At 70.9% G+C, this 54,475-nt stretch carries 57 protein-coding genes and 4 tRNA genes (1 of these 61 cut by a window edge); 27 read left to right on the top strand and 34 right to left on the bottom strand.

What is annotated here, in order from left to right; all coding sequences use genetic code 11:
• The 7 genes from rsmA to ON759_RS09070 all read right to left on the bottom strand — a co-directional run.
• Positions 1-589, bottom strand: the 5' portion of a protein-coding gene (gene rsmA, locus ON759_RS09100) for a 16S rRNA (adenine(1518)-N(6)/adenine(1519)-N(6))-dimethyltransferase RsmA (protein WP_271680057.1). It extends 245 nt beyond the left edge of the window; the window shows 589 of its 834 coding nt (coding positions 1-589); it begins with the start codon at positions 587-589; its stop codon lies beyond the left edge, outside the window.
• Positions 586-1,539: a 4-hydroxythreonine-4-phosphate dehydrogenase PdxA gene (gene pdxA / locus ON759_RS09095; RefSeq protein ID WP_271680056.1), complete on the bottom strand. Its 954-nt coding sequence runs from the start codon at positions 1,537-1,539 to the stop codon at positions 586-588. Before pdxA ends, rsmA begins: the two co-directional genes overlap by 4 nt.
• An 11-nt stretch (positions 1,540-1,550) precedes the next feature.
• Positions 1,551-2,873: a peptidylprolyl isomerase gene (locus tag ON759_RS09090; RefSeq protein ID WP_271680055.1), complete on the bottom strand. Its 1,323-nt coding sequence runs from the start codon at positions 2,871-2,873 to the stop codon at positions 1,551-1,553.
• A gap of 32 nt (positions 2,874-2,905) precedes the next feature.
• A complete protein-coding gene (gene lptD, locus ON759_RS09085; RefSeq protein ID WP_271680054.1) occupies positions 2,906-5,203 on the bottom strand; it encodes an LPS assembly protein LptD in 2,298 nt (765 codons plus the stop codon).
• A 73-nt stretch (positions 5,204-5,276) separates the two neighbouring features.
• Positions 5,277-6,188: a histone deacetylase family protein gene (locus tag ON759_RS09080; RefSeq protein WP_271680289.1), complete on the bottom strand. Its 912-nt coding sequence runs from the start codon at positions 6,186-6,188 to the stop codon at positions 5,277-5,279.
• Positions 6,189-6,215: 27 nt separating this feature from the next.
• The gene (locus tag ON759_RS09075) at positions 6,216-6,767 is read right to left on the bottom strand and encodes a cob(I)yrinic acid a,c-diamide adenosyltransferase (protein ID WP_271680053.1); all 552 of its coding nucleotides are present in this window, start codon (positions 6,765-6,767) and stop codon (positions 6,216-6,218) included.
• An 8-nt stretch (positions 6,768-6,775) separates the two neighbouring features.
• Positions 6,776-7,345, bottom strand: a complete 570-nt coding sequence (locus tag ON759_RS09070; protein ID WP_271680052.1) for a DUF6580 family putative transport protein — start codon at positions 7,343-7,345, stop codon at positions 6,776-6,778.
• A 45-nt stretch (positions 7,346-7,390) separates the two neighbouring features.
• Between ON759_RS09070 and ubiH the strand changes: the two genes are divergently transcribed.
• Both ubiH and ON759_RS09060 read left to right on the top strand, forming a co-directional pair.
• Positions 7,391-8,620 (top strand): 2-octaprenyl-6-methoxyphenyl hydroxylase, encoded by a 1,230-nt coding sequence (gene ubiH, locus ON759_RS09065; protein ID WP_271680051.1) that lies wholly within the window; start codon positions 7,391-7,393, stop codon positions 8,618-8,620.
• Positions 8,617-9,819, top strand: coding sequence for an FAD-dependent oxidoreductase (locus ON759_RS09060; protein WP_271680050.1), 1,203 nt, complete (start codon positions 8,617-8,619; stop codon positions 9,817-9,819). The genes ubiH and ON759_RS09060 overlap by 4 nt, the downstream gene beginning before the upstream one ends.
• Positions 9,820-9,835: 16 nt before the next feature.
• On the opposite strand, the gene rlmM is transcribed toward ON759_RS09060, so the two are convergent.
• From rlmM to ON759_RS09045, 3 genes are read right to left on the bottom strand one after another with little or no spacing between them, the layout of a single operon-like run.
• Positions 9,836-10,876, bottom strand: a complete 1,041-nt coding sequence (gene rlmM, locus ON759_RS09055; protein WP_271680049.1) for a 23S rRNA (cytidine(2498)-2'-O)-methyltransferase RlmM — start codon at positions 10,874-10,876, stop codon at positions 9,836-9,838.
• An 8-nt stretch (positions 10,877-10,884) separates the two neighbouring features.
• Positions 10,885-11,460, bottom strand: coding sequence for a nucleoside deaminase (locus ON759_RS09050; protein ID WP_271680048.1), 576 nt, complete (start codon positions 11,458-11,460; stop codon positions 10,885-10,887).
• 2 nt (positions 11,461-11,462) lie between these two features.
• On the bottom strand, positions 11,463-13,286 hold the full coding sequence (locus ON759_RS09045) for a glutamine--tRNA ligase/YqeY domain fusion protein (protein ID WP_425608468.1): 1,824 nt from the start codon (positions 13,284-13,286) through the stop codon (positions 11,463-11,465).
• 26 nt (positions 13,287-13,312) lie between these two features.
• Between ON759_RS09045 and ON759_RS09040 the strand changes: the two genes are divergently transcribed.
• On the top strand, positions 13,313-13,579 hold the full coding sequence (locus ON759_RS09040) for a putative signal transducing protein (protein WP_271680046.1): 267 nt from the start codon (positions 13,313-13,315) through the stop codon (positions 13,577-13,579).
• Positions 13,567-15,732 carry a diguanylate cyclase gene (locus ON759_RS09035; protein ID WP_271680045.1) on the top strand — a complete coding sequence of 722 codons (2,166 nt, stop codon included), beginning with the start codon at positions 13,567-13,569 and terminating at the stop codon, positions 15,730-15,732. Before ON759_RS09040 ends, ON759_RS09035 begins: the two co-directional genes overlap by 13 nt.
• A 22-nt stretch (positions 15,733-15,754) precedes the next feature.
• On the opposite strand, the gene ON759_RS09030 is transcribed toward ON759_RS09035, so the two are convergent.
• The 6 genes from ON759_RS09030 to ahpC all read right to left on the bottom strand — a co-directional run bounded on the left by ON759_RS09030 (position 15,755) and on the right by ahpC (position 21,071).
• Positions 15,755-16,144 (bottom strand): hypothetical protein, encoded by a 390-nt coding sequence (locus ON759_RS09030; RefSeq protein WP_271680044.1) that lies wholly within the window; start codon positions 16,142-16,144, stop codon positions 15,755-15,757.
• Positions 16,144-17,121 (bottom strand): CapA family protein, encoded by a 978-nt coding sequence (locus ON759_RS09025; RefSeq protein WP_271680043.1) that lies wholly within the window; start codon positions 17,119-17,121, stop codon positions 16,144-16,146. The genes ON759_RS09030 and ON759_RS09025 overlap by 1 nt, the downstream gene beginning before the upstream one ends.
• Before the next feature lie 34 nt (positions 17,122-17,155).
• A complete protein-coding gene (locus ON759_RS09020; RefSeq protein WP_271680042.1) occupies positions 17,156-17,791 on the bottom strand; it encodes a hypothetical protein in 636 nt (211 codons plus the stop codon).
• A gap of 12 nt (positions 17,792-17,803) precedes the next feature.
• Complete coding sequence (oxyR, locus tag ON759_RS09015) at positions 17,804-18,709, bottom strand: DNA-binding transcriptional regulator OxyR (RefSeq protein ID WP_271680041.1); 906 nt, start codon at positions 18,707-18,709, stop codon at positions 17,804-17,806.
• A gap of 68 nt (positions 18,710-18,777) precedes the next feature.
• Positions 18,778-20,361 carry an alkyl hydroperoxide reductase subunit F gene (gene ahpF, locus ON759_RS09010; RefSeq protein ID WP_271680040.1) on the bottom strand — a complete coding sequence of 528 codons (1,584 nt, stop codon included), beginning with the start codon at positions 20,359-20,361 and terminating at the stop codon, positions 18,778-18,780.
• 146 nt (positions 20,362-20,507) lie between these two features.
• The gene (gene ahpC / locus ON759_RS09005; protein ID WP_139715797.1) at positions 20,508-21,071 is read right to left on the bottom strand and encodes an alkyl hydroperoxide reductase subunit C; all 564 of its coding nucleotides are present in this window, start codon (positions 21,069-21,071) and stop codon (positions 20,508-20,510) included.
• 177 nt (positions 21,072-21,248) lie between these two features.
• Here ahpC and prmC point away from each other — a divergent pair, with 177 nt between their 5' ends.
• Positions 21,249-22,082 carry a peptide chain release factor N(5)-glutamine methyltransferase gene (prmC, locus tag ON759_RS09000; protein WP_271680039.1) on the top strand — a complete coding sequence of 278 codons (834 nt, stop codon included), beginning with the start codon at positions 21,249-21,251 and terminating at the stop codon, positions 22,080-22,082.
• Positions 22,083-22,127: 45 nt separating this feature from the next.
• Complete coding sequence (gene pip, locus ON759_RS08995) at positions 22,128-23,072, top strand: prolyl aminopeptidase (RefSeq protein WP_271680038.1); 945 nt, start codon at positions 22,128-22,130, stop codon at positions 23,070-23,072.
• Between the two features lie 12 nt (positions 23,073-23,084).
• Here the strand turns inward: pip and ppk2 (ON759_RS08990) are convergent, their stop codons facing one another.
• The 4 genes from ppk2 (ON759_RS08990) to ON759_RS08975 all read right to left on the bottom strand — a co-directional run bounded on the left by ppk2 (ON759_RS08990) (position 23,085) and on the right by ON759_RS08975 (position 26,451).
• Positions 23,085-24,143, bottom strand: a complete 1,059-nt coding sequence (gene ppk2 / locus ON759_RS08990) for a polyphosphate kinase 2 (protein WP_271680037.1) — start codon at positions 24,141-24,143, stop codon at positions 23,085-23,087.
• Between the two features lie 79 nt (positions 24,144-24,222).
• The gene (locus ON759_RS08985) at positions 24,223-24,768 is read right to left on the bottom strand and encodes an NUDIX hydrolase (RefSeq protein ID WP_271680036.1); all 546 of its coding nucleotides are present in this window, start codon (positions 24,766-24,768) and stop codon (positions 24,223-24,225) included.
• Positions 24,769-24,964: 196 nt separating this feature from the next.
• Positions 24,965-25,876, bottom strand: coding sequence for a 5'-3' exonuclease (locus tag ON759_RS08980; protein WP_345780548.1), 912 nt, complete (start codon positions 25,874-25,876; stop codon positions 24,965-24,967).
• The gene (locus ON759_RS08975) at positions 25,873-26,451 is read right to left on the bottom strand and encodes a nitroreductase family protein (protein WP_271680035.1); all 579 of its coding nucleotides are present in this window, start codon (positions 26,449-26,451) and stop codon (positions 25,873-25,875) included. The genes ON759_RS08980 and ON759_RS08975 overlap by 4 nt, the downstream gene beginning before the upstream one ends.
• 77 nt (positions 26,452-26,528) lie before the next feature.
• Here ON759_RS08975 and ON759_RS08970 point away from each other — a divergent pair, with 77 nt between their 5' ends.
• A complete protein-coding gene (locus ON759_RS08970; RefSeq protein ID WP_271680034.1) occupies positions 26,529-27,620 on the top strand; it encodes an NAD(P) transhydrogenase subunit alpha in 1,092 nt (363 codons plus the stop codon).
• Position 27,621: 1 nt separating this feature from the next.
• Here the strand turns inward: ON759_RS08970 and ON759_RS08965 are convergent, their stop codons facing one another.
• The 3 genes from ON759_RS08965 to ON759_RS08955 are packed head-to-tail and all read right to left on the bottom strand — an operon-like array spanning position 27,622 to position 28,982.
• Positions 27,622-28,062 (bottom strand): DUF3106 domain-containing protein, encoded by a 441-nt coding sequence (locus ON759_RS08965; protein WP_271680033.1) that lies wholly within the window; start codon positions 28,060-28,062, stop codon positions 27,622-27,624.
• A gap of 3 nt (positions 28,063-28,065) precedes the next feature.
• The gene (locus ON759_RS08960; protein ID WP_271680032.1) at positions 28,066-28,434 is read right to left on the bottom strand and encodes a hypothetical protein; all 369 of its coding nucleotides are present in this window, start codon (positions 28,432-28,434) and stop codon (positions 28,066-28,068) included.
• The gene (locus ON759_RS08955; RefSeq protein ID WP_271680287.1) at positions 28,431-28,982 is read right to left on the bottom strand and encodes an RNA polymerase sigma factor; all 552 of its coding nucleotides are present in this window, start codon (positions 28,980-28,982) and stop codon (positions 28,431-28,433) included. Before ON759_RS08955 ends, ON759_RS08960 begins: the two co-directional genes overlap by 4 nt.
• Before the next feature lie 179 nt (positions 28,983-29,161).
• Here ON759_RS08955 and ON759_RS08950 point away from each other — a divergent pair, with 179 nt between their 5' ends.
• Both ON759_RS08950 and ON759_RS08945 read left to right on the top strand, forming a co-directional pair.
• Positions 29,162-29,458: an NAD(P) transhydrogenase subunit alpha gene (locus tag ON759_RS08950; protein ID WP_271680031.1), complete on the top strand. Its 297-nt coding sequence runs from the start codon at positions 29,162-29,164 to the stop codon at positions 29,456-29,458.
• A complete protein-coding gene (locus tag ON759_RS08945) occupies positions 29,455-30,891 on the top strand; it encodes an NAD(P)(+) transhydrogenase (Re/Si-specific) subunit beta (protein WP_271680030.1) in 1,437 nt (478 codons plus the stop codon). Before ON759_RS08950 ends, ON759_RS08945 begins: the two co-directional genes overlap by 4 nt.
• Here the strand turns inward: ON759_RS08945 and ON759_RS08940 are convergent.
• The gene (locus tag ON759_RS08940; protein WP_271680029.1) at positions 30,863-31,294 is read right to left on the bottom strand and encodes a hypothetical protein; all 432 of its coding nucleotides are present in this window, start codon (positions 31,292-31,294) and stop codon (positions 30,863-30,865) included. The genes ON759_RS08945 and ON759_RS08940 overlap by 29 nt on opposite strands.
• Positions 31,295-31,392: 98 nt before the next feature.
• Between ON759_RS08940 and sufT the strand changes: the two genes are divergently transcribed.
• Together sufT and ON759_RS08930 are read left to right on the top strand one after the other, a co-directional pair.
• Positions 31,393-31,944: a putative Fe-S cluster assembly protein SufT gene (gene sufT, locus ON759_RS08935; protein WP_271680028.1), complete on the top strand. Its 552-nt coding sequence runs from the start codon at positions 31,393-31,395 to the stop codon at positions 31,942-31,944.
• 442 nt (positions 31,945-32,386) lie between these two features.
• Positions 32,387-34,651, top strand: coding sequence for a M4 family metallopeptidase (locus ON759_RS08930; RefSeq protein WP_271680027.1), 2,265 nt, complete (start codon positions 32,387-32,389; stop codon positions 34,649-34,651).
• A 130-nt stretch (positions 34,652-34,781) separates the two neighbouring features.
• Here the strand turns inward: ON759_RS08930 and ON759_RS08925 are convergent, their stop codons facing one another.
• From ON759_RS08925 to wrbA, 4 genes are read right to left on the bottom strand one after another with little or no spacing between them, the layout of a single operon-like run.
• Entirely contained in the window at positions 34,782-35,270 is a 489-nt protein-coding gene (locus tag ON759_RS08925) for an asparaginase domain-containing protein (protein ID WP_271680026.1), read from the bottom strand.
• A gap of 31 nt (positions 35,271-35,301) precedes the next feature.
• Positions 35,302-36,882 carry a tetratricopeptide repeat-containing sulfotransferase family protein gene (locus ON759_RS08920; protein ID WP_271680025.1) on the bottom strand — a complete coding sequence of 527 codons (1,581 nt, stop codon included), beginning with the start codon at positions 36,880-36,882 and terminating at the stop codon, positions 35,302-35,304.
• Complete coding sequence (locus ON759_RS08915) at positions 36,879-37,202, bottom strand: DUF2069 domain-containing protein (RefSeq protein WP_271680024.1); 324 nt, start codon at positions 37,200-37,202, stop codon at positions 36,879-36,881. The genes ON759_RS08920 and ON759_RS08915 overlap by 4 nt, the downstream gene beginning before the upstream one ends.
• Positions 37,199-37,792, bottom strand: coding sequence for an NAD(P)H:quinone oxidoreductase (gene wrbA, locus ON759_RS08910; RefSeq protein WP_271680023.1), 594 nt, complete (start codon positions 37,790-37,792; stop codon positions 37,199-37,201). Before wrbA ends, ON759_RS08915 begins: the two co-directional genes overlap by 4 nt.
• A gap of 99 nt (positions 37,793-37,891) precedes the next feature.
• Between wrbA and ON759_RS08905 the strand changes: the two genes are divergently transcribed.
• From ON759_RS08905 to ON759_RS08890, 4 genes are read left to right on the top strand one after another with little or no spacing between them, the layout of a single operon-like run.
• Positions 37,892-39,157 (top strand): YihY family inner membrane protein, encoded by a 1,266-nt coding sequence (locus ON759_RS08905; RefSeq protein ID WP_271680022.1) that lies wholly within the window; start codon positions 37,892-37,894, stop codon positions 39,155-39,157.
• Entirely contained in the window at positions 39,154-39,729 is a 576-nt protein-coding gene (locus ON759_RS08900) for a TlpA family protein disulfide reductase (RefSeq protein ID WP_271680286.1), read from the top strand. Before ON759_RS08905 ends, ON759_RS08900 begins: the two co-directional genes overlap by 4 nt.
• Positions 39,729-39,995, top strand: a complete 267-nt coding sequence (locus ON759_RS08895) for an acylphosphatase (protein WP_271680021.1) — start codon at positions 39,729-39,731, stop codon at positions 39,993-39,995. The genes ON759_RS08900 and ON759_RS08895 overlap by 1 nt, the downstream gene beginning before the upstream one ends.
• Positions 39,996-40,052: 57 nt before the next feature.
• On the top strand, positions 40,053-41,834 hold the full coding sequence (locus ON759_RS08890) for a tetratricopeptide repeat protein (RefSeq protein WP_271680020.1): 1,782 nt from the start codon (positions 40,053-40,055) through the stop codon (positions 41,832-41,834).
• Here the strand turns inward: ON759_RS08890 and ppk2 (ON759_RS08885) are convergent.
• The 6 genes from ppk2 (ON759_RS08885) to hemA are packed head-to-tail and all read right to left on the bottom strand — an operon-like array spanning position 41,812 to position 46,301.
• The gene (gene ppk2 / locus ON759_RS08885; protein WP_271680019.1) at positions 41,812-42,600 is read right to left on the bottom strand and encodes a polyphosphate kinase 2; all 789 of its coding nucleotides are present in this window, start codon (positions 42,598-42,600) and stop codon (positions 41,812-41,814) included. The two genes, ON759_RS08890 and ppk2 (ON759_RS08885), sit on opposite strands and share 23 nt — an antisense overlap.
• Entirely contained in the window at positions 42,597-42,932 is a 336-nt protein-coding gene (locus ON759_RS08880) for a helix-turn-helix domain-containing protein (protein WP_271680018.1), read from the bottom strand. The genes ppk2 (ON759_RS08885) and ON759_RS08880 overlap by 4 nt, the downstream gene beginning before the upstream one ends.
• A gap of 2 nt (positions 42,933-42,934) precedes the next feature.
• Positions 42,935-43,453 carry a molybdenum cofactor biosynthesis protein B gene (moaB, locus tag ON759_RS08875; RefSeq protein WP_271680017.1) on the bottom strand — a complete coding sequence of 173 codons (519 nt, stop codon included), beginning with the start codon at positions 43,451-43,453 and terminating at the stop codon, positions 42,935-42,937.
• A gap of 34 nt (positions 43,454-43,487) precedes the next feature.
• Positions 43,488-43,949, bottom strand: coding sequence for a GNAT family N-acetyltransferase (locus tag ON759_RS08870; protein WP_271680016.1), 462 nt, complete (start codon positions 43,947-43,949; stop codon positions 43,488-43,490).
• Between the two features lies 1 nt (position 43,950).
• The gene (gene prfA / locus ON759_RS08865; protein ID WP_271680015.1) at positions 43,951-45,039 is read right to left on the bottom strand and encodes a peptide chain release factor 1; all 1,089 of its coding nucleotides are present in this window, start codon (positions 45,037-45,039) and stop codon (positions 43,951-43,953) included.
• On the bottom strand, positions 45,036-46,301 hold the full coding sequence (gene hemA / locus ON759_RS08860) for a glutamyl-tRNA reductase (RefSeq protein ID WP_271680014.1): 1,266 nt from the start codon (positions 46,299-46,301) through the stop codon (positions 45,036-45,038). Before hemA ends, prfA begins: the two co-directional genes overlap by 4 nt.
• 72 nt (positions 46,302-46,373) lie before the next feature.
• Here hemA and ON759_RS08855 point away from each other — a divergent pair, with 72 nt between their 5' ends.
• The 12 genes from ON759_RS08855 to ON759_RS08800 all read left to right on the top strand — a co-directional run.
• On the top strand, positions 46,374-48,056 hold the full coding sequence (locus ON759_RS08855; protein WP_271680013.1) for a tetratricopeptide repeat protein: 1,683 nt from the start codon (positions 46,374-46,376) through the stop codon (positions 48,054-48,056).
• Entirely contained in the window at positions 48,053-48,691 is a 639-nt protein-coding gene (lolB, locus tag ON759_RS08850; RefSeq protein WP_271680012.1) for a lipoprotein insertase outer membrane protein LolB, read from the top strand. The genes ON759_RS08855 and lolB overlap by 4 nt, the downstream gene beginning before the upstream one ends.
• Before the next feature lie 13 nt (positions 48,692-48,704).
• Positions 48,705-49,598, top strand: coding sequence for a 4-(cytidine 5'-diphospho)-2-C-methyl-D-erythritol kinase (gene ispE / locus ON759_RS08845; protein WP_271680011.1), 894 nt, complete (start codon positions 48,705-48,707; stop codon positions 49,596-49,598).
• A tRNA-Gln gene (locus ON759_RS08840) sits at positions 49,577-49,652 on the top strand. The genes ispE and ON759_RS08840 overlap by 22 nt, the downstream gene beginning before the upstream one ends.
• Before the next feature lie 105 nt (positions 49,653-49,757).
• Positions 49,758-50,717, top strand: coding sequence for a ribose-phosphate diphosphokinase (locus ON759_RS08835; protein ID WP_271680010.1), 960 nt, complete (start codon positions 49,758-49,760; stop codon positions 50,715-50,717).
• Positions 50,718-50,829: 112 nt separating this feature from the next.
• Positions 50,830-51,483, top strand: coding sequence for a 50S ribosomal protein L25/general stress protein Ctc (locus tag ON759_RS08830; RefSeq protein ID WP_271680009.1), 654 nt, complete (start codon positions 50,830-50,832; stop codon positions 51,481-51,483).
• Positions 51,484-51,599: 116 nt separating this feature from the next.
• Entirely contained in the window at positions 51,600-52,184 is a 585-nt protein-coding gene (gene pth, locus ON759_RS08825) for an aminoacyl-tRNA hydrolase (protein WP_271680008.1), read from the top strand.
• A gap of 49 nt (positions 52,185-52,233) precedes the next feature.
• Positions 52,234-53,325 carry a redox-regulated ATPase YchF gene (gene ychF / locus ON759_RS08820; protein WP_271680007.1) on the top strand — a complete coding sequence of 364 codons (1,092 nt, stop codon included), beginning with the start codon at positions 52,234-52,236 and terminating at the stop codon, positions 53,323-53,325.
• Between the two features lie 137 nt (positions 53,326-53,462).
• Positions 53,463-53,548: transfer RNA gene (locus tag ON759_RS08815), tRNA-Tyr, on the top strand.
• Between the two features lie 70 nt (positions 53,549-53,618).
• A tRNA-Gly gene (locus tag ON759_RS08810) sits at positions 53,619-53,692 on the top strand.
• 38 nt (positions 53,693-53,730) lie between these two features.
• Positions 53,731-53,806: transfer RNA gene (locus ON759_RS08805), tRNA-Thr, on the top strand.
• Between the two features lie 52 nt (positions 53,807-53,858).
• On the top strand, positions 53,859-54,475 hold a 617-nt coding region (locus ON759_RS08800; RefSeq protein WP_271680006.1), incomplete at its 3' end, for a GTP-binding protein.

Genomic DNA, 54,475 nt, shown 5'->3' with positions numbered 1-54,475 from the left:
CCTTCGGCGCCGGCCGGAACGCCCCCGGCGGCACCGTGAACAGCGGTGTCACCGCGCAGTAGGCCTGCAGCATCACGCTCAGGCGCCCGTAGACCTTGCTGCCCGGACCCGCGGCCATGCGTTCGACCACTTCCTTCTGCAGCATGAAATGCATGTCGCGGATCGCGCCGGCGTGGTCCAGCGCGTGGAACAGGATCGGCGAGCTGAGGTTGTAGGGCAGGTTGCCGACCAGGCGGATGCGGCCGTCGGCGGGCGCGAGCTCGGCGGCGAGCGCGCTGAAATCCACGCCGAGGACGTCGCCCTCGACCAGGCGCAGGGTCCCGTGCGCGCGGGCCGCGGCCTGCAGCGGCGCATGCAGGTCGCGGTCGAACTCGATCGCCGTCAAGGCACCATGCCGCTGCAGCAGCGGGAAGGTCAGCGCGCCCTGGCCCGGACCGATCTCCACGACCACGTCGCCCGGCTTCGGGTCGATCGCCTGCACGATCTTCGCGATCACGCCCTTCTCGTGCAGGAAATTCTGGCCGAGGTGCTTCTTCGCCTCGGTCGCGAACCCCGCGGCATCGGTGCGCGGCGGGTAGGCGCGGCTCACGGCGCCGGCCTCGGGCGCGCGCTGGCGGTCGCCAGGCGGGCGCAGGTGCGGATGGCGGCGAACAGGCTGGACGGGTCGGCGGTGCCGGTGCCGGCCAGGTCGAGCGCGGTGCCGTGGTCGACCGCGACCCGCGGGTACGGCAGCCCGAGGGTGAGGTTGACCGCATTCGCGAAGTCGCTGTGCTTGAGCACCGGCAGCCCTTGGTCGTGGTACATCGCCAGCACCGCATCGAAGCCCGCGAGCTTGGCTGGCAGGAAGGCGGTATCGGCCGGCAGCGGCCCGACCAGGCGCATCCCTTCGCCGCGCAGGCGCGCGAGGGCGGGTGCGATCACCTCGCGTTCCTCGTGGCCGAGGTGGCCGTCCTCGCCTGCATGCGGGTTCAATCCCAGCACGGCGATGGTCGGTTCGGCGATGCCGAAGGCGTGGCGCAAGGACGCGTCGACGATGCGCAGGGTCGATGCCAGCGCCTCCGCGGTGATCGCGTCCGGCACGGCGCGCAGCGGCAGGTGCACGGTCTGCAGCGCGACCCGCATGCCCGGATTGGCCAGCATCATCACCACCTCGCAGCCCGCCTGCCGGGCGAGCAGGCCGGTGGTGCCGCTGAACGGGATGCCGGCGTCGTTGATGACGCCCTTGTGCACGGGCCCGGTCACCAGCCCGTCGAAATCGCCGTCGAGGCAGCCCCGGGCGGCGCGTTGGAGGGCATCGACGACCATTGGCGCATTGCGCGGGTCGGGCGTGCCGGGCGTAGCCGGGACCGCGTTGGCGATGTCGACCAGCGCCAGGTGCGGCGGCAGCGGCAGGTCCAGCGAACGGGCGGCGGCGACCAGCGACGCGCGGTCGCCGAGTACGGTCAGGTCGGCGTCCCAGTCGCGCTGGAGCGCGCGGACGACGAGTTCCGGACCGATGCCCGCCGGTTCGCCGGGGACCAGCGCGAGCCGGGGGCGCATGGACGGGGCGATCAGCCGCCGCTGGCGGCGGGCGCAGCCGCGGCCTGCGCGCCGCGCACGTCGACGTAGGCCTCGCCGCGCATTTCGCGCAGGAAGCGGTTCCACTCGTCCTCGAGCTTGCGGCGGCCGATGGTGTCGCGCACCTGGGCGCGTCGGGTCTCGTCGCCCGAGGCCACCTGGCGGCTGCCCACGCGCTTCACGATGATCCAGCCGGCGTCGGTCTTGAAGGGCGCGGAGGACTGCCCGTCCGACAGCGCCGCGACCTGCATCGCGAACGCATTGCCGTAGGTGTCGCTGGTGAACCAGCCGAGGTCACCGCCGCGGCGCTTGGTGGTGGCGTCGTCGGAGTCCTCGGCCGCGAGCTTGGCGAAGTCGGCGCCGCCGGCGATGCGGGCGGCCAGGGTTTCCGCCTTGGCCTTGGCGGCTGCGTCGTCGGTCTTTTCATCGACCTTGACCAGGATCTGGCGCGCCGAGAACTGGGTGACCTGCTCCCCGCCGCCGGCGGCCTGGGTGCGGGTCTCGACCAGCTGCAGCAGCTGGAAGCCGCTCGGGCCGCGGATCGGGCCGATCACCTGACCGGGCTGCATCTGCTGGATGGTCGCGGCGAACGATGGCGGGATCTCGTTCAGGCCGCGCCAGCCGAGGTCGCCGCCCTCCAGCGCGTTCGGGCTGTCCGAGTAGCGCACCGCCGCGGCGGCGAAGGTCATCTCGCCCTTGTCGATCAGCGCCTTCACGCCCTCGATCTTCTTCTGCGCGGTGGCCAGTTGCTCGGGAGTCGCGCCGTCGGGCGTGGCCACCAGCACGTGGGCGAGGTGGAACTGCTGGCTGGCGGCAGCCGACGCGGTGGCGAGCGCGGCATCCACCTCCGCCTCGCTCACGTTGATGCGGCTTTGCGCGAAGCTCTGGCGCAGCTTCTGGGTGACGATCTCGTCGCGCAGGTTGTTGCGGAAACTGGTGAACGACATGCCATCCTGGGCCAGCCGCGCGCGCAGCTGGTCGACGTCCATGCTGTTCTGCTGGGCGACGCTGCGAACCGCTTGCTCCAGCTCCTCGTCGCTCACCGTGATGCCGGCGTCGGTGGCCCGCTCGATCTGCAGGCGGGTCAGGATCAGCCGTTCGAGCACCTGGCGCTCCAGCACCTCGGCCGGCGGCAGCTGGTCTTCCTTGCCGGCGTACTGGGCGCGGATGTTGGCGATCGCGCGATCCAGTTCGCTGCGCAGGATGACGTCCTCGTTCACCACCGCGGCGATGCGGTCGACGGACTCCATCCCTGCGTAGGACTGCGCCGAAGCGCCGCCGGCGGCGAGCAGCCCGGCCAGGACGACGGCCAGCATGGAACAGGAAGTGCGCAAGCGGGGGGCGTGGATCATGGGGAGGCGTCGTCGATGTCCGGCGGGGAAGGCTGGCCCGTGGCGGTCTGCGGCGGCACCAGGTACAGGTCGTCCCGATTGTAGCCGAGGACGGAACGGCGCAGGACCCGCTGGGTATCCTGCCCGGCCGATCCCAGCCCCTTCAGTTCGATCTCGAACATGAGGGCGTTGCTCAGGTCGCCGGCGCGATTGTGCACGTAGCGCCTCGCCACAACCCGAACGGCGACACAACAGCTGTCCCACTGCACGCCGGCGACGGTTTCCAGCGCCTTGTTGTCGAAAAGGGAGTAGTAGTAGCGACCCACCGCGCTCCAGCTGTCGTTGATCGGATAGAGGAACGACAGGTCGACCTGTTCGAGCACGTCGCGCCGGTAGCGGTAGCCGAGGTTGAACACGCCGTCGTCCGGCAGCAGGTAGCGTGCGCGCACGCTGGCGAGGTCGGTCCGCTTGAACTTGGGCTCCCATTGGTAGGACGCGCCGAAGGTCCAGCGGTCGGTCGGTGCGTAGTTCGCGTCGGCGACCCATGCCGACCGGCCTTGTTCGGTGATCGGCTCGCCTGGCAGGAATACCCGCGAGGCGTCCAGGTAGTGGATCTGGCCGAGGCTGGCCGAGAAACGCTCGCGCCCGTCCGACTGGCGGATCATGCGGGTGCTCACCGCCACGGTCACCTGGTTCGCATCGGCTTGGCGGTCGGCGCCGGAGTAGCGGTTGTCGCGGAACAGCTGGCCCCAGCTGAAGGTCAGCGGCTGGGTGTCGAACAGCGGCATGTCCGCCTGGTCCGTGTAGGGCACGCGCAGGTAGAAGATGCGCGGTTCGATCGTCTGCAGGTAGTCCTTGCCCTTGACCCGGGTCTCGCGGTCGAAGAACAGGCCGCCATCGACGCTGAAGATCGACTGCCCGCGCGATGGCGAGGAGCCGCCGAGCGACTGCGCCAGCGCGTCGTCGAGGTCGTATTGCGTGTAGCGATAGGCGAGGGTGGGGGTCAGGAACCAGGCATCGCCGCGCAAGGGCAGGCTGAGCCAGGGCTTGAGGTCGACGCGCGAGCCCGCGGGCTCGGTCTCGTGCTGGAAGCGCACGGTCTCGGCGTTCACGCCCCAATGCAACAGGCCGACCAGGGGACGGTCCACGCTGAGGTACGCGCGCGGGAGGCGGTCGTAGGGGAGGTCGGACTCGGACAGCGTGTAGTCGGCCAGTTGCCAGTGGTCGGCGGTGATCGCCGCGTCCCAACCGCGCCCGCGTCCGTAGAGGCCGATCTCGCTGAAGGCCGTGTATTGCGACAGGCCGTCCAGGCTGCTGCTGAAGTCTTCGAAATAGCGCGTATCGCTGATCCAGTTGACGTTGGCGCGCGCCTGCCAGTGGCTGGCGACGTTCTGGAACGCGGTATAGCGGAACATGCCCCGATCACGGCCGCGCAGGTCGTCGTCGGGCATGTAGGCGCCTTCCAGCGTGCCCTTGCCGCCCTCCACCAGGTAGCGGAACTGCGCGCCGAGCTGGAAGCCGCGCGAGGTCATGATCCGCGGCGACAGGGTGGCATCGTAGTTCGGTGCCAGGTTCAGGTAGATCGGTTGCCGCCAGTCGAAACCGTTGCGGCTGGAATTGGAGATCGAGGGGAACAGCAGGCCGGTGCGCCGGCGTTCGTCGGTGGGGAACATGAACCAGGGCATGTATAACACCGGGACCTTGCCGACCCGCAGGGTGGCGCCGCGTGCGACCGCGAAGCCCTTGTCCGTGTCGATGTCGATCTGGCGCGCGCTCAATTGCCATTGGCGCTGGTCCGGCGCGCAGGTCGTATACGTGGCGCCCTTGAGGCTGCCCTGGTTGCCCACCAGGGTCACGCTGTCCGCGCCGCCATTGCCCCGCCGATCCAGTAGCTGGTAATCGAGCTGCTCGATGGTATGTGTGTCGCTGGCTTGGTCACCCTGCGCCCGAGCCGCGACCACGCGCAGGCCGGATCCCTGGAAGCGGATGCTGCCTTCGGCGACATACCGCTCCTGCTGCTTGTCGTAGGTCAGCTGGTCGGCCCCCATGAACTGGGAGCCGCGGCGCAGGGTCACGTTGCCGTTGAACACCGGGTTCTCCTCGGTGCCGCTCAGCGCATCGCCCTCGATCTCGGTTTCCTGCCGGGTGTTGTCGATCTTCAACCCGTCCGGCAACGATTGCGCGTCGACGAAGGGTTTGACCGCGTCGACGGTGGGGCACAGGCCCCAGTCGGGCGGCATGCCGTCGGCGGCATGGGCCTGGAGCGACAGGGCGATGCACAGGGGCAGGGGAAGCAGGCGCAGGACTGGGCGCACGGGGAATCCAGAGGCGAAATTCAGGCGGCTAGCTTGCCGGAAGCCCGCCGGGCCGGCAAACCGCGTGGCGGGTTCAGGCGCCGAGCGCGCGCAGGTAGGCGACGCTGCATTCGGCCAGGGCGTCGAGGTCGTAGCCGCCTTCGAGCGCCGATACGACGCGCCCCTGGCAATGGCGGTCGGCGAGCGCCACTAACGCCTCGCTCAGCCAGCCGAAATCGGCGGCATCGAGCTGCAGTTCCGCCAGCGGGTCGCGGCGATGGCCGTCGAAACCGGCCGAGATCAGCAGCAGTTGCGGGGCGAAATCGTCGATCGCCGGCAGCAGGCGGTCGCCCCAGATGCGCCGGAACAAGGCGCCATCGCTGCCCGGGGGCAGGGTCGCGTTGAAGATGTTGCCGGCGCCGGTCTCGCTGCGATCGCCGGTCCAGGGATAGAGCGGGGCCTGGTGCGAACTGGCGTACAGCACGCGCCGGTCGTGCTCGAAGATCGCCTGGGTGCCGTTGCCGTGGTGGACGTCGAAATCGACCACGGCCACGCGCTCGAGGCCATGCGCGTCGATCGCGTGGCGCGCGGCCACCGCGATGCTGTTGAACAGGCAGAAGCCCATCGCCGCGTCGCTGGTGGCGTGGTGGCCGGGTGGGCGCACCGCGCAGAACGCGCGCCGGGCAGCCCCGATCATGACCGCATCCACCGCCGCGACCGCCGCCCCGGCGGCGCGCAGGGCCGCCTCCGCGGACCGCGGCGAGAGCACGGTGTCGGGGTCGAGCTGCATCAGCTCGGCGGGATTGCTTTCCAGCACCGCCTCCAGCAGGTGTTCGCTGTGCACCCGCAGCAGCTGGCCACGGGTCGCGATCGGCGCCTGCCGCCAGTCGAGGTGGGGATAGGCCTCGCGCAAGGCATCGACGACGACCCGCAGGCGCTCCGGGCGCTCGGCGTGGGCGGGCCCGGTGTCGTGCAGCAGGCAAGCCTCGTGGGTGTAGACGCGCAGCGGCATGTGCATCGTCCTCCCGGCGCCCTACTTGCGGCGGTCGTGGTCCCAGAGGACCTCGCCATGCCCGCTGGCGCGGGCCAGCACGCGGGCCAGCACGAACAGCAGGTCCGAGAGCCGGTTCAGGTAGCGGATCGCCTGCGGGCGCACGGCGTCGTGCCGGGACAGGGTGACGGTGTCGCGTTCGGCCCGGCGCACCACGGTGCGGGCGACATGGCAGCGCGCCGCGGCCTCGCCGCCGCCGGGCAGGATGAAATCCTTGAGCGGCGGTAGCGCGTCGTTGTAGTGGTCCAGCCGGGCTTCGAGCGCGTCGATGTCGGCATCGTGGATCGCCGCGTGTCCTGGGATGCAGAGTTCGCCGCCAAGGTCGAACAACTGGTGTTGCACGCGGGTCAGCAGGACGCGGATGTCGTCGGGGACATCCGCGGCCAGCAGCAGGCCGATGCAGGAATTGGCCTCGTCGACCGTGCCGTACGCATTGACCCGCGCCGAATCCTTGGCCACGCGGGTGCCGTCGCCGAGGCCGGTGGTGCCGTCGTCGCCGGTGCGGGTGTAGATCTTCGAAAGACGGTTGCCCACCGCCGGGCTCAGACGGTGCGGGCGTGCAGCGCCGGCAGCCGTTGGCGCAGCAGCGCGAACCCGCCGAACAGCAGCGCGGCGTACGCCAGGGTCCCGAGCACGGTCCACTGGAAGAACGGGATCCCGGCGACGTAGGCCGCGGCCAGTCCCGCCGGCGTCTGCGGGTACATCGGGCTGCCCAGCCAGGCGCCGAAGTTGGTTACCACGAAGAACAGCACCGAGCCCGCCAGCGAGTAGCCCAGCACGCGGGTGCCGTTCACCTTGCCGCGCAGGCCGAAGCCGAGCAGGGTCGACAGCGCGATGCAGGCGTAGACCAGCAGGTAGCCGGCGCTCGCGAAGTAGTCCCAGTAGATGCCGCCATTGGCGAGGCCCAACGCCAGGTCGGACGCGAACATCGCGGCCAGCGGCACGAGCAGCGCCCAGCGCCGGCTGGCGAAATACGCGCCGCCGAACAGCGCCACCGCCTCGATCGGCGAGAAGTTCGGCGGATGCGGCAGCACCCGGCTGAGCGCGGCGATGAAGATCAGCGCGGCGAGGACCAGCGGGCCGGGGGCGGGAAGCGAAGCGGGGCGATTCATGCGGTCGTGATGCGGGCGGCGGAGCGGAGCCGGTAGCATAACGCAATGCCCCCGATCGCCCCGGATGCCCCGCGCGTGCACGACGTCCTCATCGTCGGCGGCGGGCTGGTGGGCGCCAGCCTGGCGATCGCGCTGGCGCCGTTGGGCCTGGACGTGGGCCTGGTCGAGGCCAGCCCGCCCGGCGCGCTGCCCGCGGTGTTCGACCAGCGCAACCTCAGCTTCGCCGAAGCCACCGTGCACGCGCTCGACGCCCTGGGCGTGCTGCCCCTGCTGCGTGCGCCGACCGGCCGCATCCGCCGCATCCACGCCAGCCGCGCCGGCGACTTCGGGCGCATCCGCCTCGATGCCGCGACGCATGGCCGCCAGGAATTCGGGCGGGTGGTGGTGGCGCGCGATTTCGGCGAGGCCCTGGAAGCACGGCTGGCGCAGTTGCGCAGCCTGAGCCGTTACCGCCCGGCGCGATTCCTCGGCCTGGAGGTTTCCGATGCCGCTTATCGCAGTGTGCGCATCGCCGGCGCCGACGGCGAGCGCGTGCTGCATGCCCGCCTGCTGGTCGCCGCGGATGGCGCGCGCAGCAGCGTGCGCGACGCGCTGGGCATCGCCGCGCGGGAACACGATTACCAGCAGACCCTGTTCGTCGCCCGGCTGCGCACGCAGGCGCCGCCGGACGGCACCGCCTACGAGCGGCTGACGGCGAGCGGCCCGACCGCCCTGCTGCCGCGCGGCGACGGGCACTACGGGCTTGTGCATGGCGTCGCGGGCGCGGAGGCCGCGGCGGTCGCGGCGCTGGACGATGCCGGCTTCCTCGCCCGCGTGCAGGCGGCATTCGGCTGGCGCGCGGGGCGTTTCCTCGCGGTCGGTCCGCGCAGCGCGTACCCGATCGTCGGCAGCGTGGCGGAGGCGCTGGTCGCGCCGCGCGCGGTGCTGGTCGGCAACGCCGCGCAGTCGCTGCATCCGCTGGGCGCGCAGGGCTTCAACCTGGGGCTGCGCGATGCGCTGACCCTGGCCGAGTGCATTGCCGCCGCGCCTGGCGATGCCGGCGACGCCGCCGTCCTGCGGCGGCATGCCGCGCGTCGCGCCGACGACCGCGCGCGCACGCTGGCGTTCTCCGATGGGCTGGCGCGCCTCACCGCCAACGATGCGCCGCTGCTGCGGCCGTTGCGCAGCGCGGGCCTGCTGGCCGGCGATGTGTCCGGCTGGCTGCAGGCATGGCTGGTCGGCGGCGCGATGGGCTATCGCGGCGACGTGCCCGCCCTGTGCCGGGGCGCGGCGTGAGCCGGCGCGGCCAGCTCGACGTGGTGGTCGCCGGCGGCGGCGTGGTCGGCGCGGCCGCCGCGCTGGTGCTGGCCCGCGAGGGCCTGCAGGTCGCGCTGGTCGAGGCCCGGCGCCCCGCGCCCTGGCGTCGCGACGACCCAGACCTGCGGGTGTATGCCTTCGCCCCGGACAACGCGGCCTTGCTCGATGGGCTCGACGCCTGGGCGCCGGTGCTCGCCGCGCGTGCGCAGCCGTATCGTGGGATGCGCGTGTGGGATGCCGGCGGCGGCGATCCGTTGGTGTTCGAGGCGGATGCGCTCGGCCAGCGCCAGCTCGGCTGGATCGTCGAGAACGGCCTGCTGGTGGACGTACTGTGGCAGCGGCTCGCCGCCGCCGGCGTGCGCCTGCACTGCCCGGCGCGCATCGCCTCGCTGCAGCAGGAGGAAGGCGGGGTGCGGGTCGGGCTCGACGACGGCAGCACGCTCGAGGCGCGCCTCGCGATCGCCGCGGATGGCGGGGCATCCGCCTTGCGCGAGATGGCGGGGATCGCCGCGCCGCGCCACGCCTACGGCCAGCAGGGCGTGGTCGCATTCGTGGCCAGCGAACATGCGCACCAGGCCACCTGCTGGCAGCGCTTCCTGCCGACCGGGCCGGTCGCCTTCCTGCCGTTCGCGACCGACGACGGCGATCCGCGCGCCGGCCGCCTCGGCTCGATCGTGTGTACCCTGCCCGATGCCGAGGCGACGCGCCTCATCGACGCCGCGCCGGAGGTTTTCGCGCGCGCGCTGGCGCAGGCCTTCGGCGGCGAACTGGGCGGGTTCGCATTGCAATCGCCGCGGGTTGGTTTCCCGTTGCTGCGGCAGTTGGCCGACGACTACGTGGCCGGGCGCGTGCTGCTGCTCGGCGATGCGGCGCACCGCGTGCATCCGCTGGCCGGGCAGGGCGTCAACCTGGGGCTGCGCGACGTCGCCGCGCTGCAGGCACTGGTGCGCCAGGCCAGGGCGAACGCCAGCGACTGGGCAAGCCCCGCGCGGCTGGCGCGCTGGGCGCGCACCCGCAAGAGCGAGAACGCGGTCAACGCCCATGCCTTCGAGGCGATCAACCGCGCGTACAGCAACGATGCGCTGCTCCCCACCCTGTTGCGCGGGCATGCGCTGTCCATTGCCGGCAAGCTGCCGCCGCTGGCGCGTGCGTTGTGGCGGCACGCCGCGGGGGTGTAGCCCATCCCGCTTCGCCTCATCGGGTGGCGAAGACGGTGATCTCCTCGCGGTCGTGGTAGAGCTGCTTCGCACGGATCGCCAGCGGTTCGCCGGCCTGCGCGGCGAACAGGTCCAGGCACAGCCGGGTTTCCTGCCAGCGTTTCTTCATCGGCAGCTTGAGGTTGAAGATCGCGTGCCGGCACCAGCCCTCGCGCAGCCAGGTGGCCATGCGTTCGGCGACGCGGCGCGGCTGCTCGACCATGTCGCAGACCATCCAGTCGAGCGCCTGCGCCGGCTGCCAGCTGAAGCCGTCGGCGCGCAGGTGTTCGACCAGGCCGGTGTCCAGCACGTGCTGGCGCAACGGCCCGTTGTCGATCGACTGCACGCGCAGGCCGTGGCGGGTCAGCACCCAGGTCCAGCCGCCCGGCGCAGCACCGAGGTCGGCCGCGCGCATGCCGTCGCGCAGCAGCCGACGGCGCTCGCCCTCGTCGAGCAGCACCAGCAGCGCTTCCTCCAGCTTCAGCGCCGACCGCGACGGGGCGTCCGCGTGCATGCGCAGGCGCGGGATGCCGAGCGGCCATGGCGCGCTGTCCGCGGGATCGCTGGCGGCGAGCAGGGCGTGGTCGCCGGAGACGAAGCAGACGTGCAGGCGCGGCAGCCGCGCATCATCCTGGGCCGACAGCAGCCCGGCCTTGCGCAGCGCCGGGCGCAGTGCGTTGCCGAGGCTGCGGGCGAGGCCGGCCAACGGCTTCGCGGCGTCGGAATCGGGATGCTCCATCACCAACGTGCCGAACCGGGCCCGGCCCTGCAGTGCGCCGAGCATCGGCGCGATGCGGTCGCGCGGGTCCAGCCCGCGCAGGTCGGCGAGCAGGCGCAGCTTCTGCCGCGCGAAGATCAGCGAGGCCCACGGCAGCGCGCGCGACAACCCATCCGCATCTTCGCAGGCATAGACCACGTGGCCGCTGTCGCGTTCGGTGCGCGCGTAACCTGCGAACCCCGCTTCCGCCGCGCGGTCGCTTAACTCGCCCGCGAGCTCCGGTTCGAAGCCTGCGCGGCAATAGCAGAGCAGGCCGTCCATCCGGCCGCTCAGTAGCGCGCGCCGCCGCTTTCGCCGTAGGCGCGCAGCACCGCGCGCGCGGCGTTGCGCTCGAGGTCGCGGACCACGGCGATGCCGCGCGATTGCAGTTCGCCCACCCAGTCCGCCGGCAGCGGGCCTTCGTCGAACTCGGTGAGCGTTTCCACGTCCTCGCTGCGCGCGCCGATCAGCAGGCGGTCGATGCCGGCCCAGACCGTGGCGCCATAGCACTGGCAGCAAGGTTGCGAGGAGGTCGCGAGGGTGATCGGCCCGACCGGCCGGTCCTCGGCATCGCGGTTCAGGCGCAGCCGCTGGGTGCGGCCCTGCGCCAGCATGTAGGCCATCATCTCGGCGTGGGCGACGCTGCAGGCGTGCGGCACCACGCGGTTGACCCCGACCGCGATGATGCGGTCGTCGGGCCCGAACACCGCGGCGCCGAACGGACCGCCCGAATTCGCCTCGATGTTGCGCTTCGACAAGTCGATCGCCAGCGCGACCTTCTCGGCATCGGACCGATACGCGCGGGTGGCGTCCACGGTGTCGTGTACCCAGGCCGGCAGGGTCAGGTGGACCTGCGCGTACAGCACGCTTACTTGCCTGCCCAGGTGTCGCGCAGGGTCACGCTGCGGTTGAACACCGGCTTGCCGGGCGCGTGGTCGTAGCGGTCGGCGACGAAGTACCCGTTGCGTTCGAACTGGAAGCCTTGTTCCGGCGCGGCGTCGGCGGCGGCCGGTTCGACGTAGCCGGTCACCACCTGGCGCGAGGCTGGGTTGAGGTAGTCGCGGTAGGTCTTGCCGTCCTCGTCGGTGTCGGGATTGGGCACCGTGAACAGGCGGTCGTACAGGCGGATTTCGGCCGGCACGCCGCGGGTCGCGCTGACCCAGTGGATGGTGCCCTTGACCTTGCGGTTGGCGCCTTCCATGCCCGGGCGGGACTCGGGGTCCAGGGTGCAGCGCAGCTCGACCACGCGGCCGTCGGCATCCTTGACCACCTCGTCGCAGCGGACGATGCCGGCGCCGCGCAGGCGCACGTCGCCGCCCACGGTGAGGCGCTTGAAGCCCGGCGGCGGCACTTCGGCGAAGTCCTCGCGCTCGATCCACAGCGTGCGCGAGAACGGGATCGCGCGCTCGCCTTGGGATGCATCCTTCGGGTGGTTGGCGAAGGCCAGCGATTCCTCGTGGCCGTCCGCGAGGTTGGTCAGCACCAGCTTCAGCGGGTCGAGCACCGCCATCCGCCGCGGCGCATGCGCGTCGAGGTCGTCGCGCAGCGCGCCTTCGAGGATGCCGATGTCGAGCAGCGAGTTCTGCTTGCTGATGCCGACGCGGTCGACCATCAGGCGCAGCGCGGACGCGGTGTAGCCGCGGCGGCGGATGCCCTGCAGGGTCGGCATGCGCGGGTCGTCCCAGCCGTCGACCAGGCCATCTTCGACCATCGCCAGCAGCTTGCGCTTGCTCATCACCAGGTAGTTGAAGTTCAGCCGCGAGAACTCGATCTGGCGCGGGGTGCCGGCCTCGCGGGGCAGGCCCTTGGCGGCCAGCGGTTCCAGCAGCCAGGGATTGCCGGCGAGGTCCACCTTCGCCACGCACCAGTCGTACAGCGGGCGGTGGTCCTCGAACTCCAGCGTGCACAGCGAATGGGTGATGCCCTCGATCGCGTCGCTGAGCGAATGCGCGTAGTCGTACATCGGGTAGATCGGCCAGTCGTTGCCGGTGTTCTGGTGCTCGACGTGCTTGATCCGGTACAGCGCCGGGTCGCGCAGGTTGATGTTGCCGCTGCCCATGTCGATCTTCGCGCGCAGGGTGCGCGCGCCATCCGCGAATTCGCCCGCGCGCATGCGCCGGAACAGGTCGAGGTTCTCCTCGACCGTGCGCTCGCGGTACGGCGAATTGCGGCCCGGTTCGGTGAGGGTGCCGCGGTAGGCGCGCACGTCCTCGGCGGACAGGTCGCAGACGAAGGCGTCGCCCTGCTTGATCAGCTTCTCGGCGGCCAGGTAGAGCACGCCGAAGTAGTCGGAGGCGTGGCGCAGGCTGGCCCAGTCGAAGCCAAGCCAGCGCACGTCGTCCTGGATCGCGCGGACGTATTCGGGGTCTTCCTTGGCGGGGTTGGTGTCGTCGAGGCGCAGGTTGCAGCTGCCACCGAACTCGGCGGCGACCCCGAAGTCCAGGCAGATCGCCTTGGCATGGCCGATGTGCAGGTAGCCGTTCGGCTCGGGCGGGAAACGGGTCTTGATCGCCGCGTGCTTCCCGCTCGCCAGGTCCTCGCGGACGATCTGGCGGATGAAGTCGGTCCGGACGGGGGCGTCGGCGGCGTTCGCGGAGGGGTTGGAGGGCACGGGCACGGACTGGCGTTGGGAGCCGGTTAGTGTAGCGGAGGCGCGTCCGGATGCGGTTTCGGCCCGGCTGGCACGCTTCATGCTTGGCATGGTTCTGGAGGGGGGACATGCAGACGGTCTATGAAGCGGCGAACGTGATCGACGCCCACCTGGTCCGCCAGGCCCTGGAGGCCGAAGGCATCCCCGCCTACGTGCGCGGCGAGGCACTGGCGGGCGGGATCGGCGAACTCGGCGTGTTCGGGCTGGTCGCGGTCATGGTGCCGGAGGCGGCCTGGCCAGCCGCGCGCGCCCTCGTCGAGGCGATGGGGCTGGCCGGCGGACAGGAAGCGCCTGCCGTGGACGATCCGGGCGGGGAGGCCGCGTGCCCGGCCTGAGGCACGCGCTGCGGGGCGTGGGGCTGGCGCTCCTGCTGGCCTTGCCCGCCGCTGCGTTGGCCTGGCTGGCCGATGTAGGTGCGGAGGGCGGGACCGACGATGCGGTCCGGGTACAGGTCAGCGCCGCCGGCGCCGTCGACGGCCGCCTGCCTTTCCGCAGCACCGGGGAGGGAGCGATCACCGCACGCGTGGCATTCACCTTGCCCGAGGGGGATGGCGATCGCTGGGTCCTGTGGCTGTCCCGTGATGCCCTCGACGAGGTGCGGGCCTGGGCACCGGGATGGGCGCCGCCGGCGCAGCATTTCCACGCTGCGCCCGATGATGCATTCCCGGCCGGCTATGCGTTCCCCTTGCCGGCGGAGTGGCGTGGCGCGCACGTGGTGCAACTGTCGCTGGCAGGCGGGGTACGCGCCGCGCCGCGGCCACGGATCATCAGCGATCGCACCATGCTGCGCATCGTGGCGCGCGATCGCGCGATCGCCTCGGCGATCTACGCCGCGATGCTGACGCTGGCCATTGCCGCGTTGGCGCTCTACGCCGCGGTGCGCGACCGCGCGTTCCTGTGGTTCGCCCTCTACGCATGCACCGGTTTGCTGCTGGCTGCGGCGATGAACGGCCACCTGGTCGCCGTGCTGCCACGTTCCCTCCTCGCTGCCGCGGGTGCGGGCGGGTTCTGGGCCACCATGCTCGTCTTCGCGGGGGTGGGCGTGCGCACGGTGTTGCGCTACGCGGTCGCGGGCGAGTCGGAAGCGCTGGGCGCATGGCGGCTGTTGCCTTGGGCGTATGTGGCGGCAGCGGTCGTGGCCCTGCTGGCCCCGCACGCCTGGGCCGCCTGGATCGGCTGGCTCGCCAGCCTCGGCTGGATCGCCGCCGTGTCGGGGTCCTTCGTGCTGGTGTATGCGGCGGCGCGGCGCGGCGTCTCGATGGCGGTCGCAATGCTGCTGCTGCTGGGACTGGTCGGCTTCGCGGGTGGTGCGCATGAACTGATGCAGTCCGGCCGCCTGCCCGACAACGCGTGGACCCGCTACGGGTACCAGTGCGCCCTCGTGCTGTTCTCGGTGGTCCTCTACGTCGGCTTGTGCAGCCGGGTGGGTGCGGTGCGGCAGCGGCTGGACGACGAGGCGCAGGCGCGTCGGGCCAGCGAGCAGAGGCTGCGCCGTGAGCAGGTCCGCGGCGACCTGGCCTCGCAGTTGCAGGCGGCGCTGCGCGATACCGACGACGGCGCGGTGGCGTCCACGGCCTTTGGCCTGCTGGCGGACGCGGCGCAGCGCCTGTTGGGGTGCGGAAGCGCGGCGGTCCTGGTCGAGGCCTACCTGGGTGATCCCGGCCTGCGCCTGCACGGCACCGACCCGGCGTCCGCCGTGGGGCGCTCGGCCATGGCCGAGCGCGGGGGCATCCGCGAGGCAGCCCTCGCGGGCACGCCGGTGGTGTTGCGCCTCGGCGACGGCGCGCGCGGCGGCGATGGTGCCGGCGCCGACCACGTGGTGGTCCCGCTCGCCGCACGTGCAGGTGGCTGGGGCGCCTTGGTGGTGCGCCTGCCGCTGCAATGCGTGCCGGACCAGGCGGAACTGGCGGCGCTGGACGGCATCGCGCGCCTGGTGGTGCTGCACGCGCAGGAGGCCCATGCCGCCGCGCAGTTGCGACGCACCGCCGAACTCGATTCCCTGACCTGCACGCTGAACCGGCATTCGCTGGACCGCGTGGCTGCCGATGCCTTCGCCGCGCGGCAGGGCACCGCATCGCCACTATCGGTCCTGTTCATCGATCTCGATTGGTTCAAGCCGATCAACGATACCCATGGACATGCCTGCGGCGACCATTGCCTGCGGGTCGTGGCGCAGGCCCTGTGCGGGCAGTTGCGCCCGGGCGATGTCGTCGGCCGCTATGGCGGCGAGGAATTCCTGGTGCTGTTGCCCGGTTCCGATGCCGCCGCGGCGCGCGTGCTTGCCGAGCGCTTGCGGCGGACCATCGAGGGGCTGAGCATCGAATGGGAAGGGCGCCGGATCCGGGTGACCGCCAGTTTCGGCCTTGCCGGCATGCGCGAACAGGACACCGGCCTTGCATCGTTGCTCGCCCGCGCCGACAAGGCGCTCTACCAGGCCAAGCGCGAGGGTCGGAACTGCGTGCGCGCCGCTTCGGCCTATGCCGAGTAGCGGAGGCGCACGCCGACCGTGGTCAGGGCAAGTATTGGCACCAGTACTGCAGCTCGCTGCTCTTGCTCGGCTCGTACACGGACTGGAACCCGGTGAAGCCGTAGGCGTCGGCACGTCCGTCGAACGGCGGGCGGTGGGTGGCCTGGTGGATCAACACCGGGTCGCCGGTGGTCATGCCGTAGGTATAGACCCGGATGAAGCGACCGGTGGTCGGCAGGTCGGCATACACCAGCTTGAACTCGAAGTAGCGGCCGATCTTGCGTCCGGCGACCTGGTAGGGCGTGGTGGTCGGCGCGGCGTCCACCGTCCATTCCTCGCCGCCATAGACCACGTGGCAGCGCGCGGTTTCCGCGTGTGCCGTGCCGGTGGCGGCGAGCGCGGCGAGCAGCAGCGAGGGGGCGAGGCGAGGCATCAGGGCGCTCCGGTGCATTGGCGGATCTCGCCGTCGCCGGCGCGGCCGCAGGGGCTGGCGACGGCGGGCGCGGGATGCGGCACGCCGTCCGCATCCAGGCGTGCGACGTGGGTGCGCCAGCTGCGCACGCCGTCGGGCCCGACCTTCAGCGACAGCACCCAGCCGGTGGTGGTCGCCTCGGTCTCGAACCCGTTGAACAGGAAGTTGCCCAGGCTGTAGACGATCGGCTTGCCCCGGTAGACCTCGGCGCCCTGGGTGACGTGCGGGTGGCCGCCGACCACGATGTCCGCGCCGGCATCGATCATCCGCCGCGCGAACGCGCGCAGCCGCGGGCTGGGTTGCGCCTCTTCCTCCCAGCCCCAGTGCATGAACGGGATCACGATGTCGGCATGGTGCACCGTGCGTGCGGCGACGATGTCCTCGAGCACCTGTTCGTCCTCGCCGCTCCATGCGACGCCGGGGCGGGTGGCATCGGCCTCGAACGAACGCGGCTTGAACTCGAGGTAGCCGAGCAGCGCGATGCGCAGGCCGTTGCGCTCGACGACCAGCGGCGCATGCGCCTGCGTGGCGTTGCGGCCGCCGCCGAAGCCGGCCAGACCCGCCCCGCGCATGAGGTCCAGTTGCTCGGCGAAGGCGGCCTTGCCGAAATCGCCGGAATGGTTGTTCGCCAGCGACATGGCGTCGAAGTGGCGCTTGAGCACCGGCAGCACGCCGGGGTCCGCGCGGAAGGTGTAGGGCTTGGCCAGCGCGGTGCCGCCGGTGGCGACCACGCATTCCAGGTTGCCGATGCGCAGGTCGTGGGACGCCAGCAACGGGGCGAACGGCTGGAAGGGATCCACGCCGCCCGCGATGAGTTCCCCGGGACGCTCGGCGACCATGATGTCGCCGACGAAGACCAGCGAGGCCTCGCGGTCGGCCGCGGCGGCGGGGAGGGCGAGCAGGCAGGCGAGGGCAGCGCAGGCGTGTCGGTTCGTCATCCACCGATCATCGCGCAAATCCGCCGCCGATGGATCAGAGGCTGGTCACCGCGCACGCGTAGACCAGTTCGCAGGCGCCGCCGCCGCTGTCCTCGCGGGTCAGCGAACTGCGCCAGCGCCAGCCGCCGGGACGGTCCAGCTGGACCAGCCAGCCGTCAACGCGCACGCGGTCGCCTTCCCCGACGCGCGCGAGGTCGGCCGCCACCGTGGCGTTGGCGGGGACCATGTGCATGTTGGCGCTGCTGCGCACGATCTCGGCGAGCGGGATCGGCGGTTCGCCCTGCCAACCGTAGCGGTACCAGCGGCCGGATTGGCGGATGTCGAGCCGGTCGAGCACGGCGTCCTCGGTCATCCGGCCCCAGCCCAGGGCGAGGTCGATGGGCGCGTAGTCGGCTTCGCGGTCGAAGCGGTAGTCCTCGCGCCCGAGCACGCGTGCCTCGACGCTGAAGCCCGCCAGCGGCGTCGTGCCGGCGTCGCCCACGCCGGGGAGCGTCAATCCGTCGGGAACGGGGGTTTGCAGCGGCGATGCCCCGCTCGCCACGCGCGGCGGCAGCGGACAGCCCGATGGCATTGCAGTCGCCTCGCGGGAGACCGGATCCGGGCGCAACGCGAGCCACCAGGCGGCGCTGCAGGCCAGCGCGGCGAGCAGCACGAGATGCCGCGCGTTCACGCCGGCGCGCCTTCAGGCCGCCGCGAGCTGGGCGCGGGTCGCGCTGCCGATGGCATTGCCGAGCTGGTGCAGGAAGGCGTCCAGCGCCGAGGACTTGCGCCACACCAGCGCGATGCGTCGGCTCGGGGCGGTGCCACGGAACGGCACCAGGCGGATGTTCGCCGGTTGCGCGATCGGCTCGTGGACCGACAACGCCGGCAACAGGGTCACGCCCACGCCTGCCGCGACCATCTGCCGCAAGGTCTCCAGGCTGGTCGCGCGGAAGCCCGACTTCTCGCGCGCGCCGGACAGGCGGCAGACATCCAGCGCCTGGTCGCGCAGGCAGTGCCCGTCCTCGAGCAGCAGCAGGGTTTCGTCCGACAACTCGGCGGCGTCGAGCGCGCTGCGGCGGGCCAACGGATGCTGCTGCGGCGCGGCCAGCACGAACGGCTCCTCGAACAGGAATTCCGCGTGCAGCTGGTCGTCGTGCAGCGGCAGCGCCAGCAGCGCCGCATCCAGCTTGCCTTCGCGCAGGCGCTGCAGGAGTTCGTCGCTCTTTTCCTCGACCAGCAGCAGTTCGAGCTGCGGGAACCGCGCGCGCAGGGTCGGCACCACGTGCGGCAGCAGGTACGGGCCGAGGGTGGGGAACACGCCCAGCCGCAGCGTGCCGGATTCGGGGTCGCGGCTGCGACGGGCGGCCTCGCGCATCTGCTCGACGTCGGCGACGATCCGGCGCGCGCGCTGGACCACGTCCAGGCCGGCCGCGGTCAGCATCACCTTGCGCGGTGCACGCTCCACCAGCACCACGCCGAGCTCGTCCTCCAGCTTGCGGATCTGGGTCGACAGCGTGGGCTGGCTGACGAAGCAGGCGTCCGCCGCCTTGCCGAAGTGGCGGAGGTCGGCGAGGGCCACCAGGTACTTGAGGTCGCGCAGGTTCATGGCGTGGCTTCCATCGGTGCGACCCCCATGGCGCGCCGCACGACCGGTCGCCGTGCAGCGTGCATGCGTCAGGCCGCTTGTGCGTCGTTGGCGTCCGGCGTCGAATGCCGGATCAGGTAATCGAAGGCCGACAGCGCAGCGGTGGAGCCGCCACCCATCGCCACCACGATCTGCTTGTACGGCTCGGTGGTGGCGTCGCCCGCGGCGAACACGCCGGGCAGGCTGGTGTGGCCGCGGTCGTCGACTTCGATCTCGCCGCGCTGGCTCAGGGTCACCGCACCCCTCAGCCAGTCGGTGTTGGGCAGCAGGCCGATCTGCACGAACACGCCCTCGACCTGCAGCTCGCGCTTCTCGCCAGTGCCGCGATCGGTGAAGGCGAGGCCGGCGAGCTTGCCGGCGGCGCCGGTCATCCCGGTGGTCTGCGCGTTCACGTGCACGCTGGCATTCGGCAGGCTGCGCAGCTTGCGCTGCAGCACCTCGTCGGCGCGGAGCTTGCCGTCGAACTCCAGCAGGGTGACGTGCTCGACCAGGCCGGCGAGGTCGATGGCGGCCTCGACGCCGGAGTTGCCGCCGCCGATCACCGCCACCCGCTTGCCCTTGAACAGCGGGCCGTCGCAGTGCGGGCAGTAGGTCACGCCCTTGTTGCGGTAGGTGTCCTCGCCGGGGACGCCGGTCTGCCGCCAGCGCGCGCCGGGCGCGAGGATGACGGTGCGCGCGCGCAGGGTCGCGCCGCTTTCGAGTTCCACGCCGACCAGGCCACCCGCCTGCGCGGCAGGCTGCAAGGCCTTTGCGCGCTGCGCGGTGACCACGTCCACGCCGTAGCTGCGCACGTGCGCCTCCAGCGACGCGGCCAGCTTCGGGCCCTCGGTGTACTCGACCGAGGGGAAATTCTCGATCGCCATGGTGTCCAGCACCTGCCCGCCGAAACGCTCGGTGACGATGCCGGTGCGGATGCCCTTGCGCGCGGCGTAGATTGCGGCCGCGGCACCGGCCGGGCCGCCGCCGACCACCAGCACGTCGTAGGGCGCGGCATCGTTGAGGGCGTCAGCGGCACGCGCCGCCGCGCCGGTATCGAGCTTGGCCAGGATCTGTTCGATGCTCATGCGGCCGGCATCGAACTCGGCGCCGTCGAGGTAGATCGTCGGCACCGACATCACCTGCCGCGCCTCGACCTCGGCCTGGAACAGGCTGCCGTCGATCGCGACGTGCTGGATCCGCGGGTTGAGCACGCTCATCGCGTTGAGCGCCTGGATGGTGTCCGGGCAGCTCTGGCAATGCAGCGACATGTAGGTTTCGAAGCGGTAGTCGCCGGGCAGCGCGCGCACCTGCGCCGCCAGCGCCTCGTCGATCTTCACCGGGTGGCCGCCGACCTGCAGCAGGGCCAGCACCAGGGACGTGAACTCGTGGCCCAGCGGGATCCCGGCGAAGCCGACCTGCACCTGGGTGCCGGCGCGGCGGATCAGGAACGACGGCTTGCGCGCGTCGTCGCCGGTCGCGCGGCTGATCTTCGGCGACAGCGCGGCGATGTCGTCGAGCAGTGCGTCGAGTTCGCGCGCGGCCTCGGAATCGTCCAGCGACGCGACCAGTTCGATCGGCTGCTGCAGGCGTTCGAGATAGGTGGCCAGTTGGTCCTTCAGGTCCTGGTCGAGCATGGCGGCATCCTCTGGGGGAGGGATGGAGGGGGATGGAAAGGGCTGCGGCCAACCGCCCGCGGGGGGCTGGCCGGAGCCCTCTCCCCGGGGCGGGGAGAGGGGCGGGCCGCGGGCGTCGGACAGGAACGCCGCCTGCGGCTTTGGGGTCAGATCTTGCCGACCAGGTCCAGCGACGGCTTCAGCGTCTTGGCGCCTTCGTTCCACTTCGCCGGGCAGACTTCGTTGGGGTGCGAGGCGACGTACTGCGCAGCCTTGAGCTTGCGCACGGTCTCCTTGACGTCGCGGGCGATCGCGTTGTCATGCACTTCCATGGTCTTGATCACGCCATCGGGGTTGATGATGAAGGTGCCGCGCAGGGCCAGGCCTTCCTCGTCGATGTGCACGCCGAACGCGCGGGTCAGCTGGTGGGTGGGGTCGCCGACCAGCGGGAACGCGGCCTTGCCGACCGCCGGGGAGGTCTCGTGCCACACCTTGTGGGAGAAGTGGGTGTCGGTGGTGACGATGTAGACCTCGGCGCCGGCCGCCTGGAACTCGGCGTAATGCTCGGCGGCGTCTTCGATCTCGGTCGGGCAATTGAAGGTGAAGGCCGCCGGCATGAAGATCAGGACCGACCACTTGCCCTGCAGGGACTGGTCGGTGACCTCGACGAACTTGCCGTTGTGGAAGGCATTGGCCTTGAACGGGGCGACCTTGGTATTGATCAGGGACATCGTGGTTCCTCGGTGTGGACGGGGGGATGATGCGACGCGACAAATCTATGGCGTGGCATTCAATCAATCAATAAAATTGATTCTATCGAAACAATAGTTAAGAGCTATTGAATTGGTCGAGGTCGCCGACCGGGCGCGTCTATGCGGCTTCCCGCCACGCGATGCGACACTGCACGCATGCAGAGCACCACGCCGCGGGTCCGGGATTTGTTGCAGCGCGCCAGCGCCATGATCGAGCGCGTCGATGCCGAGTGGCTGCTGGCGCATGCACTGGACCGCCCGCCGGGCTGGCTGTGGGCGCATGCCGACGACGCTGTCGAGGCGGCTGCCCGGGAGCGTTTCGAGGCCTTGCTGGCGCGTCGCGCCGCCGGCGAGCCGGTCGCCTACCTGACCGGGACCCAGGGCTTCTGGTCGATGGACCTCCGGGTGACGCCCGCCACCCTGATCCCGCGCCCGGAAACCGAACGGCTGGTCGAACTCGCCCTGGCGCGGCTGCCCACCGACGCCCCCTGCCGGGTCGCGGACCTCGGCACCGGCAGCGGGGCGATCGCGCTGGCCATCGCCCGCGAGCGGCCGATGGCCGCGGTGGTCGCCACCGACGCCAGCAAGGCGGCCTTGGCGGTGGCGGTGGCCAACGCGCAACGCAACGGCATCGACAATGCGTGGTTCCGTCGCGGCGACTGGTGCGAGGCGCTGGGGCGCGACCGCTTCGACCTGATCGCCAGCAATCCGCCGTACATCGCGCTCGGCGATCCGCACCTCGACCAGGGCGACCTCCGCCACGAACCGCCCGACGCGCTCGCTTCCGGCGACGACGGGCTGGACGCTATCCGCCGCATCGTCCGCGACGCCCCGGCGCACCTGGCGCCCGCGGGCTGGTTGCTGCTGGAGCACGGCTGGGACCAGGGCCAGGCCGTGCGTGCGCTGATGGCCGCGGCTGGCTTCGTCGAGGTGGGGACCGAACCCGACCTCGAAGGCCGCGACCGCGTGAGCCTGGGGCGCAGGCCCTGAACCGCGCCGGCTAGAATCCGGGATTCTCCACCGCCGGATCCCGCCATGCGCACGCTGTATCCCGAACTCGCTCCTTCCCGGACCGGCACCCTCGCGGTCGACGGCCGCCACACCCTGTACTGGGAGGAATGCGGCAACCCCGACGGCAAGCCGGTGGTGTTGCTGCACGGCGGCCCCGGCGCGGGCTGCAATGCCAACATGCGGCGCTTCCACGACCCGGCGAAGTACCGCATCGTGCTGTTCGACCAGCGCGGCGCGGGGCGCAGCACCCCGCACGCCGACCTCGTCGGCAACACCACGTGGGACCTGGTCGCCGACATCGAGAAGCTGCGCGAGCACCTCGGCATCGCGCGCTGGCAGGTGTTCGGCGGCAGCTGGGGCTCGACCCTCGCGCTGGCCTATGCCGAGACCCACCCGCAGCGGGTCACCGAGCTGGTCCTGCGCGGCATCTTCATGCTCCGCCGCTGGGAGCTGGAATGGTTCTACCAGGAAGGCGCCAGCCGCCTGTTCCCGGATGCGTGGGCGCACTACGTCGCGGCGATCCCGGAGGTGGAGCGCGCGGACCTGATCTCGGCCTTCCATCGCCGCCTGACCTCCGACGATGCCGGGGTGCGGCTGGCGGCCGCGCGCGCCTGGGCGATCTGGGAAGGCGGCACCAGCTACCTGCGGATCCCGGCGGACTACGCGGACACCCACGGCAACGCGGAGTTCGCGCTGGCGTTCGCGCGGATCGAGAACCACTACTTCGTCAACGGTGGTTTCTTCGAGGTGGAGGACCAGCTGCTGCGCGATGCCCATCGCATCGCCGACATCCCCGGGGTGATCGTGCACGGCCGTTACGACGTGGTCTGCCCGATCCAGAACGCCTTCGACCTGCACAAGGCCTGGCCGAAGGCGGAGCTGCTGGTCAGCGCGACCGCCGGCCACTCCGCGTTCGAGGCCGAGAACGCCGCCGCGCTGGTGGAGGCGACCGACCGCTTCGCTGGCTGAAGCGCGCGCCGCCTACTGGCCGTCCGCAGCGAGCACATTGGCCGCCGAGCCGACGATCAGCGGATCCGCCGGGTAGGCGACCTTCGGGTCTTTGCCCGGATAGGGCAGGGTCGACAGCACGTGGCGCATGCAATTGAGGCGCGCGCGTTTCTTGTCATCGGACTTGATCACCAGCCACGGCGAGTCGGCGGTGTCGGTGTGGAAGAACATCGCTTCCTTGGCGTCGGTGTAGTCGTCCCACTTACCCAGCGACTGCACGTCGATCGGCGAGAGCTTCCAGTGCTTCAGCGGGTCGTTGCGGCGCGAGTTGAAGCGCCGCAGCTGTTCCTCTCGGCTGACCGAGAACCAGAACTTGTAGACCCGGACGCCGCTGCGCACCAGCATGCGTTCGAACTCCGGCGCCTCGCGCAGGAACTCGAGGTATTCCGCCGGGGTGCAGAAGCCCATCACCCGCTCGACCCCGGCGCGGTTGTACCAGCTGCGGTCGAACAGCACGATCTCGCCGTAGGTCGGCAGGTGCTCGATGTAACGCTGGAAGTACCACTGCCCGCGTTCGCGCTCGCTGGGCTTCTCCAGCGCGACCACGCGCGCGCCGCGCGGGTTCAGGTGTTCGGTGAAGCGCTTGATGGTGCCGCCCTTGCCGGCGGCGTCGCGGCCCTCGAACAGCATCACGATGCGCTGCCCGCTCTCCTTGACCCAGCTCTGCACCTTCAGCAGCTCGATCTGCAGCTTCTTCTTCTCCGCCTCGTATTCCCTGCGGCGCAGGCGGACGCGGTAGGGATAGCCGGCGGGCAGCGGCGCGGAGGTGCTCTCTTCGGCGGTGACCGGCATCGCCTCCATCTCCCGCGCGGTGGCCTCCGGCACGCCGAGTTCTGCGGGCGCGATGCCTATCGGCGGCACCGCCGGCGGCGCATGGGTGCCGGCCCAGGCTTCGGCCTCGGCCTGCGCGACCGCGGCGGCGGCGGGGGTGGGGACCGGATCGGGCGCGGGCAGCCGGTTGCGCGGCTTGCGCGCGGCGGGAGCGGCCCGCGGCTTGGGGACGGGGGGCTTGGCGGTCGGGCGACGGGCCATGGCGCGTTCCTGGGTCGATGGCGAGACCCCACCATCGCACCGGCCGCAGGCCGCGGCCTTGACCGCCGTCAATCCCGGGTCAGCGGCGCGGGCTACCGTCCGGCTCGTGCTCGATCATCCACAGCCCGGCCCAGAGCTTGAGGTCGAGTTCGAAGCCCTCGGCATGCTTGCGCATCAGCCAGGCCGGCGCCTCGGCCCGCGGCACGTGGTGGACGGTGATGTCCTCGCTGTCCACCCCGCCGCCATCGCCGACCCGGACCAAGTCCAGCGCGCGCACGAAGGCGATGCGCTCGTTGCTCATGCCGGAACTGGTCGGGCCGACCAGCAGCACGTCGACCCGCCCCGGTGCCCAGCCGGTCTCCTCGATCAGTTCACGACGGGCGGCGTCGGCCAGGGTGTCCTCGGCATGGTCGTCGCCGACCAGGCCCGCCGGCATCTCGATGGTGCGCGCGCCCAGCGGCACGCGGTATTGCTCGACGAACAGCACCTCGTCGGCGGGGGTCACCGCGATCACGATCACCGCCATGCCCTGGCCGTGCGTGCGCTCGCAGGATTCCCAGTGGCCGATCTTCACCAGCCGCAGCCAGTCGCCTTCGTAGAGGGTGGTCTTGAGGTTGTGGCCCATGCCTCGATGCTACCTCACACGCATGGCGACAGAGTTGGGTGCCGGCCCCGGGTGGCGGGGAGGCGTTCGAGCGCGCCATGGACGGCGCGCGGCCGCGCATCGGAGCCGGACGCGGAGCCTAAGCGGCGCACGCCTCCCCGCCACCCGGGGCCGGCGTGCGATCAGCCAAGTTGCGTCGCCTCCGCCGCTCGGATGCTTAAGCGGAAAGTCCCGCCGCCTCCGCCAAGCGCTTGCGGGTCAGCGGACCGAAGCCGATCCAGTCCGACAGCGACTGCAGTTCGTCGGCGTCGCCGTTGCCGCGCGCGAAATGGCCCTCCGGCAGCGGCGCATCCAGCGCGATCGTGGTGAGTTGCCGCCACAGGAGTGCGTGCTCGCGCTGTTCGCGCAGGCGCACGGCGAGTTGTGCGGCCCCGCGCAGGCGCAGGAACGGCACCTCGTCGATCCGCGCAAGCAGGGCATCCAGCGAATCGAAATGCGCGAGTAGGACCGCGGCCGACTTCGGGCCGATCCCGGTGATGCCCGGGATGTTGTCGACCGCGTCGCCGGTGAGCGCCAGGTAGTCGGCGATCTGGTGCGCATGCACGCCGTGCCGCGCCTTGACCCCGTCGCGGCCCCAGCGCTGGCCCTTGGCGAAGTCGTACTGCTCGTCGTGCACGTCCAGCAGCTGCGAGAGGTCCTTGTCGGCGGACACGATCACGCTGCGGTAGCCGTGTCCGCGCGCGCGGTGCACGGCGCTGCCGATCAGGTCGTCGGCCTCGTAGTCGTGGTGTGCCAGGGTCTGCAGCCCCAGCGCCTGGCACAGGCCCTTGCACCAGGCGAACTGGCGGCGCAGCTCCGGCGGCGCGGGGTCGCGGTTGGCCTTGTAGGCCGGGTACAGCGCGTTGCGGAAGCAGGAGTCCAGCGCCTCGTCAAAGGCGATGGCGATGTGCCGAGGGCGTTCGCGCTCCAGCAGCTCCAGCAGGAAGCGGGCGAAGCCATGCACCGCGTTGGTCGGCCAGCCGTCGGCGTCGTGGAACTCGTCCGGCATGGAATGCCAGGCGCGGAATACGTACATCGAGGCATCGACGAGGTGCAGCGTCGGCGCGGCTGGCGTGTGCCCGGCGGTCACGCGCCGGTCCAGTCCGACAGCAGGGTCGCTGGGTCGGGGCGTTCGCGTTCGGGCGCCTCGACCAGCGGCGTGCCGATCGCGATGGTGCCGACCAGTTGCTCGTCTTCGGCCAGCCCCAGGGTGCCCTCGAGGAAGGCGCGGTCGTAGGCGATCCAGCCGGTCAGCCACTGCGCGCCATAACCTTCAGCCTGCGCGGCCTGCAGCAGCAGCAGGCAGACGCAGGATGCGGTGGCCAGGCGCTCGGATTCGGGGATCTTTTCGTCGGGTCCGAGGCGGGCGATTACGCACACGGTCAGCGGCGGCATCAGGAAACGCGTGCGCAGCTTGTCGAGGGCGGCGTCGCTGGCTTCCGGCTCGCGCTCGCGCAGGCGCGCCGAGGCGGCGTCGGCCAGGTGCGCGCGGTCCACGCCGGCGACGCGCAGGAAGCGGAACGGCACGCGCTTGCCGTGGTCCGGTACCCGCGACGCGCTGCGCAGGATGCGCAGCAACTGGTCGGGGTCGGGGCCGGGCGTGGCCAGCTGGCGGGTGGGCACCGAGCGGCGGCTGTCGAGGGCGGCGAGGGTCAGCATCGGCATCGGATGGGGGCGGGACTCGCCATGGTAGCGGCCGCTTTGGTTAGGATGCAGGCAACGGGTCGATGCAGGGGTGGGCGATGGCGGTGATCGTGGGCGTGGCACGCGAGACGGCGTCGGGCGAGCGGCGCGTCGCGCTGACCCCGGAAACCTGCAAGAAGCTGGTCGCGGCCGGCGCCAGCGTGCGCATCCAGCCCGGGATCGGCGATGGCGCCCATTTCCCGGACCAGGCCTATGCCGATGCCGGCGCCGAGTTGCGCGAGGACGCGCTCGCGGAGGCCGATGCGGTGCTGTGCGTGCAGCCGCCCGCGACCCCGGTGCTCGCAGGGCTGAAGCCCGGCGCGGTGCTGGTGGGCAGCCTGCAGCCGCAGGCGGACGAGGGCCGCGCGGCGGCGATCCGCGACCGCGGCCTGCTGGCGTTCCCGCTGGAACGCCTGCCGCGCACCACCCGCGCGCAGGCGATGGACGTGCTCAGCTCGCAGGCCGGCATGGCCGGATACAAGGCCGTGCTGATCGCCGCGCAACTGGCGCCGCGCTTCTTCCCGATGCTGACCACCGCGGCCGGCACCATCCGGCCGTCGAAGGTGCTGATCGTCGGCGCCGGCGTGGCCGGCCTGCAGGCGATCGCCACCGCCAAGCGCCTGGGTGCGCAGGTCGAGGGCTTCGACGTACGCCCGGAGACCCGCGAGCAGATCGAGTCGCTGGGCGGCAAGTTCCTCGACCTCGGGGTGTCCGCGGCCGGCGAGGGCGGCTACGCCCGCGCGCTGACCGACGAGGAACGCGCCGAGCAGCAGCGCCGCCTGGCCGAGCACTTGAAGAACATCGACGTGATCGTCTGCACCGCTGCCGTGCCGGGGCGCCCCGCGCCGAAGATCATCAGCGCGGCGATGGTCGCCGGGATGAAGCCCGGCAGCGTGATCGTCGACCTCGCCGCCGAGACCGGCGGCAACTGCGAGCTCACCCGCCCTGGCGCGACCGTGGTGGTAGGGGGCGTGACCATTGCCGGGCCGTTGGACCTGGCGTCGATGGGGGCGCAGCACGCGAGCGAGATGTACGCGCGCAACGTCTACAACTTCGTCTCGCTGCTGCTCAAGGACGGCGCGCTGGCGTTCGACTGGGACGACGAGCTGCTGGCGAAGACGGTATGGCCTGAGCGGGCCGTGGCGTCCTGACTCAGTCGCGTTCGCGCCGCGCCGGGGCGGGGTGCGTCGAGAGCCAGTCCCGTTTCTGTTGCGGCGTCATCTGCCGCCACTGCGCCAGGAAGGCCTTGCGTTCCGCCTCGGGCTGGCCGCGCATGAAGTGGAACAGCGCGCGCGCTTCGTCGCGCTGCTTCGGCGGCATGTGTTCCCAGCGCGACATCCCGTGGCGCGCGCGATCGCGCTGCGCCGGCGGCATCGCCTGCCAGCGCCTGGCGCGCTCCAGCATCCGCGCGCGCTCCTCCGGGTTGGCGTTCCAGCGTTCCTTGAGCGGCGCCACCAGCATCTCGCGCTGGGCCGGGCTGAGCTTGTCCCATTCCACCAGCGGCGCGGCAGGCGCCACGGGCGCGGCCTGCGCGAATGCGCCGAGCGGCGCCAGCAGCAGGGTGAGCAAGAGGAGTCGGGCGGTGCGGGTCATGGCTTACTCCATTGCGAGCTGCTGGGCGTCGGGCGACGCCAGCCACGCGTAGAACTCGGGATCCTGGTCCAGCAGGGTGTCGCCACGCGTCTCCGCAGTTGCGACCGTGGCGACGGAGGTGCTGGGCGTCGTCGGCGGGGCGATGCGGGCCGGCTGCAGTTGCAACCCCAGCCCCAGCACGCCGATCGCGGCGAACCCGGCGATGGCGTAGCGCAGGCCATTGCGCCGCGCCCGGGGTTGGGCCTGGCCGCGCAATGCCGCATACCGGCGCTGCGCCAGTTGCGCGCGTACCCGCGGGGACAGCTGCTCAAGCGCCTCGGCATGGCGGTCGCGGAGGGCGGCATCGAAAGGGGCGTGCTCGCCGGTGTTCATCGGAATTCCTCCAGTTGCTTCTGCAACGCCTCGCGGGCGCGCGACAAGTGCGTCTTCACCGATCCCTCGCTGCAGCCCATGGCCTGCGCGGTCTGGGCGACGTCGAGGTCCTCCAGCACGCGCAGGGTGAACGCCTCGCGCTGGCGGGCGGGCAGTCCGCGCAGGGCCTGGCGGATGCGCGCCCAGGCTTCCTGCCCGTCGTGGCTGCGCGACGGGTCCGGGTTGGCTTCGTCCGCCCAGTCGATCACCTCGCCATCGGCATCGCTGCTGCCTGGGACCAACCAGCGCAGCCGGAACAGCCCGCGCCGCTGCACGTCGATGATGCGGTTGCGCAGGATGCTCCAGAACAGCGGCTGCCATTCCGACGGCGTGCGATCGCGGTAGGCGAGCATCTTCATCATCGCGTCCTGGACCGCGTCGAGCGCGTCGTCGCGCTGGCGCAGGGCCACCTCGGCGAAGCGGAACGCCCGGCCCTCGATGCCGGCTAGGAACTCCGCCAGCGTCGCCGGGCCGGTCCAGGCCTCGGCGGTGGGCTCGGCGTCGCGCATCCGCGCCAGATTAGCCGCATCCACCAGCATGTCGATGTCCGTCGTGCATGGCCCGGTCCCTGCCCGGGGATCGCCGGGCGTCGGGAAGGGGAACGCTTGCCGGGCGATGCGGTTGACAGGCGTGGGAACGCCGCGATCCGTGGTTATGATGCGGGCAGGCATTCGGGGAGGAGGCGGGCGTGGGCGACGGCTTCGTGGCGTTGTACATCTTCATGCTGGCGGCGATCGCCGGGCACGTGATCATTTCCCGGGTCCCCGTGATCCTGCATACCCCGCTGATGTCGGGGTCGAACTTCATCCACGGCATCGTCCTGATCGGCGCGATGGTGGTCCTCGGCCACGCCGACACCACGCTGGAGAAGGCGCTGGGCTTCATCGCGGTCTTCCTCGGCGCGGGCAACGCGGCCGGCGGCTACGTGGTGACCGAACGCATGTTGGAGATGTTCAAGTCCTCGAAGAAGGAGGGCGCCAAGTGACCGTGCTGACCCTCGTCAAGCTGAGCTACTTCGTCGCCGCGACCCTGTTCCTGCTGGGCCTGCAGCGCATGGCCAGCCCGAAGACCGCGCGCAGCGGCATCCAGTGGGCAGGCGTGGGCATGCTGATCGCCACCGGCGCCACCTTCTTCCTGCCCGGCCTGCACAACATCGGCCTGATGCTGGTGGCCATCGTGCTTGGCGTCGGCCTGAACTGGGCCTGGGGCAAGAAGGTCGCGATCACCGACATGCCGCAGATGGTCGCCCTGTTCAACGGCATGGGCGGCGGCAGCGCGGCGGCGATCGGCGCGATGGAGTTGATCGGATTCGCGTCGTCTTCCATGGCCGGGTTGGCAATTGTGGGTGCTGGTCTTGCTGGTGAACCGACCTGGCCGTTTGCACTCAAGTTCGGGCTGGCCGCACTGGGCGGGCTCATCGGCGCGGTGTCGCTCTCGGGTTCGGTGATCGCGTGGGCCAAGCTCGATGGGCGCATGGACAAGCGCTATACCTTCCCCGGCCAGCAGTGGTTCAACGCCCTGGTCGCGCTGGTTACGGTTGGCTTGGGCATCGCCGCAGTATGGACGATGTCGCTGCCGATCATCATCGCCTTCTTCGTGCTGGCGCTGGCCTTGGGCGTGCTGATGACGCTGCCGATCGGCGGCGCCGATATGCCCGTCGTCATCTCGCTGTACAACGCGTTCACCGGGCTGGCGGTCGCGTTCGAAGGCTACGTGCTCGGCAACGAGGCACTGATCATCGCCGGCACCATGGTCGGCGCGGCCGGCATGCTGCTGACCCGGCTGATGGCCAAGGCCATGAACCGCTCGATCAAGAACGTGCTGTTCTCCAATTTCGGTGGGAGCAGCGGGGCGATGCAGGAGATCGGCGGCTCGATGAAGCCGATCGAGGCCGCCGACGTCGCCGCGATGATGGCCTACGCCGAGCGCGTGGTGATCGTGCCCGGCTACGGCCTGGCGGTGGCGCAGGCGCAGCACAAGATCTGGGAATTGACCCAGCGCCTGCAGGACCGCGGGGTCAAGGTGAAGTTCGCGATCCATCCGGTGGCCGGGCGCATGCCGGGGCACATGAACGTGCTGCTGGCAGAGGCCGGCGTGCCCTACGACCTGATCGCCGACATGGACGACATCAACCCGGAATTCGCCAATACCGACGTCTCCCTGGTGATCGGCGCCAACGACGTGGTCAACCCGGTCGCCAAGACCGACCCGGCCAGCCCGATCTACGGCATGCCGATCCTTGACGTGGTCAATTCGAAGAACACCATCGTCATCAAGCGCGGCAAGGGCACCGGCTTCGCCGGCATCGAGAACGCCCTGTTCTACGCCGACAACACGCGCATGCTGTACGGCGACGGCAGCGAGATGGCCAACGCGCTGGTCAGCGAACTCAAGGCACTGGACGGCGGCGGGCACTGAGCCCGGCCCAGGCGGCGACCAGCAAGGCCAGGCCGTACCACGCGAGGTCGAGGGGTCGGGTCGCCAGCTGCAACAGCTCCCGGGCATAGGCCGGTCCCAGCCGCAGCGCCGATTCCCAAGGGCGCAGGCCCATGCCGCGACCGACTTCGCCGGCGACGATCGCATAGTTGGCGAAGCAGATCGTGGCGAGCGTCGCCACCGTCGCGAGCGCGGCGCGCGGCCATCCGGGCGGCCAGCGCATGACCGCCAGCAGCAGGACCATGTCGGCCGCTGCCAACGGTGCCAGCCAGGCCAGTTGGCGCTCCGCCTTCAGCGCCACCAGCAGCCAGGCGGCGGCGAAGCCGAGGCTGCCCAGCGCCAGCAGGGCGAACGCGAGCCAGCGGGAAGAAGTGGGGGCGGGCATGTACGGGCCGGCGGCGGGTGGCCGCGCATCATAGCCGCGCTGGGGTTGCGGCTGGATCGGGACTAGAATGGTACGGATTCCAGATCCCGGCCCCGACGATGTACTCCCGCAACAGCGAACCCGTCCGATTCGAGCGCGACTGCGAGGCCGTCCTGGTGCCCGCGGGCGACCAGGTCACCCTGCCGGCCGGCACGGTGGGTTACATCACCCAGTCGCTGGGCGGCAGCTGGACCGTGTTCGTCGAGGGCAACCTGATGCGGATCGCGGGCAAGGATGCCGACGCCATCGGCAAGGAGCCGCCGGCGCCGATCGAACTGCCCGAAGGCGCCACCGACGAGGACGTCGAGCGCCTGGTCTGGCAGCAGTTGCGCACCTGCTTCGACCCCGAGATCCCGGTGAACATCGTCGAACTCGGCCTGGTCTATGCCGCCGAGGTGGTGCCGCGCGACGACGGCCGGCGCGACGTGCGCGTGCGCATGACCCTGACCGCGCCGGGATGCGGGATGGGCGAAGTCCTGGTGGACGATGTCCGCAGCAAGGTCGAGTTGATCCCGACCGTGGCCGAGGCCGATGTCGAGCTGGTGTTCGACCCGCCGTGGAACCAGACCCTGATGTCGGACGTGGCCAAGCTGGAAACCGGGATGCTCTAGCGGTGTCCGCCAGTGCGCGCCTGTCGCTGGCGTGATGGCAATCACGGCCGCGTGACCATCGGACTAGTCGTAGTACGTCACTTTTCGCCGTTGTGCGGTGGCGCAATCGGGTGGTGCGATGCAGCAGTTTCCCCCGTTGACCGGCCACCCGGCCCGCTCGTGGTGCGTCGCAGCAATGCGTGAAACGAAGCATTAGCGCCATTGCAAACGTATGCAGTCTTGCATATGACCGTGCGTTATATCGACATGCCGGCGCGCGCTTGACGCAATTTGTCGGTTCCCTTACCTGTTGCCCATCGCTTCGGGGTTGATTCAGCTTCCTGGGGCGACTCCCGCGGCGCGAATCGGTTGGACAAAAGTCCGGTCCGCCGCGTGGGATGGGGTAGTCGTCGACATGGCCCAGGACGCGGGCCGCTTCTTTCACCAGCTAGGGGAACCACCAGTGAATCAACGTCGCATCAACCTGCTTGCGGCAGCCGTCGTGCTGTCGCTGTCCGCCACCGGCGCCAATGCCGCCGGCCGCGCCGACCTCAACAAGAAGGACCTCGCCCAGCTCAAGCAGCAGTACCGCGCGCTGGTTTCCGCACGGGGCGCCGCGGCGCCGATGGCCCACAGCCGGCATGAACAGCTGATCGGGGCGGATGCGAACAGTCGCCTGTTGATGCACTCGCGCCGCAGCGACCTCGGCGTCAACAACTACCGCTACGTCCAGACCTGGCGCGGCATCCCCGTCTTCGGCGAGGGCATCGTGGTCAGCGAGGACGGGGCCGGCAACGCCCGCGCGCTGTTCGGCAACCTCGTCTCCGGGCTGGAGAACGACATCGCCTCGACCCGCCCGGCGATGACCGCGATGAACGCCCTGGCCGCGGGCAAGCGCCTGCACCTCGGCAACAGCCTGTCCGCCTATCGCACCGAGAACGAGAAGTCCGAACTCGTCATCGTCATCGACGACAATGGCCGTGGCCGCCTGGCCTATGCGGTGAGCTTCTTCGCCGACGGCCAGAGCGTGCGCCCGACGCGCCCGATGATGCTGATCGACGCCAACAGCGGCCAGGTCATCAAGCAGTGGGAGAACCTGCAGCACAGCCTGATCGGCACCGGCCCGGGCGGCAACCAGAAGACCGGCCAGTACGAGTACGGCACCAACTACGGCTACCTGGACGTCACCCAGAGCGGTACGACGTGCACGATGAACAGCACGAACGTCAAGACCGTCAACCTCAACAACGCGACCACCAACACCAGCACCACCGCGTTCTCCTACACCTGCCCGCGCAACACGGTGAAGACCATCAACGGCGCCTACTCGCCGCTGAACGACGCCCATTACTTCGGCGGCGTGATCTTCAACATGTACCAGGCCTACCTGGGCCGCGCGCCGCTGACCTTCCAGCTGGTGATGAAGGTCCACTACAAGACCAACTACGAGAACGCGTACTGGGACGGCAGCGCCATGACCTTCGGCGATGGCGCCACCACGTTCTACCCGCTGGTCAGCCTGGACGTGTCCAGCCACGAGGTCTCGCACGGCTTCACGGAGCAGAACTCCAACCTGACCTATTCCGGCCAGTCCGGCGGCATCAACGAAGCGTTCTCCGACATGGCCGGCGAAGCCGCCGAGTACTACATGCGCGGCAGCAACGACTGGCTGGTCGGCGCCGAGATCTTCAAGGGCACCGGTGCGCTGCGCTACATGAACAACCCGCCGCAGGATGGCGCGTCGATCGACAACGCCGCCAACTTCACCAGCAGCATGGACGTGCACTACAGCTCGGGCGTCTACAACAAGGCGTTCTACCTGCTGGCCAACAAGGCCGGCTGGAACACCCAGAAGGCGTTCCAGGTGTTCGCGCGCGCCAACGACCTGTATTGGACCGCGAGCAGCACCTTCAACCAGGCGGCATGCGGCGTGCAGACCGCGGCGACCGACCTCGGCTTCACCGTCGCCGACGTCACCGCGGCGTTCACCTCGGTCGGCGTGAGCTGCGCGGGCGGCGGTGGCGGCACGGGCGGCGACATCAATGGCGGCGCCCTGACCAAGGCGGTGGCCAAGACCGGCATCGCCCAGTCGACCGCGGGCTATTCGGTGAACTACACGCTCACCGTGCCGTCGGGCGCGACCAACCTGAGCTTCACCATGTCGGGCGGGACCGGCGATGCCGACATGTACGTGAAGCTCGGCAGCGCGCCGACCGACACCGTCTACGACTGCCGTCCGTACAAGTCCGGCAATGCCGAGACCTGCACCTTCGCGACGCCGTCGGCGGGCACCTACTACGTGCGCCTGAAGGCCTACAGCGCGTTCTCCGGGGTCAGCCTGCTGGCCGACTACACCGCCAGCGGCGGTGGTGGTGGCACCACGCAGACCTACACCAACGGCACCGACGTCAACATCCCGGACAACAACACCACGGGCGTGACCAGCAGCATCACGGTGTCGGGTCGCTCCGGCAATGCGCCCAGCGCGACGGCGGTGGCGGTCAACATCGTCCACCCGTACATCGGCGACCTGGTGGTCGACCTGATCGCGCCGGACGGCTCGGTGTACAACCTGCAGAACCGCAGCGGCGGCAGCGCCGACAACATCGTCAAGACCTTCACCGTCAACCTGTCCACCGAGACCATCAACGGCACCTGGAAGCTGCGGGTGAAGGATGCGGCGGCGAGCGACACGGGCTACATCAACAGCTGGTCGATCACGATGTAAGCGGGAGCGCCACGAAGTACCCCCAGGACCCCGGCTTCGGCCGGGGTCCTGCTTTTTTGGGGGGGCGCGATCCCGCAAAGAAAAAGCCCGGCATCGCCGGGCTTCGCTTGCCGCATCCCCGTCCGGTGCGTCAGCCCGCAGGTTCGAAGCGGTTGGCGTCGACGTTCTTGCGGACCTTGGCCGGATCCCAGATGCGGCCGTTCATCGCGATGTAGACGCCCGGCGGCAGCGATTGCACCGCGCCCACCGCGCAACCGATGTTGAACTCGGCGTCCGAGCCCTCGAAGCGCGCGGGGTTCAGCGCGCCGGTCAGCACGATGGTCTTGCCGGGCAGGCCGGCCAGCACGCGCGCGGTCTCGACCATGCTGTCGGTGCCATGGGTCACCAGCACCTGCGCCTCGGCCTGGGCGGCGATGGTGGCGCGCAACAGCTGGCGGTCGGCATCGTCGACGAACAGCGAGTCCTTGCGCAGCAGCGGGATGACGTGGAAGCGGAAGGCCACGCCGAGTTCCTGCAGGATGCGGCCGATCTGCGGCTCGCCGACCTGGTAATCCGACTTCGCGTCGAAGTAGACCTTGTCGATGGTGCCGCCGGTGGTGACGATGAGGAGGGTGTCCATCCGCGCATTATCCGCCAAGCGCGGGCGGGCGTCAGGCGGGCGGCAGGCCGAGGGCGGTCCGCAGCGGATCCAGCAACGGGCCGTAGGTAGCGGTTCGCGCGGTATCGCCGCGCAGCGGCTCGCGCACCTGCGCCGCGCTGGCGGTCCGCACGCTGCGGGTGCCGGCATGCGGCGCGAGGCAGGCGGCATCGAAGTCCAGCCCGCAATCGTCCAGCAGGCGGCGGATGCCCTGCGCGGGGTCGGCCAGCAGGTCCTCGTAGGCGTGCAGCCGGATCCGCGCGGGATCGCGCGCGCGCCACGCCGCCATCGCTCGTTCGCAGGCGCGGAGGTAGCCCGCGAGGTCGGCGAAGTCGCAGGCGAAGTGCGGCTGTACGTAGAACTGCTGCTTGAAGCAGGACCACGCGGTCTCCAGCGGGTCGCGCCGGGTCTCGATGACGGTGGCGCCGGGGAGCATCGCGCGCAGGATGCCCACGTGCTTCCAGTTCTCCGGCAGCTTGTCGGTGAAGCGCGGCCGCCGCCCGCGCCAGCGCGCGGTCCGCGCCAGGTAGTCGGCCCCGAGGCGGTGCCAGTCGGCAGCCGTCGCCTCCGCGATCCAATGGGGATAAGTTTGGTTGCGTCGCCGCGATTCCTGCTGGACGACGATGCCGAGGTCCTGCAATTCGCTGCCGCCCTCGACCTGCGGATGCGCGGCCAGCACCTGCTCGAACAGGGTCGAGCCCGAGCGCGGCATGCCGACGATGAAGATCGCCTCCCGGCCCAGGGTCGGGTCCTGCGGCGGCGGCAGCCGCTCGGTGGCGGCGAGGGCCTGCGCCACGTAGCCCTCCAGTGCGCCCAGGCTGTACGGTGCGAGCCGACGTTGCCGCGCATTCGCGGCGACGAAGGCGGCGAAGGCCCGCGCCGGCTGGCCGCGGTCTTCCTCCAGCTTGCCGAGCGCGTGGCCCATCGCGATGGCATCGGCGTCGGCGATCCCGGGGCGGGCCAGTTGCGCGCGCAGCGCGTCGGCGTCGGCATCGGTGAGCGGACGGGTCTTGATGTTGGCCAGGCCGCGCCAGGCGTCGCCGCAGCCGGGATGCAGGCGCAGGGCGTCGCGGTACTGCGCCTGCGCCGCATCGAAGTCGCCGGAATGGACCAGCGCATCGCCGAGCAGGATCGCCGCCGGCAGCACCTCGGGTGCCAATGCGCGCGCCTGCGTCAGGGCGTCGATTGCCTCGGGGGTCTCGCCGCGCAACTGGTGCGCGCGGCCAAGGTTGAACCACGCCACGCCCTGCGCGGGATCGAGGCGTACCGCCTCGCGCCAGGCCGCGATCGCCGCCACTTGGTCGCCGGTGGCGTTGCAGGCGTTGCCGAGTTCGCAATGCAGCAGCGCATCGCCGGGGTGCGTGCGAAGGGCGTCGCCGAGGGTGGCGATGGCGAGGTCGGGGCGCCGCCCGTGCAGCTGCCCGATGGCCCGCAGGCGCAGCGCCTCCGCGTGCGCGGGATGCGCCGCGAGGACCTCGCCCAGCAGGCGGTCGGCGAGCGCGGGCTGGCGGTCGCGGATGGCGCGTGCCGCGGCGTGCAGGCGTTCAATATCGGCCGCGCCCAGCCCGGCCATGCGCGGGTTGGCGGCGCTCACCGGCGTTGGCGTGCGCGCAGGCGCGGCAAGCTGGGCAACAGGATCACCGCGACCGACAGTGCGATCGCCAGCAGGGCGGGCAGGCGTTCGCCGGGGCGGCTCCAGGCCACCATCACCCCGTGGCTGAACCACGCGAGCGCGAACAGCCCGGCCACGAAGGCAGCGCGCGGCCAGGCTCTCCAGGCCAGCAGCGCCAGCACCAGCGGCGGCGCCGCGAACACCAGCAGCGCAGCCTCGCGATGCTTGTCCTGCGCGAACCACGCCGCGTACAGCATGGCCAGCGCGAACAGCACCAGGGCGAGCGGACGGGCCATGCTCATGCGTGGAGTTTCGACGCCAGCAGCGCGATCCGCCGGCCCAGTGCTCGGGCCAGTTGCGCTTCCTCGTCGGTGGGTTCCGGCGCGTCCTGCGCGCCGGCCACGTGGCTGGCGCCATAGGGCGTGCCACCGCCGCGGGTGGTGCTCAGCGCCGGTTCGGTGAACGGGATGCCGGCGATCACGCAGCCGTGGTGCAGCAGCGGCACCAGCATCGTCAGCAGGGTGGACTCCTGCCCGCCATGCTGGGTGGCGGTGGAGGTGAACACGCCGGCCGGCTTGCCGACCAGGGTGCCGCTGGCCCATTCCGCGCCGAGGGTGTCGATGAAGTGCTTCATCGGCGCGGCCATGTTGCCGAACCGGGTCGGGCTGCCGAGCAGCAGGCCGGCGCATTCGGCGAGGTCGCGTCGTTCGACGTAGGGCGCGCCGTCCTCGGGTTCCGGCGGGGCGGCGATCGTGGTGACCGGGGCGACCGGCGGCACCGTGCGCAGACGCGCCTGCATCCCGTCCACCTCGCCGATGCCGCGCGCCACCTGGCGCGCCAGGCGGGCGACCGAGCCGCCGCGGCTGTAGTACAGGACGAGGATCTCGGGCATGCGGCGGTGTCGGCGGGGCGGGCGCGCAGTGTCGCATGCAGCGCCGCGCCCCGGCAGCCGACCACGCGTCGGCCGCGGGGCATCGGTTAGGCTTGCCGGATGGAGCCGCTGGATTCCCTCAATCGCTGGAGCGAACGCCTGCGCGACCCGGTGCGCGCAGGCAGCTTCGCCCGCTTCGTGCTGCGCCGGTTCCTCGACGATCGCCTGTTCGAGGCCTCCGGCGCGCTTGCCTACACCACGGTGTTCGCGCTCGTGCCGTTGTCGATGGTGGTGTTCGGGGTGCTGTCGGCGTTCCCGGTATTCGATGTCTGGAGTACCCGCCTCAGCGATTACATCTTCGCCAATTTCGTGCCCAGCGCCGCCAGTGCGGTCTCGGGTTACCTGATGGGTTTCATCCAGAACACGCAGCAACTCACCGCCTTCGGTGCGCTGGCGCTGATCGTCTCGTTGCTGGTGACCCTGGGCAGCGTCGAGGCGGTCTTCAACAGGATCTGGCGGGTACCGACGGGGCGCCCGAAGCTAAGCCGGTTCCTGGTGTACTGGACGGTGCTGACGCTCGGTGCGCTGGTCGCTGCCGCGAGCCTGGCGCTCTCGACCCGGTTCTTCGCGCTGGAGGTGTTCGAGACCGAGCCGGGCCGCTGGGCGGAAGCCCTGATGCTGCGGCTGACCCCGATGGCGATCGAACTGCTGGCCTTCGCGGCGTTGTTCAAGGTCGTGCCGCACCGGACCGTTGCGTGGCGCCATGCCTTCGCCGGCGCGTTGCTGTCGATGCTGTTGTTCGAAGCGGTCAAGGCCGGGTTGGGCCTGTACCTGGGCAGCGTCGATTCCTACCAGAAGGTGTATGGCGCCATCGTGCTGGTGCCGATCCTCATGCTGTGGATCTACCTGGGCTGGGCCACGATCCTGTTCGGCGCGTCGTTTGCGTCGTCGATGTCCGCGTTCCGTTACCAGCCCGCCGCGCTGCGGCTGCCGCACGGATTCGAGCTGTATGGCCTGCTGCGGATGCTCGGCCGCTTCCACCAGGCGCGCGAGCGTGGCCGCGGCCTGCACAGCGACGAGATCCAGGCGCAGGAGCCGATCCTCACCGACGAGTTGGTGCAACGCCTGCTCGGCCAGCTGTGCGAGATCGGCGTGGTCAGCCGCGCCGAGGGCGGCGAATGGCTGCTCGCCCGCGACCTGGACGATGTCAGCCTGGGCGAGCTCTACGAGGCCGCGCGCCTGCGCGTGCCGGTGGCCGAGGCGCGCCTGCCGCACCACGAGGATCCCTTGGGCATTGCGGTGATGCGCGTCCTCGACGGACTGCGCATGCCGCTGCGCGACCTGCTCAAGCAGCCGGTGTCCAGCATCTACGAAGGAGTGACCTGACCTTGAATGCGATCCAGCGCAGGGCGCTCGCCGCCATGTTCTGCCTCGCCGCCCTCGCGGCCTGCAAGCGCGAACCTGCCCAGGCGCCTCCCGCCAAGCCAGCCCCGGCGGCCACGCCCGCGCCGGCCGCCGCCGCGCCGCGCGAGGCCACCGCAGACTTCCCGGCGTTGCGGCTTGCGACCGTGGATGGCGGCACCTTCGACCTGGCCGCGCATCGCGGCAAGTGGGTCGTCGTGAACTACTGGGCGACCTGGTGCGGTCCCTGCCTGAAGGAGATGCCGGAGCTCTCGGCGCTGGACGCGATGCGCGAACACATCGAGGTGGTCGGCCTGGCCTACGAGGACACCACGCCCGAGGCGATGCGCGCCTTCCTCGAGAAGCACCCGGTGGTCTATCCGGTCGCGTTGGTCGACGTGTACGCGCCGCCGAAGGACTTCGAGGTCCCGCGCGGGCTGCCGATGACCTGGCTGCTGGCGCCGGACGGCAAGGTCGCGCGCAAGTTCACCGGGCCGGTCACCGCACGCGACATCGAGGCCGCGATCGCCGCCGCTGGCGGCCCTCCGGCGGGCTGATGGCCGCCGCCCGCTTCTTCGTGCGTGGAAGGGTGCAGGGCGTGTGGTTCCGCGCAAGCACCCGCGATGTCGCGACCCGGCTTGGCCTCTCCGGCCATGCCCGCAACCTTGCCGATGGGCGGGTGGACGTGCTGGCGGTCGGCGATGCCGACGCGATCGAGGCACTGGCCGCGTGGCTGCAGCAGGGACCGCCGGGTGCGCGGGTGGATGGCGTGGTGCGCGAACCCGCGGCGGTGGAAGCGGTGGCGGGATTCGAGGTGGCGTGAGGAGGCGGCGCCGGTGCGTCGTGCAAGAATCTTGGCAGGGGCGGCACGGGGCGAGGCATGGGCGGTGGATTCTTCGGCGAACTGAAGCGCCGCAACGTGCCGCGTGCGGCCATCCTCTACATCGGCTCGGTATGGGCGCTCGCCCAGGGCATCGCTTCGCTTGCACCGGTGGTGGGCGCCCCTGAAGGCGTGACCCGATGGTTCCTGGCGGCGGCCGCCATCGGCCTCCCGTTCTGGCTGGTGTTCTCCTGGCGCTTCGAGTTCACCGCGCACGGGATCAAGCCCGACAGCGAGGCGGCCCAGGCGCCGGCGGCCGAACGCCGCACCGCCAACCGGCGCGCGGACCTCGCGATCATCGGCGTGCTCGCGATCGCCGTGGTCCTCCTGCTCACCGACCGCTTGGTCGAACGCCCCGCGCCCGTCGCGCCCGCGCGCGCTGCTGCAGTGCCCGGGGAGCGCTCGATCGCGGTGCTGCCGCTCGCCAACGAGAGTGGCGACGATGCCCAGCAATACTTCTCCGATGGCCTTTCCGAAGGCTTCATCATCGCGCTGTCGCGGATCGACGGCCTGCGCGTGATCGGCCGCAACTCCTCGTTCCAGTTCCGCGACAGCCGCGAGGGCAGCCAGGCCATCGCCGCGCGCCTCGGGGTCACCCACCTGCTCGAGGGCAGCGTGCGCAGGCTGGGCGATACCGTGCGCATCAGCGCCAGCCTGGTGAAGGCGGACGACGGCAGTACGGTCTGGGCCGAACAGTACGATCGCCCCTATCGCGACCTGTTCGCGCTGCAGGACCAGGTGACGGCGGCGGTGGCCAAGGCGTTGCAGGCGAAGCTGCGCCCGCCGGCGCGGGAGGCGGGCGGCAACGACCGGCCGCCGGGCGGCAATGTCGAGGCCTACAACGCCTACCTGCGCGGCGTGGCCGCTGCCGAATTGCCGGAGGCGCTTGCCGCGTTCGACGAGGCCATCGCCCTCGATCCGGCCTACGGCCTCGCGCACGCGAAGAAGGCGCGCGCGCTGGTCGCGGCGGCCTCGCAGATGGCGGGTGTGGAGGCCCGCGACGCCTATGCCGCAGCCGACGCCGCGGTCGCCGCCGCGATGCGGCTGGCGCCCGACGCGGCGTCCACCCGGATCGCACGCGGCTGGCTGCTGATGACCCGCGACCTAGATTGGCGCGGCGCCCAGGCCGAGTTCGAACGTGCGGTGCAGGTCGCCCCGGGTGATGCCGACGCGCTGTACCAGTTGGGCGTGGCCCGCGCCAGCCAGGGCGACCTGCGGCAAGCGGTGGCGCTGACCCGGCGCGCGCTGGAGCGCGATCCGCTGCAGGCGCTCTGGTATCCGTGGCTGGCGTCTTACCTGATGCCGCTCGGCGAACTCGACGCCGCCGAGCAGGCGATCGGCAAGGCGATCGAACTGCAGCCGCAGGCGGTGTCCAACCATGCCTTGCTGGCGACCGCGAAGCTCCTGCGCAAGGACGCGGCAGGCGCGGGCAAGGCCGCGGAAGGCGAGCCGCCCGGGCCATGGCGCGACTTCGCCCTCGCGCTGGCACGGCAGGCTGGCGCCGACCGTGGCGCGGCCGACGGGGCCCTGCGCGATTTCACGGCCCGCTACCCCAGCGGCTGGAGTTTCCAGATCGCCCAGCTGCATGCCGCGCGCGGCGAACCCGACGCGATGTTCGCCGCGCTGGAGCAGGCGCGCGCGGCGCGCGACCCCGGCATGCAGTCGTTGCTGTATGACGCCCTGCTGCTGCGATACCGGGACGATCCGCGCTATGCCGCGCTCGCGCGCTCGGTCGGGCTGCCGTGGCCGCCGCAGGGCGCTAGCGCCGTCGCGGCGCCTTGAACGGCGGCAGCGGCTTCAGGACGCGGTAGCGCTCTCTGGCCGGCTTGCCGGCCAGCGGCGGCAGGACGAGCGGCGGCGCGTCGATGGCGGTGTCGGGCAGGCGGTCCAGCAGGTCGCGCAGCAGGGTCAGGCGGCCGCGCTTCTGGTCGTTGAAGTCGACCAGCGTCCACGGGGCATGCGCGGTGTGGGTCGCCTCCAGCATCGCCTCGCGCGCATCGGTGTAGGCGCGGTAGCGCTCGCGCGCCTGCAGGTCGATGGGCGAGAGCTTCCAGCCCTTCAGCGGGTCTTCCAGGCGCTCGGCGAAGCGATCTTCCTGCACCGCCTGGTCGCAGCCCAGCCAGTACTTGAACAGCAGGATGCCGTCCTCGACCAGCTGGCGCTCGAACACCGGCGCATCGCGCAGGAATGCGGCGACCTGCGCATCGCTGGCGAACCCCATGACCTTCTCGACGCCGGCGCGGTTGTACCAGCTGCGGTCGAACAGCACGATCTCGCCGGCGGCGGGCAGGTGCGCCGCGTAGCGCTGGAAGTACCACTGGGTGGCTTCGCGCTCGGTCGGCTTGGGCAGCGCCGCGACCCGGCACTGGCGCGGGTTGAGGTGGCGGCGGATGGCATCGATCGCACCGCCCTTGCCGGCGGTGTCGCGACCCTCGAACACCACCACCAGCCGCCGCCCGGTGTGCTGCAGCCAGCGCGCCGCGTTCGCCAGCTCGACCTGCATCGGTTCCAGCAGGGCCTCGTACTGCTTGCGCTTGAGCTTGCTCACCGTGCGGCCTTGCGCGCCGGCTTCATGCTGCGCGCGACCTCGAGCAGCGCGCCCTGTTGGCGGGTATTGAGGCTGCGGTAGGCGGCGAGCAGGTCGTGCTCGCCCTTGGTGCGCGCCGGGTCCAGGGTGCTGGCCAGTTCCGACAGCAACGCGCCCGCGGGAACCCCAAACATCCGGGCGAGGGCATCGACCTGGTCGCGGCCGGGCATCTTCTCGCCCTTCAGCCAGGCGTTGACGGTGCCGATGCCGGCGCGCGGGATGGCGGTCGCGATGTCGGCGACGGTCAGGCCGGAGGCCTTGCTGAGCAGGCGCAGCGTGGTATCGATGGCCATCGTCACTCCTTCAGGCGGGGGCGCAGGTTGGCGAGGTTGCAGGGCTTGGTGCGGGCGTCCAGCTGGGCGCGGATGATCCGCTCCCAGGCGGTCCGGCAGGCGGAGGTCGAACCGGGCAGCGCGAACAGGAAGGTCGCGTTGGCCATCCCCGCGAATGCGCGGGACTGCAGCGTGCTGCTACCGATTTCGTCGTAGCTGAGCACGCGGAACATCTCGCCGAAGCCGGGCATCAGCTTGTCCAGCAGCGGCAGCAGCGCCTCCGGGGTGGAGTCGCGCCCGGTGAAGCCGGTGCCGCCGGTGACCAGGATGCCGTCGACCGCGTCGTCGGCGATCCAGCGCGAGACCAGCGCTCGCATCGCGTACTTGTCGTCGCGGACGATGGCGCGCTCGTGCAGCGCGTGGCCGGCGTCGGCGAGGGCGGCGCAGAGGTAGTCGCCGGAGGTGTCGTTGGCGGGCGTGCGGGTGTCCGAGACGGTCAGCACGCAGAGCGAGAGGGCGTGGAAGTCGGGGGCGGCGGTCATCGGCCGAGTGTAGGCCGGCCCCGCCCGCGCTGCATCAGTGGTGCTGCTTCGAGAACGACAGCGAGTACCACTGGGTCTCGTCCTCGTGCCAGCCGGCGGCGCGGTACAGCGCGCGCGCCGCGGCATTGTCGCGGCCGGTTTCCAGCGACAGGCCGGCGGCGCCGTCCTCGCGGGCGAATGCGGCCGCGGCCTCCAGCAGCGCGCGCGCCACCCCGCCGCGGCGTGCCGCCGGAGCGACGAACAGGTCGTTGAGGATCCAGGTCCTGGCCGTGCGCACCGAGGAGAACATCGGGTAGAGCTGGACGAAGCCCACCGCATCCGCGCCGCGCTTCGCCACCAGCACCACCGACTCGCCCACGCGCAGCCGGCTGCGCAGCCAGTCGCGGGCGCGGGGCACGTCCGTCGCCTGCCCGTAGAACTGGCGATACGCGTCGAACAACAGGGCCAGTGCATCGAGGTCGGCGGGGCCGGCGCGGGAGATCGAAAGCTCGGTCATGTCAGTGCTCCTGCGCCAGGCGCGCGAGTTCCTCGGCCTGCCGTTCCTGGCGCAGCCGCGCCACCAGCGCGTCGAGGTCGCCCTCCAGGATGTTCGGCAGGTCGTACAGGGTCAGGCCTTCGACGCGATGGTCGGTGATCCGGCCCTGCGGGTAGTTGTAGGTGCGGATGCGCTGGCTGCGGTCGCCGCTGCCCACCTGCAGCTTGCGGTCGGCGGCGGTCGCGGCGGCGCGCTTCTCCAGCTCGGCCTCGACCAGCATCGCCTGCAGGCGCTTCATCGCCTTGTCGCGGTTGGCGTGCTGGCTGCGCTCGGTCTGCGATTCGACGACCACGCCGCTGGGGACGTGGGTGATGCGGATCGCCGACTCGGTCTTGTTCACGTGCTGGCCGCCCGCGCCCGAGGAGCGGAAGGTGTCGACCTTGAGGTCGGCGGGGTTGATCGCGACCTCGACCTCGTCGCTGGCCTCCAGCGCGATGATCGCGACCGTCGCCGCCGAGGTGTGGATGCGCCCCTGCGACTCGGTGGCGGGCACGCGCTGCACGCGGTGGGTGCCGGATTCGTACTTGAGCCGGGCATAGGCGCCGTCGCCCTCGATGCGCGCCACGATTTCCTTGTAGCCGCCGTGCTCGCCCGGGTTGGCGGATTCCACCTCGACCCGCCAGCCCTGGCGTTCGGCGTAGCGCGCGTACATGCGGAACAGGTCGCCGGCGAAGATCGCCGCTTCGTCGCCGCCGGTGCCGGCGCGCACTTCCAGGTACAGGCCGCCGTCGTCGCGGGCGTCCTTGGGCACCAGTTGCGCCAGCAGTTCGCCTTCCAGTTGTTGCAGGCGGTCGGTGGCGGCGTCGATCTCGTCGTCGGCCAGTTCGCGCAGTTCCGGGTCTTCGCGCATCGCCTGCGCGGCGGCGAGGTCGGCGCGCGCCCTGGCTTCCGCCGCCAGCGCATCGGCCACCGGCTGCAGGCTGGCGAATTCGCGGGACAGGCCGCGGAACCGGGCCTGGTCGCCGGCGACCGCGGGGTCGGCGAGCAGGCGCTCCACTTCCTCGCGCCGCTCCAGCAGCGCTTCCAGCTTGCGGCGCAGGCCCGGGGTCATGCGTCGCCGGCGTCCCGGGCGGCAGCGGGGAACAGCTTTTCGGCGGCGCGGCCCAGTTCGCCGTCGCCGCTGAGCGCGGCTTCGCGCAGGGCGATGGTGGGGGCATGCAGCAGGCGGTTGGTCAGGGTGTGCGCAAGCAGTTCCAGCGCCTGCTCCGGCGGCATCCCCGCGGCCAGTTGCTGGCGCGCCTTGGCCAGGGCCTCGGCGCGCGCGGCCTCGCCATGCGCGCGCAGGCGCACGACCGGCTGCTGCCGGCCCTGCGCCTGCAGTTGCTCGACGAAGCGGGCGGTCTGCAGCTCGACGATGGCCTCGGCCTGCTCGGCGGCCTCGCGGCGGCTGCGGCGGTTGTCCTCGATCGCCCGTTCCAGGTCGTCGACCGTGTACAGGAACACGTCGCGCAGGCCGGACACGTCATGCGCGATGTCGCGCGGCACCGCGAGGTCGAGCAGCAGCATCGGCCGATGCCGGCGCAGGCGCAGCGCGTGCTCCACCTGCGGGCGATGCAGCACGGGCTCGCGGCTGGCGGTCGCCGCGATCACGATGTCGGCCTCGGCGAGGTGCTTGTCCAGCTCCGCCAGCGGCAGTGCGTAGCCGCCGTGGCGGCTGGCCAGCTCCTGCGCATGCGCCAGCGTGCGGTTGGCGATCAGCAGCCGCCGGGTGCGCGCCTCGACCAGGTGGCGCGCCGCCAGTTCGATGGTCTCGCCGGCGCCGATTAGCAGCACGGTCGATTCGTCGAGGCGGGCGAAGTTGTCCTGTGCCAGGCGCACCGCGGTCGACGCCACCGACACCGGGTTGGCGCCGATCCGGGTGTCGGTGCGGGCCCGCTTGGCGGTGGCGAAGGCGTGCTGGAACAACCGGTCCAGCTGGCCGCCGAGGGCGCCGGCCTCGCGCGAGACCGCCCACGCCTGCTTCACCTGGCCGAGGATCTGCGGTTCGCCGAGCACCAGCGAATCCAGGCCGGTCGCGACCCGGAACAGATGGCGGACCGCATCCGCGTCGCGGTGTCGATAGAGATAGGCATGCAGGTCATGGCCCGCGTCCGGGTGGCTGGCCAGCCAGTCGGCCAGCAACTGGCCGTCGCCGTCGGCGTGCGCGTAGAGCTCGGTGCGGTTGCAGGTGGACAGCAGCACGGCCTCGTGCACCTGCGGGAGCGCGCGCAAGGACTGCAGCGCGCCGGCCAGCGCGTCCGGGCCGAACGCCACCTGTTCGCGCAGGGCAACCGGCGCGGTCTGGTGGTTGATGCCGAGGACGTGCAGGCTCATGCAGCGGGTCATTCCATTCAGGTGCCTGCGCTAAGCTGCGGGCACGAACGACTATTGTACCGGCCCGCCCCCATGCCCATGCCGCGTCGACCGATGGCCCGCCTGTTGCTGGCCGCGTCCCTGTTGTTGCCCGCGTGGTCGGTGCCCGCGCGGCAAGCCGATCCGCCGTCCGCGCCCGCGGACCCGTTGGCCGCCAGCCTCGCCGGCGAATTCGCCCTGCAGGATGGCCAGCTGGAGGAGGCCGCGCGTGGCTACCTGGCCGCGGCGCGCGCCGCCAACGACCCGGTGCTGGCCGAACGCGCCACGCGGATCGCCTTGCTGGCCGGCGACGATGTCCTGTTGCGCGAGGCCTATGAGGCGTGGACCGCGATGGCGCCCGCGGGCGGCGACATGCAGCGGACGGTGGCGGCCACGCTCGCGCTGCGGTCGGGCGACCGGCGGGCCTCGCGCAAGGCGGTGCGCGCGCTGCTGGCCGACGAATCGGAAGGCTGGAAGAACGTGCTCGCGGCGATGATGGCCGCGGTCGGCAAGCAGCCCGCGCTGGTGGTGGGCCTGCTGGAGGAGGTCGTCGACGATGGCGACCTGCCCGACAGCCTGGAGCCCTGGCTCGGCTTCGGCGGCTTCGCCCAGCGGTTGGGCCAGCCGAAGCTGGTGGAGCGGATCGTGGCGAAGGTGGTGGCCAAGTTCCCCGGCGAGCCGCGGGTCGTGCTGTTGCGCGCGCAACTGCTGCGCGAGGACGGCAAGCTCGGCGAGGCGCGCAGCGTGCTGGCGGGCCTGGCCGCGCAGCCGACCCTGCCGCCCCCGCTGCGGCTGTCGATCGCCGCCGAATACGATGCCCTCGGCGACCCCGCGGAAGCCGCCCGCCTGCTCGCGCAGGGGCCGCAGGACGATGCGCGCTATGGGCAGCGCGCCTTCCTGCTCGACAAGGCCAAGGACCCGGCCGGGCTGGCCGCGCTCTACGAGGAACTGAAGGCCGGCGCCACCCATCCCTCGCCGACCCGGCGCCTGCTGCTCGGGCAGGTCGCCGAATACCTCGACCGCAACGAGGAAGCGCTGGCCTGGTACCAGAACGTCCCGGGTGGCGAGGCCCAGGCGGTCGCCAACCTGCGACGCGCCAGCGTGCTGCACGCGCTGGGGCGCAAGCCGGCCGCATTCGAGGTGTTGCGCGCGCTGCAATCCGACGTCACCGTCGAGGATCAGGCCCAGCGGGATGCGTACCTGCTCGAGGCCGAGTTGCGGTTGAAGGACGGCGATGCCGCCGGCGAGCTGGACGCCTACGGGCGCGGCCTGGCCGCGTTCGCGGACGACAAGGCGCTGCTGTATTCGCGCGCCCTGTTGTGGGAGCGGCGCGACGACATCGCCAAGGCGGAAGCCGACTTCCGCCGCATCCTGGTGATCGATGCCGACGACGTCGATGCGCTGAACGCGCTCGGTTACACGCTCGCCGACCGCACCGACCGCTACCAGGAAGCGCTGCAGCTGATCGACCGCGCGCGCGTGGCCCAGCCGGGGAGCGCGGCGATCATCGACAGCTACGGCTGGGTGCTGTTCCGCCTCGGGCGCGCCCGCGAGGCGCTGGACCACCTGCGCCAGGCCTATGCGCTGCAGGCCGACCCGGACATCGCCAGCCACCTCGCCCAGGTGCTGTGGACCTTGGGCCGCAAGGAGGAGGCACGGCACTATTTCGACGAGGCGCGGCGGCTGGACCCGGACAACCGCTCGCTGCAGCGCGCGCTGCGGGAGACCGGCGCGTGAGGGCGGGGCTTGCCGCGCTCGCGGCCGCGTGCCTGGCCGGTTGCGCCAGCCTGCCGGCCCCGCCACCGCTGGCCTACGGCTCCGCGGAGGGCGACGCTGCCCAGCGCAGCCGCGCGGCCGCGCTCGGCCTGCAGGCGCATGCCTGCGGCGCGCCTGCCTGGGTCATGACCGGGCGCTTCGCGCTGTCGAACGGGCGCGAGGGCGGTAGCGGCAACATCGAATGGACCCAGGGCGGCGGCGAGTTGCGGCTGCTGCTGTCGGCCCCGATCACCCGCCAGGGCTGGCTGCTGGAGCGCAATCGCGCCGGCATCACCCTCAGCGGTGGTCCGCAGGGCCCCCTGCAGGGCGACGACGCGGCCCGCCTGCTGCGCGAGGCGACCGGCTGGGACGTGCCGCTGGACGCGCTGGGCTGCTGGATGCGCGGCGTCGAGGCGGATCCGGCGCGGTTCGGCCCGCCGCGCACCGGCGTCGGCGCCGACCTGCTGCCGCGACGGATCGAACAGGGCGGCTGGGTGCTGGAGTACGACGACTGGCGCATCGATCCCTCCAGCCGCCAACCGATGCCGCACCGGATCAACGCCAGCCGCGGCGAGGACCGGGTGCGCGTGCTGGTCGAGCGCTGGGGGCTGGAATGACCTGCCCACGGCCATGAGCGCCGGCATCGATGCGGCGGGTTGGAGCCGCTGGCCGGCGCCGGCCAAGCTGAACCTGTTCCTGCGCATCACCGGCCGGCGCGCGGATGGATACCACGCCCTGCAGACCGTGTTCCGCCTGCTGGACTGGGGCGACGAGGTGCGGTTGCGACCGCGTGCGGATGGTCTGGTCCGGCGGATCGGCCCAGGCGCGGACGGTGTCGCCGAAGCCGACGACCTGCTCGTGCGTGCCGCGAAATTGCTGCAAGATGACGCTAAGTGCGCGCAAGGTGTCGATATCGGCATCGAAAAGCGCATTCCGATGGGCGGCGGCCTCGGAGGGGGCTCGTCGGATGCCGCCACCGTCCTGGTGGCGCTGGATCGGCTGTGGGGGCTTGGGCTGCCGTGCGACCGCCTCGAATCCCTGGCGCTGGCGTTGGGCGCGGATGTCCCGGTGTTCGTCCGCGGGCGCAACGCCTGGGCGGAAGGGGTGGGGGAGCGGCTGACGCCGATCGAGCTGCCGCCGGCGTGGTATGTGCTGGCCCATCCCGGGGTGCATGCCGCGACCGCGGCGCTGTTCCAAGCGCCTGATTTGACGCGGAATGCCGTGCCCGCGACAATAGGCGGCTTCCTTTCCGGAACCGTGCTCGACAATGCGTTCGAGCCGGTGCTGCGCCGCCGCGAACCCGCCGTCGAGGCCCTGTTCGCCGTGCTGGCCGGCATCGGCACGCCGCGCTTGACGGGTTCGGGCAGCGCCTGCTTCGTCGAATTCGCCGACCGCGATTCCGCCGAGCGCGCGCTTGCCTCGTTGCCGCCCGGCCTCCATGCCTGGCTGGCCCGCGGCGCGGATCGGTCGCCACTGCTGGATGCGGTGGAGCGCTACAACGAAGGGGCGTCGCCAAGCGGTTAAGGCACCAGGTTTTGATCCTGGCATGCGTAGGTTCGAATCCTTCCGCCCCTGCCAATTCACCCGTCAGGTGCGCCCGGTCCATGCGTACCTCCCTGCCGCGCAAGCCATCGCGCGGTTCATCGCACCGCCACGGTCAGAGCGCAGCGGGTACCCGAAGCCATGCAAGACGATCGCAATCTCCTGGTGTTCTCCGGCAACGCCAACCGGCCGCTTGCCGATGCCGTGTGCCGCGAGCTGGGCATCCGCCCCGGCAAGGCGCTGGTGAGCCGGTTCTCGGACGGCGAGGTGCAGGTCGAGATCGAGGAGAACGTGCGCCGGCAGGAGGTGTTCATCATCCAGCCGACCAACGCGCCGACCGCCGAGAACTTCATGGAGCTGCTGGTCCTGGTGGACGCGCTCAAGCGCGCGTCGGCGGCCAGCGTGACCGCGGTGGTGCCGTACTTCGGCTATGCCCGCCAGGATCGTCGCCCGCGCTCGTCGCGGGTGCCGATCACCGCCAAGGTCGCCGCCAAGATGTTCGGCGCGGTGGGCACCGACCGGGTCTTGACGGTGGACCTGCACGCCGACCAGATCCAGGGCTTCTTCGACATCCCGGTGGACAACGTGTACGCCTCGCCGCTGCTGCTGGCGGACATCTGGCGCGCGCACGGCACCGACAACCTGATCGTGGTCTCGCCGGACGTCGGCGGCGTGGTGCGCGCGCGGGCGATCGCCAAGCGCCTGGACGACGCCGACCTCGCGATCATCGACAAGCGCCGGCCGAAGGCCAACGTCGCGACGGTGATGAACATCATCGGCGACGTCGACGGCAAGACCTGCGTGCTGGTCGACGACATCGTCGATACCGCCGGCACCCTGTGCGCCGCCGCCAATGCGCTGAAGGAGCGCGGCGCGCGCAAAGTCGCGGCCTACTGCACCCATCCGGTGCTGTCGGGCGCGGCGCTGGACAACATCGCCAGGTCGCAGCTGGACGAGTTGGTGGTGACCGACACCATCAAGCTCTCCGACGCCGCCCGCGCCTGCGGCAAGATCCGCCAGCTCAGCGTCGCCGAGCTGCTCGCCGAGACCATCCGCCGGGTGGCGTTCGGCGAATCCGTCAGTTCGCTGTACGTCGACTGACACCGATCCGCGACGCCGGCCCCGCGCCGACGCCGCACCCACGCTCGCCTGGTCGCGGGTGAGCGTCCACTGCCGCCGCGAGGCGGCTCCAATGCAACGAGAGTGAAACAACATGGCAACGCATGAAATCAACGTCGAACGCCGCGCAGTCGAGGGCAAGGGTGCGAGCCGCCGCCTCCGTACCGCCGGCAAGATCCCGGCCATCGTCTACGGTGGCGGCCTGGACCCGGTCGCCATCCAGCTCGACCACGAGAAGGTCTGGCTGGCCAGCCAGAACGAGTGGTTCTACTCCTCCATCCTGGACCTGAGCCTCGCTGGCGACGTCCAGCAGGTCCTGCTGCGCGACATCCAGCGCCATCCGTTCAAGCAGCTGATCATGCACCTGGACTTCCAGCGCGTCAGCGCCGACCAGGCCCTGCGCGCCAGCGTGCCGCTGCACTTCCTCAACGAGGACAAGTCGCCGGCCGGCAAGACCGCAGGCGTGCTGGTCCTGCACGAGCTGAACGAAGTGGAAGTGAGCTGCCTGCCGAAGGACCTGCCGGAGTTCATCGAGGTCGACCTCGGCGCGCTCAGCGTCGGCGACATCATCCACCTGTCGGAGCTGAAGCTGCCGGCCGGCGTGGAGATCCCGGAGCTGAAGCTGGGCAAGGAACACGACGTCGCCGTCGTGATCGCCAAGCATGCAAAGGAAGAGGACGTCGACGCCGCTGCGCCGGACGCCGCCGAAGTGCCGGCGACCAAGGCCGCCAAGAAGGACGACAAGTAATCCTTCGATCCATCTCGGCGCGAGGCTGCGTCGCACCGGCTTGCCGTACTGGATGTACTGTCTTCGCCGGCGCTCCTTGCCTCGCACCGAGCTGAATTCGAAGGATGTAGCTCTCGATGGCTGGCTTGCGCCTCATCGTCGGGCTGGGCAATCCCGGTCCCGAACACACCCGAACCCGGCACAACGCCGGGTTCTGGTTTGTGGACGCCCTGGCCGAGCGTGAGCGCGCCCGCTTCGGGCTGGAAAGCAAGCTGTTCGGCGAGACCGCCAAGGTCGAGATCGCCGGGCAACCGGTCTGGTTGTTGAAGCCGGCCACCTTCATGAACCTCTCCGGCAAGTCGATCGCGGCGGCGCTGCGCTACTGGAAGATCGAGCCCGAGGAGATGCTGGTGGCGCACGACGAACTGGACCTGTCGCCGGGCGTGGCCCGGCTCAAGTTCGACGGCGGCCACGGCGGCCAGAACGGCCTGCGCGACACCATGCGCCTGCTGGGGCATGGCAAGTTCCACCGCCTGCGGGTCGGCATCGGCCATCCCGGGCACAAGGACAAGGTCACCCCCTGGGTCCTGGGGCGGCCCGGCAAGGACGACGAGGCGTCGATCCTGCGCGCCATCGACGACGCGCTCGACGCGCTGCCGATCGCCGTCGCCGGCAATTTCATGGATGCGATGACGCGGCTGCACACGCCGCGCCCGCACTGATTTCTCTCGCATGCGCCCCGGCGCGTGCGGCAACGGAGCGAAACGCGACATGGGCATCAAATGCGGCATCGTCGGCCTGCCGAACGTCGGCAAGTCGACCCTCTTCAACGCGCTGACCAAGGCCGGCATCGCCGCCGCCAACTTCCCGTTCTGCACCATCGAGCCGAACGTCGGCGTGGTGCCGGTGCCGGACCCGCGCCTGGTCGCCCTGAGCGACATCGTCAAGCCGCAGAAGGTGGTGCCCACCGCGGTGGAGTTCGTCGACATCGCCGGCCTGGTGGCCGGCGCAGCCAGCGGCGAAGGCCTGGGCAACAAGTTCCTGGCCCATATCCGCGAGGTCGACGCGATCTGCCACGTGGTCCGCTGCTTCGAGCACCCGGACGTGATCCACGTGGCGAACAAGGTCGACCCGATCGCCGACATCGAGACCATCGACACCGAGCTGGCGCTGGCCGACCTGGAGTCGGTGGACAAGGCGATCGCCCGCTACGAGCGGGTGGCCAAGGGCGGCGACAAGGACGCGAAGGCGCGGATCGAGGTCCTGCAGAAGCTGCGGGTGGCGCTGGACCAGGGCAAGTCGGCGCGCTCGGTCGCGCTGGACGAGAACGAGAAGGCCGCGGTGCGCGAGCTGTTCCTGCTGACCCTCAAGCCGGTGATGTACGTCGCCAACGTGCTCGAGGACGGCTTCGAGGGCAATCCTCACCTCGACGCGGTGCGCGCGCACGCGGTGGCCGAAGGCGCCGAAGTGGTGCCGGTGTCCGCGGCGATCGAGGAAGAGCTCAGCCAGCTCGACGATGCCGACCGCGACGCCTTCCTGGCCGACCTCGGGCTCGACGAGCCGGGCCTGAACCGGCTGATCCGCGCGGCCTACAAGCTGCTCGGCCTGCAGACCTACTTCACCGCCGGGGTCAAGGAAGTCCGGGCGTGGACGGTCAGGGCCGGGGCCACCGCGCCGCAGGCCGCGGCGGTGATCCACACCGATTTCGAGAAGGGCTTCATCCGCGCCGAGACCATCGGCTTCGACGACTTCGTGAAGTACCGCGGCGAATCGGGCGCCCGCGACGCCGGCCGCCTGCGCCTGGAGGGCAAGGAGTACCGGGTGCAGGAGGGCGATGTCCTGCATTTCCGCTTCAACGTCTGACCGGCAGCGCGGAGCTCGCGCGCTTGCTGATTTGTCGAACCGGGAAATTTCCGCGCGAGACCGTTGACAGCCCGGAACCCGGCGGTCAAAATTGCGGGCTCTTTGGAGGGCTTCATCGCCCGCCATCGAGGAAAATCGGAGGGATACCCAAGCGGCCAACGGGGGCAGACTGTAAATCTGCTGGCTTACGCCTTCGGTGGTTCGAATCCACCTCCCTCCACCAGCTCCACCCGGATTTCGCGGTACCCGGCGGCCTTACCAGCCACCGGCGCAACACAGGCAGGGCTCCCGGCGCGGGAGTAGTTCAATGGTAGAACTGTAGCCTTCCAAGCTACTAGCGCGGGTTCGATTCCCGTCTCCCGCTCCACCATTGCATCGCGACGTCAGGCCCGCCTCGCACAATCTGCTCACGTAGCTCAGTCGGTAGAGCACCTCCTTGGTAAGGAGGAGGTCGATGGTTCGATTCCATTCGTGAGCACCATCTCCAAGCAACTTCACGCCTGCTCCAGTCGGGCACTCCGAGAGACGCAACCATGGCAAAGGGTAAGTTCGAGCGCACCAAGCCCCACGTGAACGTGGGCACGATTGGTCACGTGGACCACGGCAAGACGACGCTGACGGCGGCGCTGACGAAGGTGGGCGCGGAGCGTTTTGGTGGCGAGTTCAAGGCGTACGACTCGATCGACGCGGCGCCGGAAGAGAAGGCGCGCGGGATCACGATCTCGACGGCGCACGTGGAGTACGAGAGCCCGACGCGCCACTACGCGCACGTGGACTGCCCGGGTCACGCGGACTACGTGAAGAACATGATCACGGGTGCGGCGCAGATGGACGGCGCGATCCTGGTGTGCTCGGCGGCGGACGGCCCGATGCCGCAGACGCGCGAACACATCCTGCTGTCGCGCCAGGTGGGCGTGCCGTACATCGTGGTCTACCTGAACAAGGCGGACATGGTGGACGACGCCGAGCTGCTGGAGCTGGTGGAGATGGAAGTCCGCGAGCTGCTGAGCAAGTACGAGTTCCCGGGCGATGACACCCCGATCATCTCGGGTTCGGCGCGCCTGGCGCTGGAAGGCGACCAGTCGGAGATCGGCGTGCCGTCGATCATCAAGCTGGTGGAAGCGCTGGACAGCTGGATCCCGGAGCCGGA

This window comes from Thermomonas mangrovi, from assembly GCF_028201335.1.
Taxonomy (GTDB): Bacteria; Pseudomonadota; Gammaproteobacteria; order Xanthomonadales; family Xanthomonadaceae; genus Thermomonas; species Thermomonas mangrovi.
This window is presented reverse-complemented; position numbering and strand designations above follow the sequence as displayed.

Excerpts from the sequence above, each read along its gene's own strand:
- ON759_RS08985 (WP_271680036.1), bottom strand. The coding sequence starts at position 24,768 with ATGGGCCACAACCTCAAGACCACCCTCTACGAAGGCGACTGGCTGCGG.
- ON759_RS08895 (WP_271680021.1), top strand. The coding sequence starts at position 39,729 with ATGGCCGCCGCCCGCTTCTTCGTGCGTGGAAGGGTGCAGGGCGTGTGG.
- ahpC (WP_139715797.1), bottom strand. The coding sequence starts at position 21,071 with ATGTCCCTGATCAATACCAAGGTCGCCCCGTTCAAGGCCAATGCCTTC.
- ON759_RS09070 (WP_271680052.1), bottom strand. The coding sequence starts at position 7,345 with ATGAATCGCCCCGCTTCGCTTCCCGCCCCCGGCCCGCTGGTCCTCGCC.
- ahpF (WP_271680040.1), bottom strand. The coding sequence starts at position 20,361 with ATGCTCGACCAGGACCTGAAGGACCAACTGGCCACCTATCTCGAACGC.
- ppk2 (WP_271680037.1), bottom strand. The coding sequence starts at position 24,143 with ATGGCCCGTCGCCCGACCGCCAAGCCCCCCGTCCCCAAGCCGCGGGCC.
- ON759_RS08975 (WP_271680035.1), bottom strand. The coding sequence starts at position 26,451 with ATGCCGATGCTGACCCTCGCCGCCCTCGACAGCCGCCGCTCGGTGCCC.
- pdxA (WP_271680056.1), bottom strand. The coding sequence starts at position 1,539 with ATGCGCCCCCGGCTCGCGCTGGTCCCCGGCGAACCGGCGGGCATCGGT.
- moaB (WP_271680017.1), bottom strand. The coding sequence starts at position 43,453 with ATGACCGCCGCCCCCGACTTCCACGCCCTCTCGCTCTGCGTGCTGACC.
- ON759_RS08955 (WP_271680287.1), bottom strand. The coding sequence starts at position 28,982 with ATGCGCGACGCCGAGCCCACCGCCGAGGCCTGGACCGGCCCGGCGACG.
- oxyR (WP_271680041.1), bottom strand. The coding sequence starts at position 18,709 with ATGAACCTGCGCGACCTCAAGTACCTGGTGGCCCTCGCCGACCTCCGC.
- ON759_RS08960 (WP_271680032.1), bottom strand. The coding sequence starts at position 28,434 with ATGAACACCGGCGAGCACGCCCCTTTCGATGCCGCCCTCCGCGACCGC.
- hemA (WP_271680014.1), bottom strand. The coding sequence starts at position 46,301 with ATGAGCCTGCACGTCCTCGGCATCAACCACCAGACCGCGCCGGTTGCC.
- wrbA (WP_271680023.1), bottom strand. The coding sequence starts at position 37,792 with ATGCCCGAGATCCTCGTCCTGTACTACAGCCGCGGCGGCTCGGTCGCC.
- ON759_RS08940 (WP_271680029.1), bottom strand. The coding sequence starts at position 31,294 with ATGCCCGCCCCCACTTCTTCCCGCTGGCTCGCGTTCGCCCTGCTGGCG.
- ON759_RS08925 (WP_271680026.1), bottom strand. The coding sequence starts at position 35,270 with ATGGACACCCTCCTCATCGTCACCACCGGCGGCACCATCGACAAGGTC.
- pth (WP_271680008.1), top strand. The coding sequence starts at position 51,600 with ATGGCTGGCTTGCGCCTCATCGTCGGGCTGGGCAATCCCGGTCCCGAA.
- prfA (WP_271680015.1), bottom strand. The coding sequence starts at position 45,039 with ATGACCCCGGGCCTGCGCCGCAAGCTGGAAGCGCTGCTGGAGCGGCGC.
- sufT (WP_271680028.1), top strand. The coding sequence starts at position 31,393 with ATGTACTCCCGCAACAGCGAACCCGTCCGATTCGAGCGCGACTGCGAG.
- ON759_RS09090 (WP_271680055.1), bottom strand. The coding sequence starts at position 2,873 with ATGCTGGCCGTCGTCCTGGCCGGGCTGCTCGCCGCCGGCGGCGCTTCG.
- ON759_RS08965 (WP_271680033.1), bottom strand. The coding sequence starts at position 28,062 with ATGACCCGCACCGCCCGACTCCTCTTGCTCACCCTGCTGCTGGCGCCG.
- ON759_RS08855 (WP_271680013.1), top strand. The coding sequence starts at position 46,374 with ATGCCCATGCCGCGTCGACCGATGGCCCGCCTGTTGCTGGCCGCGTCC.
- ON759_RS09025 (WP_271680043.1), bottom strand. The coding sequence starts at position 17,121 with ATGACGAACCGACACGCCTGCGCTGCCCTCGCCTGCCTGCTCGCCCTC.
- pip (WP_271680038.1), top strand. The coding sequence starts at position 22,128 with ATGCGCACGCTGTATCCCGAACTCGCTCCTTCCCGGACCGGCACCCTC.
- ON759_RS09045 (WP_425608468.1), bottom strand. The coding sequence starts at position 13,286 with ATGAAGCGTGCCAGCCGGGCCGAAACCGCATCCGGACGCGCCTCCGCT.
- ON759_RS08890 (WP_271680020.1), top strand. The coding sequence starts at position 40,053 with ATGGGCGGTGGATTCTTCGGCGAACTGAAGCGCCGCAACGTGCCGCGT.
- ON759_RS08835 (WP_271680010.1), top strand. The coding sequence starts at position 49,758 with ATGCAAGACGATCGCAATCTCCTGGTGTTCTCCGGCAACGCCAACCGG.
- rlmM (WP_271680049.1), bottom strand. The coding sequence starts at position 10,876 with ATGGACGGCCTGCTCTGCTATTGCCGCGCAGGCTTCGAACCGGAGCTC.
- ispE (WP_271680011.1), top strand. The coding sequence starts at position 48,705 with ATGAGCGCCGGCATCGATGCGGCGGGTTGGAGCCGCTGGCCGGCGCCG.
- prmC (WP_271680039.1), top strand. The coding sequence starts at position 21,249 with ATGCAGAGCACCACGCCGCGGGTCCGGGATTTGTTGCAGCGCGCCAGC.
- ubiH (WP_271680051.1), top strand. The coding sequence starts at position 7,391 with ATGCCCCCGATCGCCCCGGATGCCCCGCGCGTGCACGACGTCCTCATC.
- ychF (WP_271680007.1), top strand. The coding sequence starts at position 52,234 with ATGGGCATCAAATGCGGCATCGTCGGCCTGCCGAACGTCGGCAAGTCG.
- ON759_RS08830 (WP_271680009.1), top strand. The coding sequence starts at position 50,830 with ATGGCAACGCATGAAATCAACGTCGAACGCCGCGCAGTCGAGGGCAAG.
- ON759_RS08870 (WP_271680016.1), bottom strand. The coding sequence starts at position 43,949 with ATGACCGAGCTTTCGATCTCCCGCGCCGGCCCCGCCGACCTCGATGCA.
- ON759_RS08970 (WP_271680034.1), top strand. The coding sequence starts at position 26,529 with ATGGCGGTGATCGTGGGCGTGGCACGCGAGACGGCGTCGGGCGAGCGG.
- ON759_RS09040 (WP_271680046.1), top strand. The coding sequence starts at position 13,313 with ATGCAGACGGTCTATGAAGCGGCGAACGTGATCGACGCCCACCTGGTC.
- ON759_RS08915 (WP_271680024.1), bottom strand. The coding sequence starts at position 37,202 with ATGAGCATGGCCCGTCCGCTCGCCCTGGTGCTGTTCGCGCTGGCCATG.
- ON759_RS08905 (WP_271680022.1), top strand. The coding sequence starts at position 37,892 with ATGGAGCCGCTGGATTCCCTCAATCGCTGGAGCGAACGCCTGCGCGAC.
- ON759_RS09030 (WP_271680044.1), bottom strand. The coding sequence starts at position 16,144 with ATGCCTCGCCTCGCCCCCTCGCTGCTGCTCGCCGCGCTCGCCGCCACC.
- ON759_RS08880 (WP_271680018.1), bottom strand. The coding sequence starts at position 42,932 with ATGGCCATCGATACCACGCTGCGCCTGCTCAGCAAGGCCTCCGGCCTG.